We start from the raw sequence: 55,452 nt of genomic DNA on the forward strand, positions 1-55,452 counted from the left end.
AATAACAGGAGATTCTTCCACTATTGGGCTTTCTGGCTCAATAACAGGAGTTTCTTCCACTATTGGGCTTTCTGGCTCAATAACAGGAGTTTCTTCCACTATTGGGCTTTCTGGCTCAATAACGGGGGTCTCTTCCACTATAGGGGTTTCTGGCTCAATAACAGGAGTTTCTTCCACTATTGGGCTTTCTGGCTCAATAACGGGAGTTTCTTCCTCTAGACTGGGAATGGTTTTATAGTTGGGATCAACAATGCTACGGGCAATTGTAGGGGATAAATCGCCACGGACTAATTGACTGAGGCCGTCTTGGTAAGAGGGATCAAAGCTAATCACGCGCACGCTGGTATTAAACTCGTTTTCGACTTTATTTCCCTTACCATCGATGAATTCTAGTTGTACCCAGTTATTGCCCTTGGCAAAACCCTTGAGATAGATTGGTTCCCAAGTATCAAGCAGAAAACTTTCACCGTTGACAGTGACACGAATGCGCCAATCTTGAAGATTATTATCCCCGTTGGCAGTATTGGACAGACGTAGAGGAGCATTACTCAGATAAAAATCGAGCAGGATCGGTTCTGCACCGTAGATTCCTTGCGGACTACTGTAGGTTAACAGGGGTAAGTTATGATCAGGGGCATTTTTGCCTGTTTTTGTCAGAATATGAAAGGTTGTTTCAGCAAATGCCCCATCATTTTTAAAACTTTCCTGCCAAGGACGCAGGGCCAAGACGCGCAGGGTATGAGTACCGGGGGCAAGATTTTCTAGGATAATCGGTTGCTTGAGGTCGTAAATGGCTGCTGCTGGTTCATTATCGACAATTAGGCTCAAGTGGGGTCCTAATTTCAGGGTATCGTCTTGGAAAATTGGTAGATCCGACACTTGTAGCTTAACTGTCACCTGAGGGTCATCGAAAACTTGTTCGGCCAGAGGACTGAGAATCGTTACTTGGGGAGCGTAACGCTCTAAACTGGGGCGCAGTTCCTGAATTAGGACCGGGGGGGCAACCTCAGAAATGCGGCCTTGGACGACGGGAAGATTAGAGGTTTCCGAAGTGGGGAGATTGGTAGCCGTCAAGCGATCGCCACAGGCGGTTAACAGGGTGGTCAGTAAACCGATCACAAGACATATATGAAGGGTTTTGACTGGGATTAATTTATGTAGTAGGGATAGCACGTTCCTCCTAGAGCCAAGGCCAAAATCTATACAAACCATTGATTTTTGCTAGAGTCATTGAATGCTCTGGTGTCAGCAAAAGCGCGAGAAGATGAGGTCATGGCCTCAATTTTACAGAATTGTTTGATTGTTTTTTGAGAATCTATCTATTGAATTTTCTATATGGTCTGGTGAGGGAGAAAAGGGGGAAATTGGCTTCCGCAGCGACAATTAATAAACTTTTGTAAAGAAAAATTACCAGTCAGACCCTGACTAAGACCGTCCATAGCAGAAAACGTCTCTCCTATCAAGGATTAAGAGAATTTTAATTATTGTTAAGCATAACGAACAGACAAGAGAACAAAGACTTATCATCTACTATTGATGCTTTCGACTGGAATCTCACCCAAGAGGAAAGTCAAGCGACATTAACAAAAGGTGGGTCAGATTTCAACTTGCCTTTTTTAGGTTAAAAAATCTATCCTCAAATAAAACGCTAAGTCTATTGTCGAGAGAGGAGAATCCTCATGGCACTCCCCCCCAAAGAGGCGGTAGCTAAAGTGATTGTAGATAAAGACCCAGTACCTACTTCCTTTGAGAAGTGGGGTCAACCGGGGCATTTTGATCGCACTTTAGCCAAAGGACCCAAAACCACTACCTGGATTTGGAACCTACACGCCAACGTCCACGATTTTGATAGTCAAACCAGCGATCTCGAAGATATTTCTCGGAAAATCTTCAGCGCCCACTTCGGACATCTCGCCGTTGTCTTCGTTTGGCTGAGTGGAATGTACTTCCACGGCGCGAAATTTTCTAACTATGAAGCTTGGTTAACCAACCCGCTCGCCATCAAACCCAGCGCCCAAGTGGTCTGGCCGATCGTCGGTCAAGGCATCCTCAACGGCGATGTGGGCGGTGGTTTCCACGGTATTCAGATCACCTCTGGTCTGTTCTACCTCTGGCGCGCCTCCGGGTTCACCAACAGCTATCAGCTATACTGCACCGCTATCGGTGGTTTAGTTATGGCGGGCCTGATGCTGTTTGCCGGTTGGTTCCATTACCACAAAAGCGCACCGAAACTGGAATGGTTCCAAAACGTGGAATCGATGATGAACCACCACTTGGCGGGTTTACTCGGCTTAGGTTCCCTAGGTTGGGCCGGTCATCAGATTCACGTTTCTTTACCGGTGAACAAACTCCTCGATGCTGGAGTCGCTCCCCAAGACATCCCCTTGCCCCACGAGTTCATCCTCGAACCGAGCAAGATGGCGGAGTTATATCCCAGTTTCGCCCAGGGTTTGACCCCCTTCTTTACCCTTAACTGGGGTGCTTACTCGGATTTCCTCACCTTCAAAGGTGGCTTGAACCCCGTCACCGGTGGTCTCTGGCTTTCCGATACCGCTCACCATCACTTGGCGATCGCTGTATTATTCATCATTGCTGGTCATATGTACCGTACCAACTGGGGTATCGGTCACAGCATGAAGGAAATCCTCGAAAACCACAAAGGTCCCTTCACCGGTCAAGGTCACAAAGGACTGTACGAAATCCTGACCACCTCTTGGCACGCCCAGTTAGCGATTAACCTTGCTCTCTTAGGTTCGCTAACCATCATCGTGGCCCACCATATGTACGCCATGCCGCCCTATCCCTATCAGGCGACTGACTACGCCACCCAACTATCCTTGTTTACTCACCACACTTGGATCGGTGGCTTCTTAATCGTCGGTGCGGGAGCGCACGGAGCGATCTTCATGGTACGGGACTACGATCCGGCCAAAAACGTGGATAACCTGCTCGATCGGATGATCCGTCATCGCGATGCAATTATCTCCCACCTGAACTGGGTATGTATTTTCCTCGGCTTCCATAGCTTCGGTTTATACATTCACAACGACACCATGCGGGCTTTTGGTCGTCCCCAAGATATGTTCTCGGATACGGGAATTCAACTACAACCCATCTTTGCCCAATGGGTACAAAGTCTCCACACCCTAGCCCCCGGCAACACCGCTCCTAACGCTCTCACTACCGCTAGTTATGCTTTCGGTGGCGACGTAGTAGCAGTGGGTGGCAAAGTGGCCATGATGCCGATCACTCTCGGTACTGCCGATTTCCTCGTGCATCACATCCACGCCTTCACCATCCATGTCACCGTGTTGATTCTCCTCAAAGGGGTTCTCTACGCTCGCGGTTCTCGTCTGATTCCCGATAAAGCGAATCTCGGTTTCCGTTTCCCCTGCGATGGTCCCGGTCGCGGCGGTACCTGCCAAGTTTCGGGTTGGGATCACGTCTTCCTCGGCCTGTTCTGGATGTACAACTCCATCTCGGTCGTAATCTTCCACTTTAGCTGGAAAATGCAGTCCGATGTCTGGGGAACCGTCGCCCCCGATGGCACTGTCACCCACGTTACCCTCGGTAACTTCGCTCAAAGTGCCATCACCATCAACGGTTGGTTACGCGATTTCCTCTGGGCGCAAGCAGCTCAAGTGATTAACTCCTATGGCTCTGCCCTGTCTGCCTACGGAATCATGTTCCTAGCCGGTCACTTCGTCTTCGCGTTTAGCTTGATGTTCCTGTTCAGTGGTCGCGGCTACTGGCAAGAATTAATCGAGTCGATCGTCTGGGCGCACAACAAGTTAAGAGTTGCCCCCGCTATCCAACCTCGCGCCCTGAGCATCATTCAAGGTCGTGCCGTTGGTGTGGCTCACTACCTCTTAGGCGGTATTGTCACCACTTGGGCATTCTTCTTGGCCAGAAGTCTCTCGATTGGCTAAACTTGCCTATAAGGGCTTGCCAGTCCCCCGTAGATTGGCAAGCCTAGGCTGAACCAGCGTCGATTGACCGATACCACTGTAAGCGTTTCCTATTACAGTGGGTGAATTTAAAAAAGGAAATAACCAGCACTCGTGTAAGAGCCTCAGTTATTTAGAGAGGAGAATTTCCTAAACAGCTATGGCAACTAAATTCCCTAAATTTAGCCAAGATCTAGCCCAAGATCCGACTACCCGTCGGATTTGGTACGGGATCGCCACAGCCCACGATTTTGAAAGTCATGATGGCATGACGGAAGAGAATCTCTACCAAAAGATTTTCGCGTCCCACTTCGGCCACATTGCAATCATTTTCCTGTGGACTTCCGGTACGATATTCCACGTCGCTTGGCAAGGTAACTTCGAGCAGTGGATCAAAGATCCCTTAAACATCCGTCCCATCGCCCACGCGATTTGGGATCCCCAGTTCGGTAAAGGCGCGGTAGATGCCTTCACCCAAGCTGGCGCTTCTAACCCTGTTAACATCGCCTATTCCGGGGTTTACCACTGGTTCTACACCATCGGTATGACCTCCAACCAAGACCTATACCAAGGTGCGGTGTTCCTGCTGATTCTCTCGGCGATTTTCCTCTTTGCTGGCTGGTTACACTTACAACCTAAGTTCCGTCCTAGCCTCGCTTGGTTCAAAAACGCTGAATCTCGCCTGAACCACCACCTCGCCGCTCTGTTCGGTGTTAGCTCTCTGGCTTGGACCGGACACCTCGTTCACGTTGCTATCCCCGAATCCCGCGGTCAGCACGTTGGTTGGGACAACTTCCTCTCTACTCCTCCCCACCCGGCGGGTTTACTACCCTTCTTCACCGGTGACTGGGGTGTGTATGCAGAAAACCCCGACACTGCTAACCACATTTTCGGTACTGCCCAAGGCACAGGAACTGCGATTCTCACCTTCTTAGGTGGTTTCCATCCCCAAACCGAGTCCCTCTGGTTAACCGATATAGCTCACCACCACTTGGCGATCGCTGTGATCTTCATTGTGGCTGGTCATATGTACCGCACCAACTGGGGCATCGGTCACAGCATTAAGGACATCCTCAATGCCCACAAACCCCCCAGTGGTAAGTTAGGAGCCGGTCACAAAAATCTTTATGACACGGTTAACAACTCTCTCCACTTCCAACTCGGTTTGGCCCTGGCTTCTTTAGGCGTGATCACCTCTCTGGTGGCGCAGCATATGTACGCGCTACCCTCTTATGCCTTTATCGCTAAGGACTACACCACCCAAGCGGCTCTTTATACCCACCACCAATACATCGCTGGTTTCCTAGCGGTGGGTGCTTTCGCCCACGGTGCTATCTTCTTCGTGCGTGACTATGATCCCGAAGCGAACAAAGATAACGTGCTGGCGCGGATGCTGGAGCATAAAGAAGCGATCATCTCTCACCTAAGCTGGGTTTCCCTTTTCTTAGGTTTCCACACCCTCGGCCTCTACGTTCATAACGATGTCGTCGTCGCTTTCGGTACTCCCGAAAAACAAATCCTGATCGAACCTGTGTTCGCTCAATTCGTGCAAGCAGCTTCGGGTAAAACCCTGTACGGCATGAACGTACTGTTGTCTAACCCCGATAGCATCGCTTACACCGCCTATCCCAACTACGGTGATGTTTGGTTACCCGGTTGGCTAGACGCGATCAATAGCGGCACTAACTCCTTATTCTTAACCATCGGTCCTGGCGACTTCCTCGTTCACCATGCGATCGCTCTTGGTTTACACACCACCGTTCTAATCCTGGTTAAAGGTGCTTTAGACGCTCGTGGTTCCAAATTAATGCCCGATAAAAAAGACTTCGGGTATTCCTTCCCTTGCGACGGTCCCGGCCGTGGCGGTACTTGCGACATCTCTGCTTGGGATTCCTTCTATCTAGCCATGTTCTGGATGTTGAACACCCTGGGTTGGTTAACCTTCTACTGGCACTGGAAACACCTCGGTGTCTGGTCGGGTAACGTGGCTCAGTTTAACGAAAACTCCACCTACCTGATGGGCTGGTTCCGCGATTACCTCTGGGCTAACTCGGCTCAGTTAATCAACGGTTACAACCCCTACGGTGTTAATAACCTTTCTGTCTGGGCCTGGATGTTCCTCTTTGGACACCTCGTTTGGGCAACCGGTTTCATGTTCCTGATCTCTTGGCGTGGTTACTGGCAAGAGTTGATCGAAACTATCGTTTGGGCCCACGAACGTACTCCTCTGGCGAACCTCGTTCGTTGGAAAGACAAACCCGTGGCTCTCTCGATCGTTCAGGCTCGTTTGGTTGGTTTAGCTCACTTCACCGTTGGCTATATCTTCACCTACGCCGCCTTCTTGATCGCCTCCACTGCTGGCAAGTTCGGCTAAACCTTGAATTAGGTGACTAAAAAACCCCCCGCCCATTGGTGGGGGGTTTTGTTGATGATTGATCATAAAAACACGGCTCAATCCCAAAAATCTATGCAGGTGGAAGAATTAAAACAACTTTATGATCAGGACTTTGTTTTGTGGATTGAGCGAACCACCGAACAAATTCGACGCGGGGAGATGAAAAATTTAGATTGGGAACATCTTTTAACGGAGATAGAAGATTTGGGGAGAGAACAAAGAAACCAAGTGGAAAGCTATCTAATTCAAACCGTTAAACATTTATTGATGTATCAGTATTGGCTGACTGAAAAAGGCAATTGTGGCTGGGGATGGGCCGATAAAATCGATAATTTTCGTCTAGAACTAGAAATTTTATTCCAGTCAAAAACCCTCTACAATTATGGGGCTTCTAGGTTAGATATAATTTATGATAAAGCCAAGCGATCGGTGATCAAAAAAACTGGTTTATCTGTTGATACGTTTCCGCAAGTTTGTCCTTATACCTTTGCGGAAATTATAGATTTTGATTTTTTGCCAGTTTAGAACACGAGAATTAAAGGCAAGAAAAAAAATTATCGTTATAATGAAGTTGTGGCTTATTCTTGAATCAGCTTATTCTGTCAGCGATAGAGTATTATGGGTCAAAAATCTTACGAAGTTTTCCAAGCAGTGGAAAATAAAGCTAACCTTCTAGCGGGTTATTGGGGTGACTTCAAAACGGAGATTATTCAGCATTTGCCTGAATCCTATCATGGTGAAATCCACGAACTTTCTAGTAACCTAGAGAAAGCTTTAGAAGTGTTAATCAATGAATTGCGCCATCCTACCCTGATTTTAGCGACGACTGGCACGACGAGCAGTGGTAAGAGTACCTTAGTGAATTTCCTCTGTGGTGCTGATATTGTGCCGATGGCACAGCGAGAAATGAGTGCAGGAACAGTTACCGTTGAGTATAGCGAAGAAAAGACTTTAATTATTGAAAAAACACCGGGGGCGTTGTGGGAATGCGGGAAATGGGAAAAGATTAGCGACGAAGATATTTATAGTCGCTTAAAACAGTTAATGAAGGCTTATATTAAAGCCAGAAAAAAACAACCTGATTTAGCTTATCCTCGCTCTATTATTTATTATCCTTTTAGACTGGTTAAAGATGAAAGTTTCTTAGAATTGCCTAAAGGGGTTAGAGTTAAATTATTAGATTTACCCGGGTTATCTTATGTAGGAGATGAGGGAAATCTTGGGATTATCAAACAATGTCGTGAAGCTTTATGTTTAGTAACATATAACAGCGCAGAAACAGATGCTTATAAAGTTGATAAACTGTTATCAGAAGTTGTTGATCAAGTTAAAGATTTAGGCGGCTCTCCTGCAAGAATGCTATTTATTTTAAATCGAATTGATATATTCAGATCAGATGATGATTGGCAAGAAAGTGAAAGTGAGTTTGTTGAAGAAACGACTGAAAACATTAAGGAAAAACTGATCGAGAATTTAAGAGAATATACAAAAGATATTGAAAATTTGAGAATTGTAAAACTGAGTACATGGCCAGCCTTATTAGCTTTACAAATTCAGGATAATAAGAAATTGCTTCAGGATCTGTTAGAGGAATTACCTACAAGAGAGGAAAATTGGTCAGAGCATGATCAAACCAGACTTGAGAAAGTATTAAAACCCTATGAGCAAGCCAGAGATAACTTTCAAGTTTTAATTAAGGAAATCATGAAGCGAGGAAACTTAAGTCTTGATCCTAAACAATGGACTATCTCTCAACAAGAACAAATTGCCAAAGAGTTATTCAAACAATCCTATGCAGAAGAATTTGAAAAGAAACTAAGCAAGCATATAGCAGAACATTTTCCTAAATTAGTTATTCCCCAAGCTATAGAAAAAATTAATGTAGCGGCAGGAAATAGTATTGCACAATGGGCAGTACAAACTACCACGGCAATTCTAAATAGTTCGGAAGAAAATTATCAACAGGAAATAGAAAAAATCTCATGGATTAAATCTTCCTTAGATCAATTTCTGCAAGTGAGTGATGCTAATTTACGAAAGCCTTTTGAAAAAATTAATCAAACCTGTAAGGAGTATATAAACCAACAAACAGAAGATGATCCCCTTTCTATATTAACAGAAGCTATTACCGATCTTCAATTTACTGAACCTTATAATGAAATTGAAGAAAAATTAGTCCCTCTCTATGATTGGAGAAATGCTCTGGGGAGAGGAGTTGACCAGATTTTAGAAGCAGTAGCAGAATCTTTAGAAAATGGCAGAGTTACCCTAGATCATCCTAATTTTAAAAAAGCTAATATTGTCAATGTTAACTTGCTAGAGGGTAATCTGAGAAGATTAATCCAACTGGGCTATAGTCATTATTTCGCCAAAAATGGACAAAATGTGGTGGCAAAAACTCAGGAAGAAAAAGAGAAGCTTAAGCAAACAAATGATGCACTTAACGAACTGTCTATTCATCTTAGTCTGATTATAGCGCAAGTGTTGGATAAAATTTCTACCCAAGAGATTCAGCGAATGTATGAAGCGGTAAATGAATTATTCATCTGTCATCTTGCTTATTTAGAAAAAGGTTCTAATGAACGCGCTCCTGATATTGTGATTAGATTTCCAGAATCAGAGTTAAACAAAGTTACAGATAATCTAAAATTTGATTTTGTTAAGTTTGACTCGGACTTTGAAATTAAAAAAGAAAAATATATTGAAGAATATAGAACTTGGAAACATTGGTTATGGATAATTCCCAAAAAGGAAAAACGCTTTAGCGATAATGCAAAAATTCCAAGTATAGGAGAAATTTTAGCCGACTGGAAAAAACAGTTACAAGAAGTTGAACCTGAGATGTTAAAGCAAGTAATAGAATGGCTATTAGCACAAATTGACGATTTAAAAAAAAGTGTAGATAAAACTCAAAATGATATTTTTGATCAGTATCGGGATAGACTAGAAAAGGCTAGACAGGAGATTACTTTTGATTATGAAAAACAGCAAAATGTGTGGCAACCTATGCAACAAAGAGCGAAAAGATTAGAGGAAGAATTTTCTCGACTAGGTAATTTTGAAAAGGAGGCTGATTCCAGTGGTAGTTGAATACTTTGAAACCAGATATAAGCAAATTTTTGAACAAGTTTTTCCTCACATTAAAAGACAGGAAGTAGGTACTTTAAGTTCTGTCATTTATTTGATTTTAGATACAAGCCAAGCCCAGGAACTTTGTCAAGAATATGGTGTTAAAAAAAATGCTTCTTTAGATGATGATTTAGATTTATCTGATGATATTATATATACAATTTCTATCAATAAACAAAAACCTGTTAAAGAATCCCCTATCCTTAAAACGGGGGGAGAAATTTTTAAAAATGTCTCCAGACCATTTCGCAAATCCCTAGATGATAATGAGGACAAAATGGAATTAATTGTACTCGCTGCTGTTATCTTAATCGGAATATATTCTACTCAAAAATTGTTAAGGAAGTCCCACGAACAAAACACACGTCCTCCTGTACCTCCTAGCCAACCTATTCCTACAGCGATTTGTCTAGCTGTTCCTGCATCAGCAGTTTATGACTTAATTGTAGGAATGCGGATAAATAGAGAGAAAATCATTCAACTAATTGAATCTGCTCCAGAATTTTTATGTATTAGAAAAGAGGAAGCTGATGAAAAAATTATAGAGACAATTGTTCAAGAAATTTCACCAGACAGTCAACTTAAATTTTATATTAGGATTGACATACCCAATGGACAAGATATCATTGGTGCAGAAACTAAATATGTTATTAAAAGGGATATACCTAAGAATACAGAGGGTGAAATTATCGATCTAGGTCGCTTGAAAGATGCGTCTGTTCTCAGAAAATTCAACCGTATTTAAGGAGTTAACTGAATGGATTGGAAATCTGCCTCATCCTACTATGAAACCCGTCTCAGTGATGTCTTAAATATCCAACATTTTGCCGTTGACTTAGCTAAACTTCCCCAAGCTGAAGTTCCTTCTCAATTAACAGAAATCCTCATGCAAGAGGCAATATCTGCTAACCGTCAACTCGAAAGACTGAGAAAAAGAGAATTTCGTATTGCTGTGGTTGGCTTAGAAAAGGCTGGAAAAAGTACCTTTATTAACGCATGGTTAGAATGTGATTTACTTCCTGCCAAAGGAGGAAGATGTACCTTTACCACCACTCAAATTTATTCCGTTAAAAGCGAATCTGAACAAAGATTAGAAGTGCAAACCCGCAGCGAAGAACAATTTATTCATCTCCTCAAAGAATTAGAAACCGTTGGCGCAAAAGAAGACTTAAACACCATTAGAGAAAACGAAATCACCCTACAACAAGTCAGACGAGAAGGTAATTTAGTTATTCCTTTTACTCGACTAGAAGACATCCGAGAAAAACTAAAAAAATACGTTGCCGATGAAAAATACGCCCATGCAGTCCTAGAAGCCCGACTTTATACCAATAAACTCGCTCAAGCAGAAGGAATCGTCTTTTATGATGTCCCTGGTTCAGATTCTGGGTTAGCCAAGCACGTTGATGAAGCCCAACAAATGTTATCCGACTGTGATGCAGTCATCGTGATTCAGCGTTTTCGCAGTATTAGAGAAGCCGAATTAGAAATTATTAAATTTACAGAACAAGGTGATAAGAATGTCACCATTGCTGATAAATTATTTGTCTTTTTAAGTCATATTGACTCTCTTGGTAGTCCAGAAGCCCTGAAAACTCATATTACAGAAGCCTCTCAGGATTGGTTAAAACGCGCTAATTTACCGGTTAATCGCATTGTTTCTGGTTCAGCAGGAGCTTATTTAATCTTAAATAATCTGGCGGAAGAACATACTCAATTAGAAATCGGAAAAGCCAGCAATATTCAAGATAAATTAAAAACTTTAACTGAAATTATAGATGATGAAATGTTAAAAACTCAAGCTACAGGAATCCCTGAAATTAAACAAAAAATCTTTAATTATATTAATACTGAGCGAGTGGCAATTCTCAAGAAACGCTGTGAAGCTTCCATAGATAAAATTCTCAGCACCTCAGAGGATATTCATCATCTTGTCAGTCAAAGATTTCCCGAAAATCCTGAAGAAGCACAACGCTTTGAAGAAGAGAGAAGAAGAATTGATTTTTCAGAATGGTGGCATAGAAAATGGGAACAGATAAAAGCTGATTTACAAAACTTTTATGAAACATCTGCCATTAACAAACCCTTAGAAAAAGTTAATAACGAATCTTCTAGTAGTATCGAAAAGTTTAAAGAACGCTACGGGCAACTTTTAGCCAGTGAAATGGCAAAATTAAGACAGGAAACTTTAAGAAAAAAAGAAATTATTTTTGACGCAAATTCTTTTCCAGACTTCGACAAAGTAAGAGCTAATTATGCTTGGCGGGATGACTTGTATGGGGATGTTAGAACATTTTTGGCTGCCCTTGCTCGACAATTAGCGGCAGAATTAAAAGATGAAGCCTTAAAATTAGTCGATTATATGTCCTCTTTATTATGGGGAAGTTCTCAAGTAAAAGAACGACTTATTGGTTATTCAGAACAGGAGTTTTTAACTCGCTTAGAAAATAGCTTATCAGTGTTATTTTTAAGATTTGCTCGTCCCGTTGCTGAAGCATTAATTCGCGGTCCTGTTAACAGTGATACCCGCAGCCAAATTGTCAAATCCTTAGGGGCTGATGTGGAACTGATTGATAACTATTATCAAGGAGATGAACCTGCTTTTAGAGTCTTAAAAAAATACGTTAAATATGGTTCTGATTTACTCTTTAATCCTAGTCTTCGTCAACAGGTGTTAGGTGTAACAGAAATTGCCAAAAACGTTATCGGAATGACAGTAGATACAGTTGGGGTTAATTGGATCGATTTGGCTGACCAATTAACCCCACCCAGAGAGGTTGTTACCTTTGAAGTAACTAATGATATTAACGCTTTTGAAGAATATCTACGCCATGGTATTTTTGAAGCTGCAGGATTTGAGTCCTACTGTATTCAAGAATTAAGAGGATTAGTGGATATTTTTCGAGAAAAAGAAGGAACATGGGCAGGTGTCGCTCAAAACGAATGGTATAAAGAGAATCCTCAGCTTGTAGCAGAATTACCCGCTAATTTGCAATCTCAAGAATTTAATTTAGAAGTTAGTGAACGACTGAGACAATTAGCAATTGCCTTGAAAAGAAATAGTTCCTCTCAGTAGCGTTAGCTATAGCAAAGCACCGCTATTATTGCGACGATGGCGGTGAATTACGGTGATTTGGGGATGTGGATTAAGCTTCGCTAGTCTCTAATTAGGGTTTGCGGCAAAAAGTTTGTTGGTGGGGTTAGGAGTCGGTCGTCAGTAGCCGGTCGTCGGGAGGGGAAGTCAGAATAACAGAATGACCTCGCGTGCCTGGAAATGGAACCCTTCCTAATCGAAGAGCGAAAGTGCAAGGGTTTTGAGTCCCCATTGCCATTTCTCAACGTTTGTTTTTTGCAATTTTTTGGCGAAAAAAAGCGCAAAACCCTTTTTAGGTTGATTCATGTCAACCTACAAAGCACGACGTTTTGAAAAATTTTCAGATATTTATTCCGAGAAATCGACTAAAAACGTTGCCAGATAAGGATTTGAGAGAATGAAACGAACCTAGTGTTCATTCCATTCCATGAGATTGTCGGCCATGCTTAAGAATTAAGACGATCACCTTCTTGTCGATGAGAAGCATGGCATAACTTAGCCGTTAGCTGGACTAAAAAGCTATCGCGCTCGAGTTCTGCGTATTTCCTGTTCCGAAGTTCTTAATGAGAGTAGATGAACTCGGAAACTTGAAGGTATAACTGCTTACATAGTATTCTTAGGTAGAAGAATAATGCCAAATAATTTTTCGACGCAAAAAAATTAAATTCAGGAAAGATGACTGCTCAATCTCTGTGGAAACCCCAAAAAGTTCACGTAAACCTACTAAGCCGCGTATCTGTGCTTCCCACATCATTAACTTGGTTTCAGACAAACTTTACTGGAATTTGGTTTGGCTGTTTCGAGTCTGACCATGAAATCCAGGATCATCCAGTAACAATGCTGACTCGATTCTATCCGGGTGGTTTTTTTCCGCTGCACGGACATCCCGGTGGTGAAGAGATTTTGGTGCTTGAAGGCAATTTTGCAGATGAAACAGGGGTGCATCCACCGGGTACTTATATGCTTAACCCCGAAGGCTTTATCCATCGCCCCTATAGTGAGGAAGGATGCCTGACTTTTGTTAAATTGCGGCAACATGGTGGTAAAACTCGCCAACAAGTGAGAACCAACATTTTTAATGGCTCCTGGCAAGCAGGTATAGTGCCTGAAATTAAGGTTCAACACCTCTATGAGCAAGCAGATTTCTCAGAAAAAGTCTGGATTGAGCGTTGGCTGCCCAACACTCAGTTGGTGAATGTTGTCGAAACTGAGATTAAAGAAATCTTTGTCATTGAAGGTACCTGGAGTGATGAATTAGGTAGCTATCCAGTAGGCAGTTGGCTAAGATATCCCCCCAATTGCCCCTACAGTCCTTCCTCAACAACAGGTTGTCTCATTTACGTTAAAACCTATCCTGTTACTGATACAACCGCAAGATTTGTGGTCGGTGATGATTTCCAACATCCTCAAACAATCTGAAGCAACCATCTATGGGATTGAGGGTAGGACGTAGAGTTAAAAAAGACAGGCATTGAGCCTGTCTAGAAAACCAAACAAATCACCTATCAGTTGGCCATAAATAGGGAGTTTTTTGCGTCAAATTTCCAAGCAATACCATCGGGATCTCTGATGCGACTCCAATCGGCAAATTCTGCTTCCGATTTATTTTTCTTGTTTCTACCCAAAACGGCTGGGGTAACTCCTAAACGTTTAGCCAAATCCGCCAAACTCATTGATGAGATGGTTTCAGAAACAGAGGTCAGTGATTCTTCCCTAACCTCTGTTTCTGACTGGAACAAAGAACTGGCAGAACTGTTCAAACTAGGATTAATTATCTCCTCCGGTTCTTGAATTACCGTTTCTTGAACAGAGATTGCTGCGGTATTTTCTTCCTCTTTTTCCTCAAATAATTTACCTAAATTAGTCAGGGGTTGGGAGGAGGAAATAACAGCAACCTCCGGGACAGAATTTTCGCTTTTCTCGGCGACAATCAGGGGGGATTTAGCCTCCTGCGATTGCTCTAAATTGGTCAGGGGAGATCTCGAAGCAGTAATCGCAGGAACTTGTTTTTCCTCTATTTCTTCTAAAGAGAGGTCACTCTCATCAAAAATACTACCCAGGGTACTGGCGGTGATAAAGTAATAGGCCATACCCTTATCGCCTACAGCTTTTTTTTGCGCCCCAAATTCCTCAGCTTTTTTGTCTAAAAATTGTCTGGCTAATTTGGCCGTGAGATTGGCTTTTGCCGATAGGTCAATCGGGGTGAGACAACCTTGATTGTCCTGTAAAAGTTGATTGAAATAGGGGTTAATCACCGTCGATAATTTTGACCAGCGATAGTCTTGCCACACCTTGACTGCCAGAGTTAAGAGGAAGACAAGTAGGATCAATGGCCAAGCGGTAAAAACAAGGATGATTAGCACCGCTAGGGGAATGATGAGGACGAGAAACCCCGCCGTTTGACGATCGATAATTTTTCCAGTCATAATTTCATAAGCTGCCAGAATTAAAATTCTTAATGGCTAGTTTGACTATCTCCTGCCATAAGTGTATATGACCAGTTTAGGCTTTATTGGTCACGCCGGTTAGTTCTAGTCGTTCAAACATGGCAAATCTTGCTTTCAGGGCCAGAGAATCATCAAGTTTTGTTAAAAAAACGGGCTTTTGATACTTTTGTTCTAAAGCTTTTTGGATTAACCAATCGGCTAAAAAGGGATTTTTGGGTAGTAGGGGACCGTGGGCATAGGTAGCGATCGCATTGTGGTAAAATGCTCCTTCATAACCGTCCTCTCCGTTATTTCCGTAGCCAGTAATCACCTTTCCCAAGGGGGAAACGGTTTGTAAATAGGTACGACCCCCGTGATTTTCAAAGCCAATTACTAGCGGTTTTTCCCCAGTCATAGCTTTTATTTCCTCCGCTAAGGGAGAGGCCGTAATTTCAAAAACCACGTTACCGATACAGCGTTTCCCATTGGGGCCGGGATGTTTACTTACTAGGTCTAATAATCCCAATCCTTCGATTCTTTGACCGAAAGCTGGTTCGTAATAATGTCCTAATAATTGTGGGGAACCACAAGTAAAAACCCCCGGTATTCCTGCCGATAATTGTTCTTTCATCGCCGCCGCTTTTTTACCCTGTAAATCCCGCATAACGATCTCCTGTTGCCGATCCTGCGCCCCACCCCCAACAATTATATCTACTTGATAAAATGTCTCGGCTTCTGTTTGAGCATCTAGGGGAATAATTGTCACAGCAATATCACGCCATTGACATCTTCTTTGAATAGTAATAACATTACCTCGATCACCGTAGGTACTCATTAAGGTAGGATACAACCAGCCAATTTTTAGTTCTAGTTCTTGCATAATTTTTTAGGGGATTAGGGAATGGGGAAATGGGGGATAAGAGACAGGCTGCATCTCAAGTTTGTAGAAATATCAAAAATTATTACAAATATATGAACAACTGCGTGTAAGCATCTCACAAAAAAAGCTAATGTAACCTTGCGCTTATGTACCCCTTTTCTAATTTCTACAAAATCTTTCGACCCGTGAGAATCTCTCGTACTTCTAACATAGCAGAATAGGTGGGTAAAATATGTAAAGTTTCCTGATTTTTGGTGTTATTAAGGGCAATTTGGATCGCTTTTTTCAGATCGGATTCAACAATTAAATTAACGGGATAAGCGAGACTATCCTGACTATATTGTAAGCGCAAAGCCATGTCATAAAGTCGATCACCTGTTACTACTAAAGTTGTTCCCAAACGGGTTAATTTTTCCGTATCCACATCCCAAATCCAAGAAACATCCGTCCCGTCGGGGATGCGATCATTGAGAACTAAGAGAGTAGTCGAAGACTTTTCTTTCTGTAAAATATCAGCCACTGCGCGAATTGTTTCATTCATACCCACGGGATTTTTAGACAGTAAAATTCTAACTTTTTTACCCTCAATTTCTAATTCTTCTGCTCGACCAAAAGCCGCTTTAAAACCCTGAACTGTCTCAAAAATTTCTCGATCTTTAATCCCCAATTCCTGGGCTACTAAACCCGCTGCCAAAGTATTATATTTATTATAAACACCGATTAAAATCTGCGGCCAATCGTGACTATGAAAAGCAGGATTACTCTTTTTAAAGCCACAACTAGGACAACTAAAATCCCCTAAATGGGAGAGATAAACCCCGCGATAATCCAAAGAAGCACCACATTGAGGACAGTAAATAGAATCCACAGCGTGGGGAATTTCTTCCAGATATAATTCTGGTTCACTTAAGCCAAAATATACAACTCTTTGGGGCAGTTGTTGACCCAAATGGGAAAGAGTCGGATCATCAGCATTGAGAATCACTAAAGTATTGGTGGGTAGGGGAGATATGGCCCCTTGCCAACGGCGACTAATTGTATCCACTTCCCCATAGCGATCAAGTTGATCGCGAAACAAATTGAGAGCTAAAATAGCGCGAGGACGACAATCTTTTAAAACCAAAGGAAGAATATTTTCATCCACTTCTAAAATGGCATAATCAGCCTTTAAAGTGCCGAATAAATTGGCATCGGCCAATAAAGCAGTGATTAAACCATTAATTAAATTCGCCCCGGTGGTATTATGGGTGACTTTTGCCCCCTGACGCTCTAGAATAGTTCTTAGCAGTAGGGAAGTGGTAGTTTTTCCATTCGTGCCAACCACCAGGATTACCCCCCGTCGGATTTGCCCACAGAGTAGCGGTAACAAACGGGGATGGAGACGACGGGCAATTTCCCCCGGCAAGACGCTGGCTGCCCCTAAACGGAGTCCTTTAACCACAGCAGTAACGGTTTTAGCCACCGCTACGGCTACCCCTAAACGGATGCGATCAAACAATTGCATGAACTGAGATTCTCATAGCTGTTTCGTGATTTTACCGCTAAAAGAAGACCGGTAAACGGGGTAAGTTCCCATTGATTCTTTCCTACCGACAAAAAAGACAGCCTATAATTGTAGGTAAGTTTGGCGCCGATTCTACCGCACACGACATTTTAGGGCTAGAGCTTATGGGTTTATTGACAAGATTGGGGATTTCACTGGGATTAATCGCCCTAGGTGGTACTGTGGGTGTGCTAGGAAATCAGTATTTAAGCAGAAAAGCGCCCCTAGAGGTAAATACACCGCCGGCAATTGTCCCCGCTTTCCTCTCTCTCCCTGTTATTCCCCAAAACGACGGTAATGTTAATTTTATCGCCCAGGCCGTGCAGAAAGTTGGACCGGCGGTGGTGCGGATTGACTCGGCCCGGGAAGTGGCCGACCAAATTCCCGAAGAATTTAAACAGCCCTTTTTTCGGCGCTTTTTTGGTAATGAAGTGCCGATTCCCAAGGAGCATTTGGAACGGGGAACCGGTTCTGGGTTTATAATCAGTACAGATGGACTACTTTTAACTAATGCCCATGTGGTGGAAGGGACAACCCAAGTAAAAGTGACTTTGAAAAACGGTCAAACCCATCAGGGTAAAGTCCTGGGGGTTGACAATATGACCGATGTGGCCCTGGTGAAAATCGAGGCGAAAAATTTACCGACGGTGACTTTTGGCAAGGCCGAAACTTTAATCCCCGGGGAGTGGGCGATCGCAATTGGCAATCCCCTAGGCCTGGATAATACGGTGACAGTGGGTATTATTAGCGCCTTGGGCCGGACTAGCAGCGAAGTGGGGGTTCCCGATAAACGGGTTCGTTTTATTCAAACCGATGCCGCTATTAACCCCGGCAATTCCGGCGGCCCGTTGCTAAACGCCAAGGGGGAAGTTATCGGCATTAATACGGCAATTCGGGCCGATGCCCAGGGTTTAGGGTTTGCTATTCCCATCGAAACCGCCCAAAAAGTGGCGGGACAGCTATCTAGCAAGGGTAAAGCGGAACATCCCTACATCGGTATCCACATGGTGACGCTAAACCCAGAATTACGGCAGCAATTGAACGAAACTAAAGAATTAAACTTTAATATTGACCAAAATGAAGGGGTAATCGTCCTGCGAGTGGTGGAAAATTCCCCCGCCCAAAAAGCCGGAATGCAAGCGGGTGATATCATCGAAACTGTGGCAGGAAACCCCGTTAAAACCGCTGCGGATGTGCAGCAAGGTGTAGAAACCAGTGCGATCGGTGGTAATCTGGAAATCGAGATTAACCGCAGGGGTAAACAACAAACTCTCACCGTACAACCGGGGGTTTTTCCCAGCAAGACTAGCGATTAAACTACTTTCAACCGGTCAAGGGGCGACCCCTTACCCTAAACTGGGAGGAGAGAAAATAGCACGGAGCGATCGAAATTGAGGCAGCGGTTACAATTAAAATTATCAATTGGGCGCGGGGCTGCCCTTCTAATCGGTTTGCTGGGATTAACAGCCTGTCAACCGCCTGATCCGCCGACAATTTCGCCGACAGAATCGCCTAAAATCGAGGAAACTGGCCGATTAATTCTCAATAATGCCACGTTAGAACAGGCTAACCCCTCGGGACAACCCCTTTGGAAAATTCAAGTCAAAAAAGCTACCTACACCCAAGACCAAAAAATTGCCCGTCTGGAAAATATCAAGGGTAATATCTATCAAGATGGGAAAGTGGTTTTACAGGTTAGTGCTGACCGCGGTGAAGTTTACAAGGAAGGCCAGGAAATTCTCCTCAAAGATAATATTGTGGCTGTAGATCCCCGCAATAAAGCCATTATTAACGCGCCTGAATTGCGTTGGCTACCCAAGGAAGGTATTTTAATCTCCTCCAAAGGGATCAAAGGTAGTCATCTACAACTAGAAGCCAAGGCCCGCCAAGGACGCTACGACACGCGCCAAGAAAAACTAGAATTACAAGGTCAAGTGGTGGCCACCGCCAAGGAATCTCGTGTCGTCCTGCAAACCGAGCGCCTGTACTGGGAAATTCCGCAACAGGTCATTAGTACCGATCAAAAAGTCGCTTTTGATCGCTATATTGATAAAACTATTATCGATCGCCTGACTGCTATCGGCGGTCGTTGGGAAAGAAAAAATAATCAGGTTATCCTCCAAGAAAACCTCGAATATCGCTCTTTAGAACCACCTTTACAGATTTCTGGTTCTCAGGCAATTTGGAACTATCAAAATCGTACCCTAACTTCCGATCGCCCCACGGAAATTTTTCAATATCAAGATCAAATCACTATTACCGGTAATCGTGTGGTGGTGGAATTAGGCAATCGCATCGCTTATCTCAAGGACGGGGTTAAGGGAATTAATCAGAAAACTGGGGCGCAATTGTATAGTCAGATCTTAACTTGGAAAATGTCGGAAAAAATTGTCGAGGCCGAGGGGAATATTATCTATGAACAACAGGAACCAAAATTTAATCTCACTGGCGATAAAGCGATCGGCACTTTAGAAGATAATAACATTGTTGTTACCAGTAGCTCCCCCGATCGAGTTGTCACCGAGATTTATCCCCGTTAACAGGGAAAAATTAACCAAAAAAAACTCTCCCCAGAAAAGGGAGAGAGGGGGGGTAAATATTTAAAAGCTTACCATTTGAGCAGGTTAAACTGTTCCATATCGATGGTGTCGCGGTTACGATAGATGGTAAGGATAATCGCTAAACCCACGGCTGCCTCGGCTGCCGCTACGGTAATCACGAAAATAGTAAAAATTTGGCCTCGGATATTAGCGGGGTCAAGATAGTTGGAAAAACCCATTAAGTTAATGTTAACAGAATTGAGCATCAATTCGATCGACATTAAAACCCGGACAGCATTGCGACTGGTGACTAAACCGTAAATTCCGATACAAAACAAAGCCGCCGCTAATAACAAATAATACTCTAACTGAATCTGCATGATACCTCTTTTTTTGGTCTTATTTAGGGGCGGTTAATTCTCTAGGTCGTTCGGGCAATGTTAAGGCTGTGGCCGTAGGTTCTTCAGCTTTCAGGGTGGGGATAAGGTCACGACGAGCTAAAATAATTGCTCCGACCATGGCCATTAATAATAGCACGGAAGCTAATTCAAAGGGTAGCAAGAAATCACTAAAGAAATGCTTACCGATTTCTACTAAAGTATTAGTTACTACGGCGGGAGAAGTGCTAGAAATTGACCAAGGTGTGATTAAAACCATGGTCGATAACAGCACAAATAAACCAACACAAACTAAAGCAGTAGATGCCTGACGAATCCAACGTTTAGGAATATCAGAAAAGTCCTCTTGCTTGTTAACAAGCATAATAGCAAAGAGAATTAAAACGTTAATCGCACCCACATAAATTAGAATTTGTGCCGCCGCTACAAAATCAGCATTTAGTAAGAGATATAAACCGGAAATGCTGATAAAAACACCGCCCAATAAAAAGGCGGAATAAACGATATTAGATAATAGTACCACGCCTAAAGCTGTCCCGATTACCAGGGCTGCTAAAATGCCAAAAGATACTATTTGAACGCCCTCGGCTAAATTCACAGTAGTTTCATCTCCTTTTATGTTTGAGAGTTATTAATTATTAGTTATCAGCTTCTGACGGCTGACGGCTGATAGCTAACTGCTAATTAATCAGTAATTTCTTCCGGACGTTTACCGGCGCGTTGACTACCGGCGGGTAAATCGTGGGGTTCGATAACACCTTTAGGCAGATAACCTAATTCCCTCAGAGGTGTCACCATCGGATCTTGGGTGACTTTGTAGGGTAAACGGCCTAGGGCGACGTTATCATAGTTTAATTCATGACGATCATAGGTCGCTAGTTCGTATTCTTCGGTCATGGACAAACAATTAGTCGGACAGTACTCCACACAATTACCGCAGAAAATACAGACCCCAAAATCGATACTGTAGTGTTTGAGTTCTTTCTTTTTAATTTCCTTGTTAAAAGTCCAATCCACTACCGGTAAATTAATCGGACAAACTCGCACACAAACTTCACAGGCGATACATTTATCGAACTCAAAGTGAATTCTACCCCGATAACGTTCCGAGGGAATTAACTTTTCGTAGGGATACTGGACGGTAATCGGACGACGACGCATATGGTCGAAGGTAACGGATAAACCTTCGCCAATGTATTTCGCCGCTTGAATGCTACCTTTGGCGTAATCGCTGACTTGTTTGAGAATGTTAAACATGATGGTCAGAGGGGTAGTAGGTTAACAGGGCAAAAACGGGAATTAACCGCCAAAAGCAAAGGGAAAAGCTAGTTTTAGGGCGGCGGTAAGTAGTAGGTTAACTAAAGATACCGGTAAGAGGAATTTCCAGCCTAAATCGAGTAATTGGTCAATGCGAACCCGGGGTACGGTCCAACGCAAGAGAATAGCGATGAAGATGAGGAAATAGGCTTTTAATACCGTCATCGTAATCCCGAGGGAAGCGGTGATAATTTGTAGCCAAGGATTGGTTTCACTAACTCCCAACCAGCCGGCTAAAGCATTGACGGGGATAGGAAATTCCCAACCGCCAAGATAGAGGACGGCGAAAACTAGGGCCGACAGCACGAGGTTGACGTAGGAACCCACATAAAAGAGAGCGAATTTCATCCCCGCGTATTCGGTTTGATAACCAGCGACTAATTCCTCCTCCGCTTCCGGTAAATCGAAAGGCAGACGTTCACACTCGGCTAAAGCGGCAATCCAGAAAATCAGAAAACCCACCGGTTGGCGCCAGATATTCCAGCCTAAAATGCCATAACCGGATTGTTGTTCGACAATATCAATGGTACTGAGACTATTAGACATCATCACAATCGCTAATACCGATAAAGCCAAGGGAATTTCATAACTAATCGATTGCGCCGCCGCCCGCAGGCCTCCCAGCAAGGAATACTTATTATTCGAGGCATAACCCGCCATTAATAAACCAATGGGGGCAATACTGGACAAGGAAATCCATAAAAAGATCCCCACGTTTAGGTCGGTAATCAGCAGATTTTGACCGAAGGGGACGATGAGATAGGAGACAAACACCGGCATCACCACCAAAATTGGCCCAAAGAGGAATAACCAAGGGTCAGCCTTAGCGGGGACGACATCTTCTTTAAAGACTAATTTCAGACCGTCGGCGACCGGTTGTAAAACGCCCAAGGGTCCCGCGTATTCCGGCCCGATACGCTGTTGGACGGCGGCGGAAATTTTTCTTTCTAACCAGACGCAGACTAAAACCCCCACTGTGGCGGCAATAATCATCAGGAACATGGGTAAAGGCATCCAAATCGCTTTAGCCAGTCCTCCACTTAATCCCAAGTCTGTTAGGGATTTAATGAAACTTTCTTGTAAATCTATGCCTTGATTCATATTTGGCGATCGCTGTACTGTCGATAGTTCGGCATGGTTTGAAGATTTTTAAGCAAATCTTATAGCCTAGTATACAGTTAGTCGGTCTGAGGGTTATCAGTAAAGTGACAAAGGCTTCAACTCATTAGCAGCCAAGAGAGTCAAGGAATCTTGATTCCCCGTCCGAGAATAGGTATTAGTCAATAGTTAGACTCTGAATCTATCAATGTTCTTATCTGTTTCTTAGCGCCGACAACCTCAGCTAGTTATCAATTATTCACAGGAAAAAAATCTATAGCGGTTCTCGCATATGTGCGGCACACTTAAACCTTTGCTGATTAAGCTGTTCAGGATCGGGAATGTACCTCTTGTGAATCAGAAACGCTATAGTTAAGTAGCTGGTTATAATTAAATTAAAAATGGATTTTAGGTTCGATCCCCCCTGCCCCCCTTGATAAGGGGGGTTTCTGATAATTTTTAACGCCTACCTACTTAACTTATCGTTTAGGCAATGAAGGCAGCCCGCTTGAATCTGTCTTCCTCTTTGTGTTCTTTGTGCCTTTGTGGTTGATCCCCAGAGCCAATCCGACTGTTAAAATCCAGTTATCGAGCGTTTTTCGCCACTCCCCGCTATTTAGTCTGATAAGCCGCCTGTAGGTCTCGAATCGAAAACAAAGCTTGAAACTTTATTCCCTGAGATTGGTAAAATTCCGCCCCTCCTTGCTCTCTATCCACCAAAGCAATGATTAAATCTACTTGATAACCGGCATCGCGTAATCTTTCTACCGCTACCATGGCACTTTTCCCCGTTGTCACCACATCTTCGAGGACAACCACCGCAGCCCCGGGGTTTAAAGTCGGCCCCTCGATATAAGCCATGGTTCCGTGACCTTTTGCCTCTTTGCGGACGATTAAAGCTGGAATCGGGCGATTTTCGTAGGCAGATACCACACTAACGGCACTGACAATCGGATCCGCCCCTAGGGTTAATCCTGCCACCGCTTGGGTATCTGGAGGCAGTAGAGACAGCAATAAACGCCCCACGGCTAAAGCTCCCTCCGCAGTGAGGGTAACTTGTTTGCCGTTGATATAGTAGCTGCTTTTTTGTCCTGAAGACAGGGTGAAATCTCCCTCTCGATAGGCAAGACGGACAAGAGCATTGAGGAGAAATTGACGCAGGGAAGCAGTATCGAGAGTCGCTACCGAGGAATTAGCCATATTTTCAGGATTGGGAGCCTAACCGACTCCAAAATTTCGGTTACAATTAAGCCAAAAGTCATTATATATTGACTCGATCTCTAGTATTGATTTCTTTCTCATCCCATTGAAGAAATTTTTTAATTAACCCTACCCCCGCGAGGAGATTTTTGCCCATGCGCGCTAAGTTTTTACTTCCTTCCCTGTTTTGTTTAACCGGTTTAGTCTGGTTGAGTCCGCCTAGTGCGATCGCCCAACGTTCACCCGCCACCAATCCCCCACCGGTAAAAACCCAACAATTGCGACTTATTCCCTCTCCCCATACGGCGGTGGGATTTAATAATATCCCCGGTTTGTTTAACCGCGCTGTTAATAACAATACCGGTCGTTTCTACTACTACACCAACATTTTAGGACAGTTAAACTCTCTTTTGGGTTGGCGTACTTTTCCCCAAGGTTCCTATTTCGATAATATGATTACCCGGGATGCTAAATTGACCGAAGCTTTATACTATGATGTCATGCAACAGCAACAGTCTGGTCCTTTAATTCGCACCCGAGATTTACCCAATCCCTTCGATACTTCCCTACAGGAAAATCCCAGTTATTTAAGTCCAGGCGGATTTTAATCTCTTCTTAACCGAAATATCCTGTAATTTTCCTTGAGAAATCAGATAGTTTAAGGTTTGTTCGCTACTGGTTGCTTTTCTCCCCAAAGTGCCAACGGTTAAACCTTTGACCCCAGGCTGGAGATAAGACAATTCCATTGAAAACTTTAACATGGTTTTAAGGCTCCTGAAATTTTAAGGGCGGATAAATTAGGATTTCCGGTACAAAATAAAACAATTTCAAGTTCAGCAATTAAAAATTTTACCAACTCATCAACGGCGGCTTCTGATTCAATCGCTGCTACCAGAAACGGTCGAGCCAACCCTGCTAAATCGGCTCCTAAAGCCATGGATTTGGCAAGATCTAAGCCATTTTTTAAGCCTCCAGAAGCAATTAAAGGAATGGTTGAATTCACGGACCGAATGGCGGTAATACATTCAGCCGTAGGCAACCCCCAATCGGCAAAAACTTGTCCGAGATGCCGTTGTCTGTTGTCTTTGGCTCTTTGACTTTCGACTTTGGCCCAGGACGTGCCTCCGGCTCCCGCCACATCAATCGCGGCGACGCCGGCTTCAATTAATTTTTTGGCCATCGGCGCAGAGATGCCATTTCCGACTTCCTTGGCGATGACGGGAACGGGTAATTGAGCGCAAATTTGCTGAATTTTAGCGAGTAAACCTTTAAAATTAGAATCGCCTCCCGATTGCACCCATTCTTGTAAAGGATTGAGATGCAGAATTAAGGCATCAGCTTCTAATAATTCCACCAGTTTTAAACAGTCTTCTAAACCGCATCCGTAATTTAACTGTACAGCCCCTAAATTCGCTAACAGGAGAATATCTGGCGCCAGAGAACGGACTGCAAAGGTCGGCGCTAATTCCGGTTGTTCGAGTGCAATGCGTTGAGAACCCACCCCCATCGCTAAACCATAGCGTTGAGCGACCGTTGCCAATCGAGTATTGACTAAATGGGCTAATTCTGTTCCTCCGGTCATGGAAGAGATGAGAATTGGAGCTTTTAAAGATTTGCCCAAAAAGGTTGTCCCTAGTTCAATATCGCTACGGTCAAGTTCAGGAAGACAACAATGGGTAAAACGATATTTTTCTAAACCGCTTGTAAGTTGTTGAAATTCTACATCTTCTTCGATACAAACTCGCAGATGTTCGCTTTTACGATTTTCAATTTCACTGGGAAGATTAGGCGATGACATAGTTGTTATCAAGCATGAGGGTTAAACATTAAATTGAGTTTAAAAATCGAGTTCTGAAAGCAGTTCATCTAGTTCTGCTTGATTAATATCCGCATCGGGAAAATCCGATGGCGTATAACCTCCTTCTGCCGATAAACAATGGTTAATCAGCCTTTCTAAAGAATCTCGATAAGCAGCGGCTAAATTTTTGATCGTTGGGCTAATTCAAGTCTGAATTGCATCACTATCTGATCTACCTTTATAGAATACCTCATTGGGGGTCTGATAGTCAAGACATTTTCGAGGACGATTGTTAATCAAGTTTACGGCTCTTTCTACCTGCTCTGGCTTAACAATTTTAAAATTCGTTCCCTTGGGAAAAAATTGTCTTAACAGTCCATTAGTATGCTCGTTTAATCCCCTCTCCCAAGAAATTTTGTAGATGGTTTCTTGACATCCTGACGGCCGTAAAACGGACGGCGATTCCCAAAACTCACAATTTGGGTTTCTGCTTCATAGATGACATCCGAGCCAGACGGCTATTTGCCGTTAAGATAAATTTCCCTTTTGACCAAGTTGGTAGAGCAAGTTTCTTTGTTCTATGTTAGAATGTTAAGGGCTTCGTTTTTGGGTCTGATTTGTTGTTGTTAAAGATCAGAATATACCTGATGAGCCTTTCTCTGTCAACTCTTAAGGCTGATGTGTTTCCTTTTTGAATTGGCGTTTTTGTTGGTAACGAAGCTGATAAGCTGTAGGGTAAATAAAAAATGACAGAACAAGCTTGGTGGGTACAAAAATGGCTAGAACTACTCGATTCCTATCGCTTTAAAAAACGCTTGGAACGAGCTAGACTTTACGCCAGAGAAGGCAATGTTTTAAGTATTGACTTTGAAGACTCGCAAGTTATTGCTAGAGTACAAGGCAGTGAACCAGAGCCTTATATAGTGGATTTATCCCTAGCGGCTTTTAGTGATGAAGAATGGGATTATATTATTAAGCTTCTCTCCAAAAAGGCCATTTATTCCGCTCAATTGCTCACAGGACAAATGCCCGATCATATCGAGCGTGTTTTTATCGATAGTGGGGTGAATTTATTTCCCTTTTCCCTAGCTGATATTCGCTCTCGTTGTACCTGTCCCGATCAAGCCAACCCCTGCAAACATATAGGAGCAGTATACTATCAATTGGGCGATCGTTTTAGCGTCGATCCCTTCCTGCTTTTGCAACTGCGCGGCCGAAGCAAAAGCCAAATTCTGGAAGCTTTACGAGAAAAACGCTCCTATTCCTCTGATAATCAACCTTTAGCAGTCAGTGAACCCCCCACAGTAGTTGAAAAAACTGCCCCCGACAGCACTATCGATCACTTTTGGCAGTACGATGAGGAGCTAGATCCCTCCCTAGTTGTGATTACGCCGGGGAATGAAAATCAAACCATTCTCGACATTTTAGGCAATTTTCCCCTGGCTGCCCCCGAATCGGATGCGATAGAACAATTTTTAAAACCAATTTACCGGCAAATTCCCCAAGAAGCGATGGCGATTGCTTTACAGTAGGGAATTTGGTATATGGGATCAGGCCGGTCAAAGTGGTGCCAAGGACAAAAAAGCCAACTGGATTTGTCCCCGCATCAGGGTGAGGAATTGACCAGGGAGAAAATTGCCTCACCACTAACCGCTAAACCGTCTTACTTTTGCCGGTTTTACTACCTGGGGAAGTAGTTTTTTTGGTGGTGCTAGAAGTAGTTTTTTTGGTGGTGGTTTTCTTGGCAGTGGTTGTCTTGGCTGCTAGGGCCGATAAAGCCTGTTCTAGGGTGAGGGTTTCGGCGGTTTCTCCTTCGGGAATTTTGGCGTTGGTCTTACCGTGTTTGATATAAATTCCGTAGGGACCTTCGTATAATGCCACGGATTCCCCGTCGTCGGGATGTTGACCCAATTCTTTGAGGGGTGGTTTGGTGGAACTACGGGCGCTGCGAGTTTTTTTCGGTTCGGCTAATAAGGCTAAAGCTCGATCGAGGGTTATGGTTAGGATATCATCGCCGGCTTTTAAGGAACGATATTCTTTTTCCTTGCCCTGTTCCTGAACTACATAGGGGCCAAAACGACCTAAGCTGGCTTTAATTTTGCCTCCGGTGAGGGGATGGGTTCCCAGTAGTCGTGGCAGTGCCAATAAACCGACTGCTTGTTCGAGGGTGACATCCTCTGGTTTGACTCCTTTGGGTAGGGAGGCGCGTTTCGGTTTGGGGTTGTCATCGCTGACATCTCCTAACTGGACGTAGGGGCCGTAACTACCCACGAGCAGATAAATTGGCTCTCCGGTGTCGGGATGAAGACCTAATTTATCGGGACCCTCGGTTTTTTGTCGCAGCAGGGTTTCTACCTGTTCGGGGTTGAGGTCGGCGGGGGTTAAATCGGCGGGGATGGAGGCGGTGAGGATTTCATCGCCTCGGGGGACTTCCAGATAGGGACCGTATTTGCCGATCTTGATAGTTGCCTGTAAATCCTCTAAAATCACCGATTTGGCGGTGCTAGAGTTAATTTGACTCTCGCGCTCTTTTACTTGGCTTTCTAGCCCTTTTTCGCCGCGATAGAAGCGATCGAGATAGGGCAACCATTGGGCGGAACCGGTGGCGATATCGTCGAGGGTTTCCTCCATTTTCGAGGTAAATTTGGGATCTACCAGGTCGGGGAAATGATTTTCTAATAGACCGACGACGGCAAAAGCGGTGAAGGTGGGAATGAGGGTTTTATTCCGCATTTGGGCATAACCGCGATCGATAATGGTGCCGAGAATGGTGGCGTAGGTGCTGGGTCGCCCGATTCCTTCACTTTCGAGGGTTTTTACGAGGGAGGCTTCGCTATAACGGGCGGGGGGTTGGGTATCGTGGCTAATGGCTTCTAGTTGGCGACAATTGGGGGTATCACCGACGCTGAGGGCGGGTAAGATTATTTCTTGGTCGTCGATGGCGGCTTCGGGATCGTCGGAACCTTCCACATAGGCGCGGAAAAAGCCGGGGAAGTCGATTCTTTTGCCAGAGGAGCGAAATCCGGCATTTTCTACCTGAATATTGACGGCGATCTGGGTAATGCGGGCATCGGCCATCTGTGAGGCGACGGTACGTTTCCAGATTAGGTCGTAGAGGGCGAATTCTAGTCCGCTCAGGCCGGTTTCCCGGGGCAGGCGAAAGCTACTACCGGCGGGCCGGATGGCTTCGTGGGCTTCCTGTGCGCCTTTGCTTTTGGTGGTGTACTGCCGGGGTTGGGGACTGAGGTAATTTTTTCCGTACATTTGTTCTACACAATTGCGGGCGGCGGTGATGGCCTGATCGGAAAGATGGACGGAATCGGTCCGCATATAGGTGATGTAGCCCTGTTCGTAGAGATTTTGGGCGATTCGCATGGTGTCGCGGGCGGATATGCCCAGTTTCCGGTTAGCCTCTTGCTGTAGGGTGGAGGTGGTGAAGGGGGGGGAAGGTTTGCGAGTGGTGGGTTTTTCTTCGGTGTGGCTAACGCGCCAGATTTTGTCTTCGATGCGTTCTTTTAAGGCGGCGGCGGTGGCTTGATCCAAAAGTGTCACCTGGCGACCGGGGAGCAGTCTGCCGGTGTCGGCATCGAAATCGCTCCCATTTGCCACTTTTTGACCGTTTAAGGTGACTAATTTCGAGTCGAATTGATTTTTGTCTTTTTCGAGGGTGGCTTTCAGGTCCCAATAATTGGCGGTTTTAAAGGCTCGTCTTTCTCGTTCGCGCTGCACGAGTAGACGTACCGCCACCGATTGCACGCGGCCGGCGGATAAACCTTTAGAGATTTTTTTCCAGAGGAGGGGGGAGAGGGTATAGCCGTAGAGGCGATCGAGTATGCGGCGGGTTTCTTGGGCGTGAACTAAATTTTCGTCGATGGAGCGACAATTTTTGAGGGCGGCTTGGATTGCTTCTTTGGTGATTTCGTGAAATACCATTCTTTTGATGGGTATTTTCGGGTTGAGTACCTGCAAGAGATGCCAACTGATGCTTTCGCCTTCCCGATCTTCGTCGGTGGCGAGGATCAGTTCGCTGGCCCCTTTGAGGGCTTCTTTTAATTCTTTGACGACTTTACTTTTGGTTTTGGGGACGACGTAGAGGGGGTCGAAATCGTTCTCCACATCTACGCCCAAATTGGCCCAGGATTTGTCTTTGTGGGTGGGGGGAATTTCTTCGGCGGAGGCGGGCAGATCGCGGATGTGGCCCATGGAGGCTTGGACTCGATAGCCGCTAGGCAGATAATTGCTGATCGTCCGAGCTTTGGTGGGGGATTCGACAATAACCAGGGTTGACATAGGAATTGATCACGAGGGCATCGCCACAGCGACTGTTTTAGTTAGACTGACAATCGTTGTTTGATGATGGGCAAAAGTTACTATTTATCTTGACCAGCTTGATTCAGGTCAAAAGCCACTTACTACGATAATAGAGATTAAAGCTGGTCTTTTGTCACTAACTTCTTAACAAAACTTAATATTTTTCTGGAGCGGCGATCGGACTCAAGGCACTGCCGGCGGCCGCAGGGTAATATAATCCGTTTGAGGAGTGGGAATTATGAATTATGAATTGGGGGGTGGGGAGTGCCTATCGCTTACAGGTGTAGGTTTATTACAAAGAGGTGAATCGGGCCAAAGCCTTGTCTGTTCTAATTTAGGTTCAAATACACGGCATCCGTCGTCGACATGACAGAAAAGAGCTTCTAGACTGAACATAGATGGGTTGAGGGTGCTGAGTTTATATATTTTTCAGCTTACTAGCCTCCGCCTTTTCTTTCCACCCTTATCCCGAACTGACGTTAAAATTATGCAATCAATTAAATTTTTTAGTAGTATGCGTCCCCAAAATCGTCAATTTGCCGTCATCGGATTAGGCAGATTTGGGCGCGCTGTCTGTGAAACCTTACGCAAACAAGGTTATCAAGTGGTAGCGACAGATATTGACGAAGGATTAGTAGCACAAGCGTTATCTGATCGAATAGTAGATAATGCGATCGAGCTTGATTCTACCAAACCTAACGCCCTGCGAGAAGCGGGAATTTTTGAAACCGATACGGTGATTGTCGCTATTGGTAAATACGTTGAAGAAAGTATCATTACTACTCTCAATTGTAAGGAAGCCGGAGTTAATTTTGTTGCCGCTAAAGCCTCCACAGAAATCCATGGAAAATTACTAAAAAAAGTTGGTGCAGATTTAGTAGTTTTTCCCGAATACGATGCCGGTTGTGAGTTAGCGCACCGTTTAACTAGACCATCAATTTTAGAACGATTTGATCTCGATCCCGAACATAGTATTGTCGAGTTAAAAGTCCCGGAAGCTTTTCACGGTAAAACCCTAGCAGAGTTAGAAATTCGTAATCGTTATGGGTTAAATATTGTCGCTGTTGGTAATGCAGAAAAATTCAAGATTAACCCCAATCCCCAAGAAAGATTATACAAGGATTTAGCCATGGTGGTAATTGGTTCTAACCGAGATATTCAGCGTTTACCAATGTAGAATTTAGTCAAATATTTGCTCTACTTAGTTTCTAACCCTCTTTTTAGGTAGGAGAATTGTCAGAGCCTTTCTCTTGCCTATTGCCTCTTGCCTCTTGCCTCTTGCCTTCAGAAACTGATAACTGATGACTGATAACTGATTAATTTCCTCGCCAAAAGACAATCGAATTATTGAGAGGTTGGATGATGGTGCCGGGATAATAGAAAGCGAGAATTTGTTCAGGAGACCAACCCAAACGGGCTAAATTATAGGAACCAAATTGACTTAATCCTACCCCGTGGCCGAAACCGCCACCAATAAAGTTATAACCCTGGATCTGTCGATTGGTATCGTAGATAGGATCGATGTAGAATAGGGTACTGCGAGGCGGTCCCAAAGCACTACGCACCTCATTTTTATGCAGTTCCAAAATCCCCTTATCGGTTTGAATGGTCATAGTCAGAATCCGACCAGAAGGAGAGCGCTTAGTCACTTCCATCCATTGGATTTTCTGGAAGTCGGCAAGGGGATGTTTTCGCCGTGTTAGATAGGTTTCTAGGTCTTGACTCAAATCAGCTAAAGAAGCTTGTTTTTGCCAGCGAAAAACCCGTCGTCCCGTCTCATTAAAACCATCTTTAAGATTAATAAACTGGCGAAAAGTTGTCTCATTAGCGAGAGATTGTTTCGACAGGTCCCAGACTCGATTGGGGGAGTCCACCACTGCCCGGAGATAAGGTCTTTCTTCCCCATCCCAAACATCACTAAAGAGGGCAGTTACTCCGCCGGTGGTGGAGGAATAAAGGGCATCCACTAACTCATTTTGGTAGGTTAAAACTAGGCCTCGCGTGGCTGTGATCGCTTGATCGGCCCGGGGATTAGTTCCCGTCAATCCATAATAAACTTGACAATGGGTATCGGCACAGAGTTCGTAATTATCGGCTTGAAAACGGCGGAGATTGCGGAGGGCGTAGGTACGGGCGATAATAGTTTGCGCTTGGGTGGCACTTTCTGGGGCATCATGACCGATTTCGTGGGGTACAACCCCACGCAGATAGGTTTCGAGGGGAACGTTATTAACTAGGGTAAAAGTGCCGTAGGCGTTGGGCTGTAGGCGCATGGTTCCCCCGTACAAACGTACCTGATCGGGGCTATGGGTGACTTGAATCAGGTTTTTTTGGCTCTCGATTTCTAATTCTTTGGGAAAATAGCGCACCCCGTTGATCTGGAAAGAAACTTGCGGCTTTTCTTTGAGTAAAACACTATTAATATAGGGTTGATTGTGGCCTTTGGTTTGCAAACTGGTCAGCAACCAACGTCGCACTAGGGGATTTTCATAAACTTCTCGCTTTGCCCAAACCTGCCAGCGTCCGGGTTGGGTAATTTCTACTTTAATGCCCATTTTTGCCCAATTTTTGGCGCTATTTTCGGCGGTTTCAAAAGTGGCGTGGTCGCTCAAAATGACTTTTTCTTGGAGGATGGGAGAAGCGAGGGGACGGGGAATAACTTCTAATTGTAGGCGATTGGTTTGCAGAGTTTGGGATTGGCCATCTTCTCCCACCATGCGGAGGGCGAGATTATCACCACTGGTACTGCTCAGGGTTAATTTTTCCTTGGCTTCATCGCCAAAACGTTGGACAATGCCCACTCTCAGAAGGACATCCTTGGCTATAGCGGCAGGAATTAGGGTTAAACTGAGCAAGATCGCCGCAGTTATGGAACCGATGCTAATTATTGGTTTTTTTTCCTTTATCTTTAGCATAAAGTCAAGTATCTGTTAATAAGTTTTCATAAAAGTTGAGGATATTCAGAGATTATAGCAGCAAGCTATCAGCTTTTTAGCCATCAGACTTCGGCGTGAGCTTTTGTCGAACGCTTTTTGCTCCTCACTTCCCACTGATAACTGATTACTGCTCACTGAAAAGTCTCCCCACTTGCCAATTCATAATTCATAATTCATAATTCCCATCTAACTTCCCCCATCGCTGATAATGCGTAAACGTACCATTTTCTGGCCACCTTCATCCAGTTCCACTTCGATCACTTCACTGGTTAAACTTTCCAAACAGGTTAACATCGATCGCAGATGGGGATTACTTGCTCCCGTATCCACATAGAGGCGATCGGACAAACTACCTAAACGTTTCCAAGTAGTATAAAGTTTAGCCACGGCTTGCTCTAATTGTGTGGCTTGTTTAACCAGATCCGCCGCCGTATTGAGGCAATCGACGCGCAAAGCTTCTTCTAGAGCCATTTCGATATCTAAATTACCCCGTCGGAGAGTTTGTACTTGGGCCGCCGCATCGAGATATTTGGCTAAACTGCGTGCTTCCGAGGTGATTAATTTTACCGTGTCCACATCGGGATTAGCGGCGATTTCTTGACGGAGAGTGTCGATATGAGTATCGGGTAACTTTTCTAATTCTTTCACTAGGGGAGCGAGATGACGCGCCGGTAAACTGCCATCGCTGGCTTTTTCTTTCACTTCATCGGGTAGTAAATCTGAACTCATCGCTGTCCATTCATCGGCCAATTGCTTCACCTCCCGACGGGTAATTCTCTCCCCTTGTCGGGCCGCATCACTGACTAATTTTTGAATTTCGGGGGCAGATTTGGCCGTTTCTACGAAGGCGCGTTTACTAAAATTATTGATACTATCGGGATCCAGTTGTCCTTCCGCCAGGAGAGTATCAGCACTATTAGCCAATTGAATCAGAGCATAAGCTTGACTTTTAGTGATTTCTCGCTGTTTTAACCAGTTCAAAAAGCCTGTACCGCGACTATCACCGCCTTGCTTCTCCCGATCGCGAATAGCTCGCAAAATTCGCCCCCGCCAGATTTCCGTTTGCAAATCAAAGCGGTCGCAAACTTTCCAAAAAGAATCCAGTTGCTGCTGAAAGTCATGATCTTGGATGGTTTCATCTTCGGGATCCGGCAGTTGAAAGTTAAACTCTAGAGGCGTTTCAAAGGCATCAATGATCGCGGAGGTGTCGGAGGAGAACGTGGCAGCATCAACCATAGGATAGACTCGGCAGTTAATCGGGCATTTTATCTTAACTCGCTCTGGCAACCCCCGACAAGCCGATTAATCATCAGCCACAGTTAATAGTAAATCCTGTTTAAAAGGTGTAGGAGAGTGGGAATTATGAATTATGAATTAGGAAGTGGGGAAGTGGGGGAAGTGGCTCTTCTGGTTTCTGTGTGGAAACGAGGTCTATACTGATAGAATATCCGCAAAATAGTCCTAAAAGTCTTGCCCAATAAGCACTTCAGGATTCCATAAGCAAAAATTATCACACAAAGTCGAGAAGAGCCGGGAAGTGGGAAGTGGGAATTATGAATTATGAATTAGGGATTGGGGGGACTCGGACTGGTGACAGGTGCGGGAGAAATCGATGGATTGGAAGCGGGATGACGACCCAAGAATTGCCAAGCGATCGCAGCCAGCAAACCGAGAACACCGACAGCGATCGCTACCACGACTAGGGGTGAAACCCTAGTGAGCGCGGGGGGAGAGGTAGGACTAGGAACAGAAGAAGATGGGGGGGTGGGAGTGGGTATTGCTGTCACCACTTCTTCTCCGGAGTAGGTGTCTCCGCTGTGATCAAAATCTTGGTCATTAAGATCGGGAATAATCCGTTCTTTGGCCTCAGCATAAATTAAAGGCCTGACAGGTTCAGCCGCAGGAACTACCCGACAATAAACTAGGGCGATGGTGGAGTTATCGTGACCGTTTTTCTGGTTAGCTAGTTGTAATAAACTTTCCCCCACGGCGGTTACATTTTTCTCTCCTCGCAAAAGAGGCACAATTTCACTGTCCCAGTATTGTTCTACCCGATCGTAATCACTTAAACCATCGGAACAGAGGAGAAAAACACAGTCTTGATCAACAATCAGCCTCTGAACGGTGGGATAGAGATTAGTGGCGCTACTCATGCCCAAAGCTTGCACCAAGGCCCCGGCGTTGGGATACTGTATGGCATCACGATAGAGGAGATAGCCTAATTTCACTTCCCTAGAAGCGAGATCATCATCCACCGTCACTTGATGACAACTGTGGGCAGTAATCCAATAGATGCGGGAATCCCCCACATGGGCCGCGTACATTTCCTGGGCCTGGGCAAAGGCCATAACTAGAGTCGTACCCATGCGCCGGCGATCTTGTCTTGACTCCTGATCGTTGCGTTGACTGATCAGATCATTGGTGACACGAATCGCCTGTTCGAGGACAAGACTGTAACTATCGGGATAGATTTCAATATCACTGGTGGGACTGGGATTAATTTCCCTAGGCAGGGTTTCGATCGCCAATTGAGCAGCGATTTCGCCCCCTTCCTGACCGCCGATACCATCACAGACAATCGCCAGGGGATTTTGACCATTAGTCAGGGTGATGGCCTGATTAGCCGGGGGATAACAGGCATCCTCGTTGTGTTCCCGCAGCGGACCGGTATCGGTGCAGGTGAAAATCTCATAGCTGCGTTCTTGACCTGCACCGTAGTGCTGTAGTGCATAATCGAGGATAGCGATCAGGGATTCCGGGCGATCGAGATCACCGGATTCTAGCTCTTGGGTCAGGGATGCGAGAAAATCTTGAATATTAGCGGCTGCCGTCGGCATCAGACCGGCCCACAGGGCCCCTAAATCTCGTAAATTGGGAGCGGCAGCCTCGTCTTTGCTTAATTCTAGCAATTGCAGCAGCTGATTATTCACTCTCGTCAGAAAAGGGTTAAGCAGACTGGAAACCACAGCTTTTTTCTGGAGGGGATGCCAGAGTTTGGCCATTTGCCATAACCAGTGAATTTGTCTTAAATCGGAAGCTTGCGACCAAACCTCGGCCAAAGTGGGCAATAGTTCTGGATAAATTAATTCTCCCGTTTCGTCGAGGGGAATAGTGCCGTATTCCAACAGCCAGATGTCCATATTTAGGCGTTCATCGGGACTGGGAATATAGCCATAGACTTGGGGAATATGGAGATGGAAGGGTAACAATTTTAGGTAGAGGGAAATCCAGCTAGGAGGTTCGTCCGGCGCTTGGGGTGCTTGAGCGGGTTTAGTATCAAGAACAATTTGTGGTTGTTTGACCAAATAACGATTATCAATTAGCTCGCCAACATGATAATAGGTTCTCACCCAATCACCCATCATCCATAAATAGCGCTTAACTAAAGGAGTACCGCATTTTTCACAGAATCTATTAGTGAGAGCGTTCGGGGATAGACAGGTTAAGTTTTGACATTGGAGGGTTGTCAGGGAGTCCATGAAAACTGCTTACTCCTAAAGCGCGGTTAGTATAGGTTAATAAAATAGCGTGTTTTTATCCACGATGACTGCCAGTATATTGCAGTGTTTCCCAAATTTTACCCTTTGTCGCTCGATCAGGAATAATTAATGCTGACAGTGCCATCTCTAGGGGTATGTCTGGGGTTGGGGAAGTGGGAATTATAAATTATGAATTATGAATTGGGGAGGTGGGGAAGTGGGGGAGTGGGAATTATGAATTATCAATTATCAATTATGAATTATGAATTGGGGAAGTGGGGTGTGGGGGAGTGGGAATTATGAATTATCAATTATGAATTGGGGAGGTGGGGAGACCACTTCATGCGCTTTGCGGGGGGAAGTGGGGAAATTGAACTAAAACCCCAAAACCCCAAAACCCGAAAACCCTATCACCCCAAAACCCGAAAACCCTATCTCCTGTCTCCTGACAGTTTCTAAATATTTTTCAACATCAGCAAAGAGCGAGTTTGAAAGCCGAGATTTTGGTAGAGAGTGAGAGCATTGTCGTTATTGATGAAGACTTGTAAACCGATGCGGGTTTGTCCGCGACTTTTTGCCCAATCCTTAGCTCGATCGATTAGTGCGCTGGCGATACCTTGGCGACGATGCTGGGGATCGACGTAAATTAGAAAAATATGACCATAGCGATCGCCTGTCACCTGATCGACGGCGCTCCCCATCCAGAGACAAGCGATCGCCGTTTGTTGTCCTTCAACGATCCACAGGGGAGTATCGAGGCAAAAAAACTGTCTGACTGTATCAGCTAGATGGGAGAGGTTTTTTTGTTCGGGAAAAAATTCTTCATAGGTGCGGGTGAGAAAATTAATTAGTAGATAGCGATCGCCAGTTTTTCCCAGTCGCAGCCGATAATCTTCGGGAAGGTTAGCCATGCCAAGGATAAGAGAAAATTATGCCCAGGGATGGCTCGATCGGAGCGGGTGCCGCTAAATCTGCCGGTAAAAAAATCCGGATGCCAGTGGCAACCAGAGCCACTAAAAACACGAAGATAGTCAGGAGGGGAGCGATATATTGCCGAAAAAAAGCCATAATTATTTGATCTCTAAACTGCTGTTCTTTCTATTTTAGGGATTGCCAGTTAAGATATCAGCAATTAAAAAAAAATTCGCCCAAAAAAAAGTGACCGGCATACCGATCACTAGAAACCGACAACTAGACTATGACTAAACACCGATTAAATCTAACGAAGGTGCAAATAGGCCGCCTCTGCTTCTAATTGACGCACTAAAGCTTCATTTCCCTGCGCTCTAGCTACTTCCAGTCGGTGTTGCAAATTTCTGCGAAGTGTTTCTCTATGAGCGACGGTGGCCTGTGTTAGGACTTGCTGACGATTTTTGTTCATGATGGACAGACTTTTGAGCGACTTAACTTACCTTATATCTAAATCATAACATTCTCCTTGGTAAACTGTATCTTTAGTTACTGAATTTGGCGTTAAGATTTATTAAAGCCATTGGCCACCCTAGGGACAAGTCGATGACGGAACAGGCACTAATAACCCTTACTAGCGATTTTGGACTACAGGACGGTTATGTGGGCATGATCAAGGGAGTAATCGCGGGAATTGCCCCCCATGCTCGCACGATCGATCTTAATCATCAAATTTCGCCCCAAGACCTTTACGCTGGTCGTTTTATCCTCCTGAATGCCTATCAATATTTTCCCCAAGGCACTATTCATCTGGCAGTCATAGATCCGGGGGTAGGAAGCAAAAGACGCGGGGTAGGGATTCGTTTTGCCAGTGGTTATTTAGTTGGTCCAGATAATGGTTTATTTAGTGGCATTTTAAGCCAATCTCCCGCTATATCCGCCGTTAATCTCAATAATTCTTCCTATTGGCGCACCCCTAACCCTAGCACTACTTTTCACGGTCGTGATATTTTTGCTCCTGTGGCCGCTTATTTGTCCCGGGGAGTACCCCTAGAAATGTTAGGTGAGATTATTGATCCCGATAGCTTGCAACAATTAGCGATCGCTGTTCCCCAGATCGAGGAAGATAAAATTAGGGGTCAAATTCAATATATTGACATTTTCGGCAATTTAATCAGCAATATCCCCAATTATCTCCTAGAAGGAAAAAATTGGTCAGTGCAGTTGGGACCAAAAATTATCCCCGCAAAAAACACCTACAGTGATGTTCCTTCGGGGGAAATAGTCGCTTTTATCGGTAGTCACGGGGGGTTAGAAATTGCTGTCAATAGTGGTAGCGCCCAAAGGCAATTACACCTAAATATTGGCGATGCGATCGAGGTTACAATAGACAGGGGTTAGGAGACAGGAGACGGGAGATTATTTTGGCTCTTCCAGAGGAGTTATACCAATTTTCAATAGTCGTGACTAACATCTGAAAGTGCAATTCCTTTCTCCGAGAGGGATTGCGCTTTGAAATGATCAACTAAGTCTGTCATTACTTTTGAAAAATGATCTTATGATATTTTAGCAGAAAATAATCCACGCAAGCCTTGCCAAGTAAAGTTCACCAGAATTCAAAAAAGCAATTTTAATAAAAAAAGCTTTTTGCTTGGTTGGATTCCAGCCTATTTAAGGGGTTAGGCTCATTTAAACTACTAATTTGCTATAACCAGTCTAGGAGAGCCATTATTTTTATTTATTCTCCCCAATTCATCATTCATCATTCATCATTCCCACCCCCCACTGATAACTGATAACTGATAACTGATATAGCGTTTTAATCAATTCTCATACTAATATCTAACCAAGTAGAACGGGTAATTGGGGCGCTAGTGGAAATATAATCTACTCCTGTTTCGGCAACGTTGCGAATGCGATCGAGGGTAATATTTCCCGATGCTTCTATTTTGGTTTTACTATTAAAATTGCGGATCATCTCCACAGCAGTTTGCATCATCTCTAAATCCATATTATCTAACATAATGATCTCTACTTGCTGCTGCAGGGCCTGATTCACTTCTTCTAATTGGCTGGTTTCTACCTCAATTGTGAGAGGATAGGGCATATTTTGCCGTACACGACGCACTGCTTCCTCGATGCTGCCGGCAGCTTGAATATGATTATCTTTAATCATAATTGCATCATCTAACCCCAAACGATGGTTAATAGCGCCACCGATCCCGGAGGCATATTTTTCTAAAATTCGTAATCCGGGGGTAGTTTTGCGAGTATCGACCAACCTTGTCGATAAATCGGCAATTTTCTCCACATACTGACGAGTGGCAGTAGCAATCCCACTCAAACGCATGGCAAGATTTAAAGCGACTCTTTCCCCGATTAACAGCGCATCGAAGGAACCTTCTATCTCGGCAATAACTTTAGACTTGGGGCAGAATTCTCCTTCGGCAACGGTGGGGGTAAAGTGAATAGTGGGGTTAAGCAGTTGAAAAACTCGTTCAGCTACGGGTAAACCAGCAATAACTCCCGCTTCCTTGGCAATCCAAGTAGCTTGACCGATTTTAGCATGACCGAAGAAAATTGCTTGGGTGGTGCGATCGCCTCTACCGAGATCTTCTCGTAACCAGTTTTCTAACAAGGGATCAAGAACTAATAGGGGCGGTAACATAGAATTTATCGAAAAAATCGGGACGTATTTATTTTAAGTCTAGGAATGTTTGACCTTTTTGTAAACTTTCTTTAATTGAAACTTATCCCTTCATAGATTAACTCGATCGCACAGTGAAAATCGAGACTAGATAGAATAATTTCTTCCCCCTGACTATAAGCGCAGTAAAACCAAATTTTATCTTCACCGCGACGATAAACCTCAACACTGATCGATTCGGGATCGACTAAAACGTATTCTTGTAAACTGGGAATCTGACGATAATATTGTAACTTTTTAGTGCGATCATAGTTTCCTGTGCTAGGGGAAAGCACTTCAATAATCACTTGTGGATGTTGAATAAAATTACGAGATTCTCTATCCCTAAAATCGCAACTAATCACCAAATCGGGATAAAAATAACGACTATTATTAGCTTGTACTTTTGCATCAGATACATTCACCCGACAGCCTCGCGGACGGAGATGAGAATATAAAGTTCTGTAAAAATTCAAGGTAATATCATTATGGGGCAGACTACCCCCAGTCATGGCGATAATTTCCCCATCAATGTATTCATGGCGCAATTCCTGGGTAGCTTCCCATTCTAGATACTCTTCCGGGGTCATTCTTTCTGGGTATTGAGGTTGAGCGATCATTTTTATTTTTCCTTGTCAACTAACTAAATTAATATCCCATTTCCTTTTTATGTTATAGCATTTTCTCGCCCGAAGATTGAAGAATAGTCATAATTAAGCGGTGACTGATTACCCTAATGATAAGATGGAGAGAGAAAGCATTATTATCGCAGGTCGCTAAGATGACAAAAACAATTGCCGATATCATGACTCCCAATCCCATCACCGTCACCGCTAACACTTCTCTGTCGGAAGCAGTGAAGATTTTGGCCGAAAAGCGGTTTAGTGGTTTACCCGTGGTGGATGACAAGATGCGACTGATTGGGGTTATCTCCGAAACTGACCTTATGTGGCAGGAAACGGGAGTAGAAGCTCCTCCTTACATTATGCTCCTCGATAGCGTCATCTATCTACAAAATCCTAGCCGTCACGAGAAATTACTCCATAAAGCTCTCGGTCAAACCGTGGGGGAGGTAATGACCGATAAACCTATTAGTATCACGGCTGATCGCCCTTTGAAAGAAGCGGCCTCGTTAATGTACGATCGTCATGTGCGTCGTTTACCGGTAATTGAGGAAGAAACCCACAAAGTAATCGGTATTATCACTCGCGGCGATATCATTCGCGATATGGCAAAATCGGAAGCATAATTGTTTTTCTAAGGCAACAATTAACTAAAAGATCTTGAACAAATGAATCAATCTCAGGAAACGGTTACTTATTCCCTAGAAACTATCTTGATGCGGATTGAGGGAAAAATCGATTCGTTACAAAAAGATGTGACGGATTTAAAGGTAGGACAAGCGGTGTTAACGGGGAAAGTTGAGGGAATGGAAAATCGACTAAACTCATTAGAAGGAAACCAAAAATATCAGGTTTGGGCATTAATTGTCCTCTTAGCTGGGGCAATTGTGAAAACTTTTTTTCTGAGCAGTAATCCCTAAATTCTTATTTCCCTTGCAATTTCTCTAAAAACTATCAGGATGAAGCGCCGTCAATTTCTCACTAATTCCGCCCTAACTGCTGTTAGTTTTTCCCTAATTCCTAGAAAAGTTATTAGTAATAATTTTCCTCTAATTAAACCGCCACATCTACAACCAGGGGACGGAGTGGGTATTATTAGTCCGGCGGGGGCAACTTTTAAAGAAGATGATTTAAATATAGTTATCGAAGCAGTTAAAGCCCTAAAATTAGTCCCAAAAGTTGGTCAATACGCTTTAGATCGTTATGGTTATCTAGCCGGTAAAGATGGCGAGCGAGCGTCGGATATAAATCAATTTTTTGCCGATGATACTATTGCCTTAATTTTACCAATTCGTGGCGGTTGGGGAAGCGCTCGTTTATTACCTTATCTCGACTACGATTTAATTCATCGTCATCCGAAAATTATCTGTGGTTTTAGTGATATAACTTCTTTATTATTAGCTATTTATGCCAAAACTGGTTTAGTTACTTTCCATGCTCCCAATGGCTTTTCTAGTTGGCGCACTGCTCAAACTGAAAGCTTTCGACAAGTTTTATTTTCTGGGGAAAAGTTGACTTTTAGAAATCTTCCCGATCCCGATGATGCTAATCGTTTAATGCAGGTAAAAAACCGCATCCAAACTATTACTAAAGGTCAAGCAAAAGGTAAATTAATCGGTGGTAATTTGACCACTTTAGCCTCGATCGCAGGTTCTCCCTATCTACCAGATTTTAACGGAGCTATCTTATTTTTAGAAGATATTGGTGAAGATGTTTATGAAATTGATCGACTGTTAAATCAATTAAAATTAGCGGGAATTTTCGATAATTTAGCTGGATTTATCTTCGGTCAATGTAGCAATTGTAGTGCTGATAGTGACTATGGTTCCCTGACTTTAGAAGAAGTGATCCGAGAATATATTCAACCCTTAAAAATTCCCGCTTGTCTAGGATTAACTATCGGACATTTGGAGATTATCGAGACTATGGCTATTGGTATTGAGGTAGAATTTGATGCTAATCGGGGAACAATTACCATGTTAGAATCGGCGGTTAGTAAACCCTAAAATAGCTGACTGTTGCTATTCCCTTTTTTAACTGATAAAGGAATATTTAGACTGGCGAAGTTACACTAAATCCGTTGAGTATAGGCTAGTTATGAGGAGAGGCACTCATGCAAGAGGCAAAAGCTTCAGAAACTGATTACTGATTACTGATAAGTACCTAAGCAAAATTAATTACACATATCTAACCACCTCTTGCCTCTTGTCTCTTGCCTCTTGCCTATCTTCACTAGGAAATTAATTTTGCACGACTACTTAACTGATAACTGAAAAAGCTGATTACTGTCGCGGTTGTACGGGGAACCCTTGACGCTGCAACACTTCCGCCGCATCTTGGCCCGGTTGATAGTTGATACCGAGGGTAGAAGTGGCTGTATCTTCGATGATTTTGGGGGTGAGGAGAATAATCACCTCACTGCGACTATTACTATTGGTACGACTGCGGAATAAAGCCCCTAAAATGGGAATATCGCCTAAAATCGGCACTTTCGTCTCAGAACTTTGTTGTGTTTCTTGGATAATCCCAGAAAGAATTAAACTCTGTCCATCCCGGAGGCGAACTAAACCAGAAGTTAATTCCCGACGAATCAGAGGGGTAAGGGTGTTACCAGAGTTGATACCACCACTGTTAAATTCAATTGGCGGACCGGGAGAAGCCACGGTAGGGCTAACGGAGAGGGAAATAAAGCCGTTATCATCCACCTGATCGACGTTTACCGCTAAAGTTAAGCCCGCATCAGCCAACACAGGAGTGATAGTCCGCACCCCACTGAGCGGATCCACTTCCGTCTGCACACTTTCTAAAACTTTCTGAGTTAGCTTAACGGTGGCCTGTTGACCTTCCTGCACCACCAGGGAGGGATCGGTGAGAATCTTGGCATTTCCTGTCTGAATTGACGCTTGCAGGGTCATCAGGAATTTTTGGGGATATTGAAATAGGGTCGGGGGTTCGTAGGTGAAGACATCTGGTTTAGCAGGTGTAGTGACTCCGGTGATGGGATTGAACGTGGCTGGCTCGCCTGGTGTAAATTCACTCAATCCGGGCTGAAAAGGGTTATTAAAGCGGCCAAAGCTGGGGCGGGTGTAAGGACTTATACTTTGGCTAAATTGATTAAAACCTTGGACAATATTGCTAAAGGGTGCATTCTGAATGTCAAGAAAAGGTTGAATTTCTGCTGTCCCCGTACCCGATATGATATCGAAAATCGGCACAACAGGCTGTGCGAAAGCCCCCGGTTTGGATACAGTTGAGCTACTAGGTGGGTTCATGTTACCAAAGTTCAGCACTGCCGCCCCGTTATCCTGAACGAAGAAACCATCGTTAAAACCGAAGGAAAAACTACTGCTAAAACTGTCGGTATTGATCAGGTTAACATCGATAACTTTGACATTAACCACCACCTGACGGCGACGGGCATCTAGTTGGGTTAATAAAGAGGTGGCGATCTGGACTTGCCGGGGTTCGCCGATTAAATTGATAGAATTAAGGCGATCATCGGCGGCAATTCTTAAACCAGTTAAAAGTAGGGCCGCTTTTGAGCCTTCTGTGTTTTGGGGTTCCAGTGCCTCTAGGGTGGGAGGAATATCCCGGCGACCGATGACTCGTCCAGTGAGGGGATCGACGATATCCTCGGTTTTGGTAACTAAACGCTGGTATTCTGCCCCTTGGGTGGCGAGGAAAGTGGCGGCACCAACGGCTTTAACTTGATTGAGACGCAGGGTGCGGCTAATCAGATTACGAGCGCCCTGGGGTAATTGCGCTCCGACAAAGATGGTTTTACCCTGACGGTTGGCCTGGAGTCCAGAAATTAATAAGACGGCGTTAAAAATGTTTTCCACCGATTCGTTAGTAAATTCCAAGGAAACTGTCTGAGAGGTGGCGTTAGTTTCCCCCTGGGCGCTGGTGAAAACGACGTTATAACCGGCATAGTAAGCAAGGGTCATTAACACTTCTCTAGCGGAAGCTTCCCGGAGTAAAACACGAGGTAAAATCTTATTAATATCGAATTTGACCTTTTCGGCACTAGCATCGATGTTAGAGATGGCAATATCTCCCACTGGTGGGGCGACGGCCCGGGGTAGGGTGGGAGCGCCTGGGGCTTGGGGTACGCCTTGAATGATAATTTCGGGGTTGGGAACCATGGGCGCACTTTGGGCGAGCAGTTTTTCACTGGCTAAAATGCTGATTTCCTTTTCTACGGCCGCGCTGGAAGGGACAAGCTGATTTGGCGACTTTTGTAAATTTTCTTTACTAAACTCTTGCCAAAATTCAATTTTTGATGTACCGGATTTTAACTCTGAACCATGGAAGGAAATGGGGGTTTCGGCCAAGACGCTCAGGGGAGCCATCAATAAAAACGAGGCAATTTGCGGGATAAACAGGACATAACGGGACAGATTCACTTTAACTTCACTCCTCAACAATTACGCGATTCAACGGACAAAAAAGGCAATACTCACACCGGATTGAAGACTATTATTGGGGCGGACTAGCAGGAGGTTGACCTTTGGCGGGGGGTTGACCTTCGGCGGGGGGTGGTGCTGCTAATTTCGCTAATTCTTCGGCACTGAGAGGAATAATCACATCGAGAAGAAAGGTGGTAGTCACGGGTTTATCGCCTTGGGTAACAATAGTGGCTTTATTTTTGCCGGTACTAAGCACTTTAACCGTCGATCCTTGCTTTTCCATCTGGGTATTGAGACTGTTCAGCAAAATGAGCGGCTGTAATCTTTCTAAATCCCGAATAACCTCTTGAGTTTTAGCATAGTTCCCTTCCATCTTGACGTTAAAAGTTTGACGTTTGAGCTTATTATTAACCTCACTACCGAGGGAACCATCGGAGACCACCACTGGTTCTAGTCCTTGGGGTTGAAAACTAACCAGCTTAACATCGCGAGACTTAAAGATATTACTAACATCTAAGAGAATAGTGCTTAAGTCCCTTTCTTTAGCAAAAAGCGAGAGAATTTTCTGTTCAATAGCTTTTTGTTGTTGTAACTGACTCTCGATTTTTTGGAATTCTGAAAATTCGAGACGGCTTTTTTGTTGATCTAGCAGTTGTTTTTTGTTGGCTGCATCGGTTTGCAGTTGCTGCCAGGTATTATAAGCGGGCATCACCCAGTTAAAAAGCAGATAGAGGGAGCCAAGTAAACCTACCACAGCGGCAGCGATGCCACTATTACGGGGGGTAAAAGTTATCCCGAAAGCGATAGGATACTCCTCAAATTCCTCTAATTTCAGCTTCTCAAATTCTTCGTTAAAGGTCATGGTTGAATAGCTCCTTGGCTTTTGAGAGTATTAATCCTAGTAACAACTCCGATCGCGCCATTCCTGGCGAGATTGGGCAGTTGTTGAGTAGCGGGAGTATCACTTAATTGGGCGGTGATCACAAATTGAACCACTTGGGGGAAAGTAATATTAATATTTTTGTACTGATTAGCCACCTCTACGGGTAAATCGGCCAGGGCAGCACTTTCGATCACCGTTTTCTTCCCCTCTAAAAAAGGAGAAGCTTGTAGGGTTAAGAGATAATCATTGACTACTTCGTAATTACTGGCAAAACCACTGATTTTTAAGCGAGTAGCCGGATTGGGTTGCCCTTGATTGGGGTTTGCGGGAACCTCCACCTGTTGCACACTATTTAACTGCACACTAGGAGGAGTTTGTTGGCGAATTTCTTGGAGAAGGGCTGACCAAGGCCTAATCTGATTGAATACACCCACCAGAGCTTTATTTTTTGCTTCTACCGCTTTTAGTTCCCCTCTGATGTCTTCTAGTTTTTTACTTTCGACTTGTACTTGACCTAATTCCCCGTCCAGTTGCTGAATTTTGGCCTGAGTTGCGCCAGTTTTCCAACCGACGGTTACACCGAGTAATACCGTCAGTGCCAATAATCCGGCCCCCACTCCCCCACCGATGAACAGGGGTACTTGTTTACTCAGGTTAATAACGGTGGAAATCTCGAAGTTAGAGGTTGTTTGGACTGTTCGGTTAAGATGGCGATCTTTGAGAAAATTAACGTCAAGACTATACATAATTTTTGTCTATACCTCCCGCAATCCTAAACCGAGAACTGTTCCTAATCCCGGTCTTTGGGTATTAGGAATCTCTTGATTGATATCTAAGTTCAGGGCTGCGATCGGATCGATGGGCATGGTAGGGATGCTGAGACGTTGAGTAAAATATTCGTCTAGTTGCGCTAAACCGCCCCCGGGACCTGCTAAAAGTAACTGGACAATTTCCATTTCCAGTTCATCAGTTTGGTTAAGATAGAAATTAATTGATCGCCGCAATTCATCGGTTAATTCCCCTAAAACCCGCATCAGTGCCGCCATCCCGGCGGTAGTAAAGGTTCTGGAAGCACTAGTATTGGTGCCAAGACTATCAAAGGCAGTAGTCGGGATTGTCATCCCCAAAAGAATCTCAGGACTGCGGGAACTGGGCAAATTCATCGCCCTGGAAATGGCATTTTGTAACTGGAAAGTGCCGATGGGGACAGTGCGGGAAAATTGGGGAACGCCGTCCACCACGATGGCAATTTCCGTGTTATCAAATTCTATATCGACAATAACGGTAGCTTCATTGGAACTAAACTGTCGCAACTGATCGCGAATCGTCCGAATTAGGGCAAAACTATTAATTTCTAGTACATCTACCTGTAATCCTGCCCGTTGCAGGGTTTCCATATAGGAATCGGTGATCTCCCGACGAGTAGCTACCAGCAAAACCTGCACCTTTTCGATGCCGTCTTCATCCTCAAAGTAGCCCAGTTTTTGGTAGTCGATATCCACTTCCTCGCGCGGATAGGGAAGGTATAAATTAGCTTCATGATTTAAGACCAGATCGCGCAATTCCTCCTCGTCCAATTCCGAGGGAATGGCGATAATCCGGATAATTGACTCGCGCATGGGGACAGCAGTAGCGACTCGTTTGCTAGTAATTTTATTTTCCTTGAGGACTTCTTGGATTAATTCCGCTAAAGCGACGGGATCGACGATTTTTCCCTCCTCAAAGATGCCTTCTGGGATATCCGACGAACAATATTTAACTAATTTATAATTTTGTTTCTGTTTGGCGATCTGAACCACATTAAGGCGCTCTGGGGTAATCTCTAACCCAATACCTTGAGTTTTTTTTGTCAATAGCTTCTTAAAAAAACTTACCATAGATTTTCTGGGGCAGCTCTAAGGGAATTAGTGATTAACAAAGCCAATAATTTTTTGACCTGATTTTATCTAGTCTCGATCAAGGCAGTAAATTAGTCTATAAACGATCCTGACTGGGTAAATTACCCAGAAAAGGTAAAAATCGAGAAGGAGAGAAGCTATTTCGGCACTGAACACTAACCCGATTATCTGTGTTCAGATCGAGGTTAATCTTGACTGGGTGAGGGGAGAGGAAGCACCTATTGATGATGATATTGTAATCAATTTTGGTGAAAGAACCAAGTCTAGACAAAAAACCTAGTTAACCGCTCCATCTCGTTTCCTACTCCGGAAAAATTCGCCTTCGTTAGTTAGATTACCCAAATATCTCAAGAAAATTTCAATTTTTCTAGGCACTATTTTTTCTTGACTCTGGGAAACCGGCGCTCAAATGCTTCTGACGGGCGTGATTTTCCCCTATAATTAGGAGTTTGCACAGTGACAAAAGAAGTTAAGGAGCGATTTCGATGGCACGAATGTACTATGATGAGGATGCCAATTTAGATTTATTAGCGGGAAAAACGATCGCTATTATTGGTTATGGTTCCCAGGGTCATGCCCACGCATTAAATCTCAAGGATAGTGGCGTTAATGTGATTGTTGGTCTATATCCCGGCAGTAAATCGGCCATCAAAGCCAAAGAAGCCGGTATTCCGGTTTATGATGTGGCCGAAGCCGCTAAAATTGCCGACTGGATCATGATCCTCTTACCGGATGAAGTGCAGAAAACGATTTATATCAACGAAATTGCCCCGAATTTAAGCGCAGGCAAGGTGTTATCTTTTGCCCACGGCTTTAATATTCATTTTGGTCAAGTGGTTCCCCCAGATAATGTCGATGTGGTGATGGTCGCCCCCAAAGGACCGGGCCATCTCGTCCGTCGCACCTACGAACAAGGTCAAGGAGTCCCCTGTTTATTCGCCGTCTATCAAGATGCTACTGGCCAAGCACGCGATCGGGCGATGGCCTACGCTAAAGGTATCGGTGGCACTCGGGCCGGGGTTTTGGAAACCACTTTCCGCGAGGAGACAGAAACCGACCTTTTTGGCGAACAAGCAGTATTATGCGGCGGTTTAAGCGCTTTAATTAAAGCTGGCTTTGAAACCCTCGTAGAAGCTGGTTATCAGCCCGAATTAGCCTATTTTGAGTGTTTACACGAGGTAAAACTGATCGTCGATCTGATCGTCGAGGGCGGTTTAGCGAAAATGCGCGATAGTATTTCCAATACAGCCGAGTACGGTGACTATACTCGCGGTCCGCGGGTGGTGACGGAAGCGACTAAGGCCGAAATGCGGAAAATCCTCCGGGAAATTCAATCGGGACAATTCGCCAGAGAGTTTGTCCTCGAAAATCAAGCAGGTAAACCGGGGTTCACCGCTATGCGTCGTCAAGAAGCAGAACATTCGATCGAAGAAGTCGGCCAAGATCTGCGGGCGATGATGAGTTGGCTAAAACGCTAGTTCTCTTTTTTTTCGGTGGGGGGTTGGACGCAACCAGGCAATTCTTGCCCTTGCGTCCGTCCCTACTCCCCACTCCCCAAAAGGAAAACTTTCATTTTAGTAGATCGCCTCCCGTGATTTGACTAGACCGATCGCCCGTAAACCGGCAATGACACCACAACCGATCACCATACCGACGAGGGAACGAATCAGATTTTCTATGGGAACGATCGGAATTAAAGCGATCCAGACTTCTTCTGGCCAGTTAAAAATCGAGTAGGTAATGGCGACGGCTCCTAAATGGGAGAGGCCGCTGGCGGTCCAGGTACCCCCAAAAATTCCCGCCGCTACTAGGGCTAAATTGCTACCTTTGATCCAATGAGGAAAAAGAGTCCGGGTTGGTAAGATAAATAATACCAAAGCCGACCAATCGACGAAAGCGCCAGCAATAAAGACTTGTGGCGAAATGCCGTTCAGTCCGATCGCCCGGTTAGCGTAGATGAATAGGGGAATCAGAAAAATTAACGTCAATCCTAACCACCAATAACGGCGTTTTTTGCCTAAAACCATCGTTCCTGCCACAAAACTGGACAAAATCGCCCCAAAGACCGAAATAGCGGGAATTCCTGCCGTGTAGGGGGCAAGGAAAGTCCCAATTAAGGCCCCAATGCCACTAGCGATCGCTCCAGCGATCGGGCCGAGTAACCAACCCAAAAGGGGAAAAACTGCTTGACTGAGGGGCATACTACCGCCAGAAGCGAGGACAATGGAGAAGGGAATAAAAGAAAGGGTAGTGACAATGGCCGCTAAGACGACAATATAGGCGATCGGCGCACCATCAATAGCGGCACTACTGACAGCTTCCACTTTGCGTTCTTCCCCTTCGGGGATAATATCTAGGGTCATAGTTGCAAGGGTAATTCTAACTTTTCTATCATCCTCTGGTTTTATGTGCTTCGGGCAGTTAATGACCAACGTTATAGCAGAGGATTTGAGCAAGCGGAAAGGAGGCAGTCGCTGCATCCCTACCGGTGTACGCTCCTGTGGGGACTTCCTCTGCCATATTTTTCTTAACCAAGAATCTTAATGATATTTTAAGATTTTTTAAAAAACCGTCCCTATCGGAGATGAACGTATATCCTAGAGGGGAGCGAGTATAAATTCTTATTCCCGTTCAATCGCCCCCCAATTCTCTGGAGATCAGCACCCATGCTTACTTTGCTCCGTTCTCTGCTATTTTCCACCCTATTAAGTTTTGTTGCCCCCGTCCTCCTGGTGGGTTCAATTTTAACTGCTTTATTCGCCACCAGTCACGTCCCCGGCTTTACTTGGGTTTGTCAGGCGGGTTTTAGCCAAATCCTGCAATTTTTAACCATTTTTGGTGGCGGTTATCCCCTACAAGGAATGTTAACCATCGCTGTTACTTTTGCTTTTGTTGGCAGTTTATTCGATTTATTTAACTTTTACGTCTATCAAACCAATCGGGGACAGTAACAGACAAAGGGTGATAGGGACTGTCTAGAATGGGAATGAGGTTTTTATGGGATCGAATCGTCTATGCGCCTTATTTTCTCCCGTTTTTGGCTATTAACAATAATTTCTCTGCTGCTCAGCCTGAGTATCGGGGTTATCAATCCCCAAACCAGTTTCGCACTCTCGTGGATGGATTTACTTTTTCGGGGTGTGCAAGTTATTCAACTCTCCACTATTTCCCCTCAGCAGGAAGTCGCCATCGGTGGGCAGATTAATCAAGGTTTATTAGAATCAGGTAAGGTGAAACTGTCCAAAGATGCCAGAATTAACCAATATGTCCAAGAAATTGGGCAGCGATTAGCAGCAACTAGCGATCGCCCTGACCTTCCCTACACTTTTCAAGTGGTGCGCGACAATAGCATTAACGCCTTCGCTACTATGGGCGGATTTGTCTATTTACACACGGGATTGATTAAAACTGCTGATAATGAGGCCGAATTAGCCAGCGTGATTGCCCATGAAATCGGCCATATCGTCGGTCGTCATTCTATCGCCCAATTACGCAATACTGCCCTCGCCCAAGGACTTCTCAGCGCGGCGGGATTAGAGACAAAAACTTGGGTACAATTGGCGGTTAATCTCGCCTACAGTTTACCAAACAGTCGCAAGGATGAATTAGAGGCCGACCGACTGGGTTTAAAAAATTTGGACAGGGCTGGTTATGAACCCACGGCGATGATCTCCTTTATGCGAAAATTAGCACAACAGGGGGGTGGGGGTTCTACCCCGACAATTCTCAGCACCCATCCAGCTACAAGCGATCGCATTGTGGCACTGCAAAAACAGCTTAATTCGGTTAATAACTGAACTTCCCCCAGACATTATTCTTCTCCCGAATGGCGATCGCTATTCCCCTGCTCTCATGACTTTTTGTTGGGTTTCCTTGGGTCAACCCAACCGGTTTGGGGGTGGGCGTTCCACAGAGGCTAAAATCGATATATTTCTCCACAAAAATTTAGTTAGAGATGCAATTAAAGTTATTTCTGATAATTCCTATGTGCAGTCTCACCTAATTTGACGGATAATGGATGCGGCTGCTACCGTCGATCCTAACTGGGTGATCGATCATGCACGTCCTGCTGCGGAAAAGATACTCGACGAAAAAAGGGCTGATCCCTACGAAGAAGCAATTAAATGGCTGATTATATATCGGGAAGACGGAAAGAATGGCAAACTTATCGAGAAAGTTTAATTAAGGAACATGGACGCAAATCGAAATTTATGGGGTTATTTAAATATCAGGATTTACAATGATTTAAGCTTGTAGCCGTCAGTTATCGGCTAGAATCAGGCTGTTTTTAGCTTGTAGAGTGGAAATTGTCCTAATCTTAGGCCTAGTCATATTTTGGGGCAAAGTAGAGTATAATGGAAGATTGGTCTAAACTTATCTCCAGACTACTTATACTGAATATTCATTGTCAAAAAATATGACTGAAACTATTCGCTTTTTGATGTGTTCTCCCGATCATTACGATGTGGATTATGTGATTAATCCGTGGATGGAGGGCAACATTCACAAATCTTCCCAAGAAAAAGCTAGGCAACAATGGCAGCAGCTTTATCATGTTCTCAAAGATCGGGCGCTTGTGGATTTAGTCCCACCAGAAAAAGGCTGGCCCGACATGGTTTTTACCGCTAATGCAGGTTTAGTTCTGGAAAAAATAGTCGTTCTCAGTCGCTTTTTACACAAAGAAAGACAGGGAGAAGAACCCTATTTTAAACAGTGGTTTGAAGATAACGGTTTTACAGTTCACGAACTGCCCAAAGATTTACCCTTTGAAGGTGCAGGAGACGCATTATTAGATCGGGAAGGACGTTGGTTATGGGCAGGATATGGCTTCAGAACCGAGTTAGATTCCCACCCTTTAATCGCTAAATGGCTCGATATCGAGGTTTTATCCCTACGTTTAATCGATGAACGTTTTTATCACCTTGATACCTGTTTTTGTCCCCTTAGTGGTGGTTATCTACTCTACTATCCCGATGCTTTTGATGCCTATTCTAATCGGTTAATTGAGTTAAAAATCCCCGAAGAAAAACGCATTATCGTTGAAGAAGCCGATGCGGTTAACTTTGCTTGTAATGCAGTAAATATCGGTCAAGTAATCGTCATGAATAAAATTAGTGACGATTTACAACATAACTTAGCTGCAAAAGGTTTTGAAGTGGTACAAACTCCCCTGACGGAGTTCTTAAAAGCAGGAGGAGCCGCTAAATGTTTAACCCTGCGTACCACCGAACCCTTAATTCCAGACCATCACGCTAATGTCACCATTGAAAGTCGCATTCTCCAGCTAGAAGGTCATCTGCTCGACGCGGGAATTATGAATAAAGCTCTCGATGTTGTGGTGGGAAATGGGGGCAGCTTCAAGGTTTTAAACTTCACCTTAGGGATTGAGCGCCAAAGTACCTCTTCAGCAGAAGTGCGCGTTTCTGCACCCTCTCACGAGGTAATGGAGGAGATCATGGTACAATTGATCGACCTCGGTGCGGCCGCTCGTCCCCAAGAAATCTGTGATGTCAATACCGCCATTGTCGCTCAAGATGGGGTCGCTCCCGATGATTTTTATGTCAGCACCATCTATCCCACGGAAGTGCGGGTTAACTGTGAATGGGTGCGGGTGGAAAATCAACGCATGGATGCAGCCATCGTCGTCACTGAAGGTCCGGAAGGCAAAACGGCGAAATGTACTCTGCTACGGGATTTAAAAGCTGGCGATCGCGTCATGGTGGGAGTTGAGGGCATCCGTACTATCCGACAGGCGGAATCCAGGGAACAACGCAACAGCACCCAGGAATTTACCTTTATGGGTGCGGGGGTTTCCAGCGAGCGCCGAGTCGAGTTAACCGTCGAGCAGATTGCCTGGGAAATGCGCCAAATTCGCGACCAGGGCGGTAAAGTGGTAGTAACGGCAGGTCCGGTGGTCATTCACACTGGAGGAGCGCAACATCTCTCCCGTTTAATCCGCGATGGTTACGTTCACGCTTTACTGGGGGGAAATGCGATCGCAGTTCACGACATGGAACAGGCGATCATGGGTACTTCTTTAGGGGTAGATATGCAGAAAGGCATCCCCGTGCGCGGTGGCCATCGTCACCACCTCAAGATTATCAACCTCATCCGTCGCCACGGCAGCATCGCCAAAGCTGTATCGGCCGGAGTATTGACAAAAGGCGTAATGTATGAATGCGTCAAGAATAATGTCCCCTTCAGTTTGGCCGGTTCAATTCGCGATGATGGTCCGCTTCCGGATACGGAGATGGATTTAATTAAAGCACAGGAAGAATATTCCCGCTTAATTCAAGGTGCAGACATGATTCTCATGCTCTCTAGTATGCTCCATTCCATCGGTGTGGGCAATATGACACCGGCGGGGGTGAAAATGGTCTGTGTTGATATTAACCCGGCCGTGGTGACAAAATTAAGCGATCGAGGTTCCGTAGAATCCGTGGGTATCGTCACCGATGTGGGTTTATTCCTGAGTCTGTTAACCCAACAGTTGGATAAGTTAACCCGTCCCTTGGTAGAAACGGTTTAAAACCGCAAGTAAATCCTCTAGAGACGTTTCTAGAAGCGTCTCTTTTTTAATTATTCCCATAATTGGCGATACTGCCGATCAGATGCTATCAATGAACCTTCTAAAAAACAAAGAAAAAATTCGTTTTATTGACCTCTTTTGTGGTTTGGGAGGGTTTCGAGTGGCAATTGCACAAGTTTGTCGCCAAAAAAACTTAGAATCTGATTGTGTTTTTTCCTGTGATATAGATAAAGATGCTCGGTCAATTTATCACGCTAATTTTGGCGACCAACCCCGGGGAGATATTACCGAAATTGCTGCCCTAGATATTCCCAATCATGATATTTTAATGGCGGGATTTCCCTGTCAACCCTTTAGTATTTGTGGTGATTTAAAGGGGTTTGAAGACACCAGAGGCACGCTATTTTTTGAGATTGCTCGTATTTTAAAAGCCAAACAACCCGCAGCATTTATTCTGGAAAATGTCAAGCAATTGCAGGGACATCAACAGGGAAAAACCTTAGAAGTTATTCTCGATACTCTGCAAGATTTAGATTACTATACCGATTATCGGGTTTTGAATGCGCTTCATTTTGGTTTACCGCAAAAACGGGAACGAATTTTTATCGTTGGTTTCCGAGAAGCGCGGCGTTTTATCTGGCCAAAACCAGCTTTATCTAGAACAAGTTTAACGGAAATATTAGAGGAAAATGTCTCAGATTTTTATTATGCTTCCGAAAAAATTCAAAAAAGTCGCCTTCTGAAAAGAGAGGGAAAAAAACCTTATAGTGAACCGACTATCTGGCACGAAAATAAAGGAGGTAATGTCAGTGCTTATCCCTATTCCTGTGCCTTGCGAGCGGGAGCATCCTATAATTATTTGTTAGTGGATGGGAAAAGACGCTTAACAGAAAGAGAAATGCTACGTTTACAAGGTTTTCCCGATGATTATCAAATTGTCGGCAGTTATCAAACTATGCGAAAATTAACGGGTAATAGTGTAGCGATTTCCTGCGTAGCTGCTGTGGTTAATTCTGTAATCGAG

At 44.4% G+C, this 55,452-nt stretch carries 48 protein-coding genes and 2 pseudogenes; 23 read left to right on the forward strand and 27 right to left on the reverse strand.

Annotation, left to right across the window (positions count from 1 at the left end):
• The coding region (locus IM475_RS10200) for a hypothetical protein (RefSeq protein ID WP_287727465.1) at nucleotides 1–1,212 on the reverse strand (1,212 nt) is incomplete at its 3' end.
• Nucleotides 1,213–1,679: 467 nt separating this feature from the next.
• Between IM475_RS10200 and psaA the strand changes: the two genes are divergently transcribed.
• From psaA to IM475_RS10235, 7 genes are all read left to right on the forward strand, one after another.
• A complete protein-coding gene (gene psaA, locus IM475_RS10205; protein WP_407069681.1) occupies nucleotides 1,680–3,929 on the forward strand; it encodes a photosystem I core protein PsaA in 2,250 nt (749 codons plus the stop codon).
• 178 nt (nucleotides 3,930–4,107) lie between these two features.
• A complete protein-coding gene (gene psaB / locus IM475_RS10210) occupies nucleotides 4,108–6,321 on the forward strand; it encodes a photosystem I core protein PsaB (protein WP_287727466.1) in 2,214 nt (737 codons plus the stop codon).
• Between the two features lie 54 nt (nucleotides 6,322–6,375).
• Entirely contained in the window at nucleotides 6,376–6,867 is a 492-nt protein-coding gene (locus IM475_RS10215) for a DUF29 domain-containing protein (protein ID WP_287657427.1), read from the forward strand.
• A gap of 93 nt (nucleotides 6,868–6,960) precedes the next feature.
• Entirely contained in the window at nucleotides 6,961–9,432 is a 2,472-nt protein-coding gene (locus IM475_RS10220) for a dynamin family protein (RefSeq protein WP_287727467.1), read from the forward strand.
• A complete protein-coding gene (locus IM475_RS10225; RefSeq protein ID WP_287657430.1) occupies nucleotides 9,422–10,216 on the forward strand; it encodes a hypothetical protein in 795 nt (264 codons plus the stop codon). The genes IM475_RS10220 and IM475_RS10225 overlap by 11 nt, the downstream gene beginning before the upstream one ends.
• Before the next feature lie 12 nt (nucleotides 10,217–10,228).
• Nucleotides 10,229–12,547, forward strand: coding sequence for a dynamin family protein (locus IM475_RS10230; protein ID WP_287727468.1), 2,319 nt, complete (start codon nucleotides 10,229–10,231; stop codon nucleotides 12,545–12,547).
• A gap of 693 nt (nucleotides 12,548–13,240) precedes the next feature.
• Complete coding sequence (locus IM475_RS10235; RefSeq protein ID WP_194018335.1) at nucleotides 13,241–13,984, forward strand: cupin domain-containing protein; 744 nt, start codon at nucleotides 13,241–13,243, stop codon at nucleotides 13,982–13,984.
• A gap of 86 nt (nucleotides 13,985–14,070) precedes the next feature.
• On the opposite strand, the gene IM475_RS10240 is transcribed toward IM475_RS10235, so the two are convergent.
• The 3 genes from IM475_RS10240 to IM475_RS10250 form a co-directional block, all read right to left on the reverse strand.
• Nucleotides 14,071–14,991, reverse strand: coding sequence for a hypothetical protein (locus tag IM475_RS10240; protein ID WP_287657433.1), 921 nt, complete (start codon nucleotides 14,989–14,991; stop codon nucleotides 14,071–14,073).
• A 76-nt stretch (nucleotides 14,992–15,067) separates the two neighbouring features.
• Complete coding sequence (locus tag IM475_RS10245; protein WP_287727469.1) at nucleotides 15,068–15,871, reverse strand: type 1 glutamine amidotransferase; 804 nt, start codon at nucleotides 15,869–15,871, stop codon at nucleotides 15,068–15,070.
• A 166-nt stretch (nucleotides 15,872–16,037) separates the two neighbouring features.
• Nucleotides 16,038–17,375 (reverse strand): Mur ligase family protein, encoded by a 1,338-nt coding sequence (locus IM475_RS10250; RefSeq protein ID WP_287727470.1) that lies wholly within the window; start codon nucleotides 17,373–17,375, stop codon nucleotides 16,038–16,040.
• Between the two features lie 164 nt (nucleotides 17,376–17,539).
• Here IM475_RS10250 and IM475_RS10255 point away from each other — a divergent pair, with 164 nt between their 5' ends.
• A complete protein-coding gene (locus IM475_RS10255) occupies nucleotides 17,540–18,730 on the forward strand; it encodes an HhoA/HhoB/HtrA family serine endopeptidase (RefSeq protein WP_287727472.1) in 1,191 nt (396 codons plus the stop codon).
• 75 nt (nucleotides 18,731–18,805) lie between these two features.
• A complete protein-coding gene (gene lptC / locus IM475_RS10260) occupies nucleotides 18,806–19,954 on the forward strand; it encodes an LPS export ABC transporter periplasmic protein LptC (protein WP_287727474.1) in 1,149 nt (382 codons plus the stop codon).
• Nucleotides 19,955–20,022: 68 nt separating this feature from the next.
• Here lptC and nuoK read toward each other — a convergent pair whose 3' ends face one another.
• The 5 genes from nuoK to pyrE form a co-directional block, all read right to left on the reverse strand.
• Complete coding sequence (nuoK, locus tag IM475_RS10265; RefSeq protein ID WP_197533180.1) at nucleotides 20,023–20,328, reverse strand: NADH-quinone oxidoreductase subunit NuoK; 306 nt, start codon at nucleotides 20,326–20,328, stop codon at nucleotides 20,023–20,025.
• Between the two features lie 25 nt (nucleotides 20,329–20,353).
• Complete coding sequence (locus IM475_RS10270) at nucleotides 20,354–20,950, reverse strand: NADH-quinone oxidoreductase subunit J (protein WP_002734810.1); 597 nt, start codon at nucleotides 20,948–20,950, stop codon at nucleotides 20,354–20,356.
• Nucleotides 20,951–21,036: 86 nt separating this feature from the next.
• Nucleotides 21,037–21,609 carry an NAD(P)H-quinone oxidoreductase subunit I gene (gene ndhI / locus IM475_RS10275; protein WP_002733194.1) on the reverse strand — a complete coding sequence of 191 codons (573 nt, stop codon included), beginning with the start codon at nucleotides 21,607–21,609 and terminating at the stop codon, nucleotides 21,037–21,039.
• A 42-nt stretch (nucleotides 21,610–21,651) separates the two neighbouring features.
• Nucleotides 21,652–22,770 (reverse strand): NADH-quinone oxidoreductase subunit NuoH, encoded by a 1,119-nt coding sequence (gene nuoH / locus IM475_RS10280; protein ID WP_002775034.1) that lies wholly within the window; start codon nucleotides 22,768–22,770, stop codon nucleotides 21,652–21,654.
• Between the two features lie 609 nt (nucleotides 22,771–23,379).
• A complete protein-coding gene (pyrE, locus tag IM475_RS10285; protein WP_287727475.1) occupies nucleotides 23,380–23,967 on the reverse strand; it encodes an orotate phosphoribosyltransferase in 588 nt (195 codons plus the stop codon).
• Between the two features lie 155 nt (nucleotides 23,968–24,122).
• Here pyrE and IM475_RS10290 point away from each other — a divergent pair, with 155 nt between their 5' ends.
• Entirely contained in the window at nucleotides 24,123–24,575 is a 453-nt protein-coding gene (locus IM475_RS10290; RefSeq protein ID WP_287657442.1) for a porin, read from the forward strand.
• On the opposite strand, the gene IM475_RS10295 is transcribed toward IM475_RS10290, so the two are convergent.
• From IM475_RS10295 to IM475_RS10305, 3 genes and pseudogenes are all read right to left on the reverse strand, one after another.
• Entirely contained in the window at nucleotides 24,555–24,728 is a 174-nt protein-coding gene (locus IM475_RS10295; protein ID WP_287727476.1) for a hypothetical protein, read from the reverse strand. The genes IM475_RS10290 and IM475_RS10295 overlap by 21 nt on opposite strands.
• Nucleotides 24,722–25,765, reverse strand: a complete 1,044-nt coding sequence (fni, locus tag IM475_RS10300; protein WP_287657443.1) for a type 2 isopentenyl-diphosphate Delta-isomerase — start codon at nucleotides 25,763–25,765, stop codon at nucleotides 24,722–24,724. The genes IM475_RS10295 and fni overlap by 7 nt, the downstream gene beginning before the upstream one ends.
• Nucleotides 25,766–25,969: 204 nt before the next feature.
• Nucleotides 25,970–26,176, reverse strand: a pseudogene (locus IM475_RS10305) (transposase); the annotation flags it as partial.
• Nucleotides 26,177–26,511: 335 nt separating this feature from the next.
• Between IM475_RS10305 and IM475_RS10310 the strand changes: the two are divergent.
• A complete protein-coding gene (locus IM475_RS10310) occupies nucleotides 26,512–27,297 on the forward strand; it encodes an SWIM zinc finger family protein (protein ID WP_287727477.1) in 786 nt (261 codons plus the stop codon).
• 121 nt (nucleotides 27,298–27,418) lie between these two features.
• Here IM475_RS10310 and topA read toward each other — a convergent pair whose 3' ends face one another.
• Both topA and IM475_RS23145 read right to left on the reverse strand, forming a co-directional pair.
• Complete coding sequence (gene topA / locus IM475_RS10315; RefSeq protein WP_287727478.1) at nucleotides 27,419–30,055, reverse strand: type I DNA topoisomerase; 2,637 nt, start codon at nucleotides 30,053–30,055, stop codon at nucleotides 27,419–27,421.
• Between the two features lie 324 nt (nucleotides 30,056–30,379).
• A pseudogene (locus IM475_RS23145) lies at nucleotides 30,380–30,472 on the reverse strand (IS982 family transposase); the annotation flags it as partial.
• 91 nt (nucleotides 30,473–30,563) lie between these two features.
• On the opposite strand from IM475_RS23145, the gene IM475_RS10320 reads away from it, so the two are divergent.
• Entirely contained in the window at nucleotides 30,564–31,253 is a 690-nt protein-coding gene (locus tag IM475_RS10320) for a potassium channel family protein (RefSeq protein WP_002798291.1), read from the forward strand.
• A gap of 139 nt (nucleotides 31,254–31,392) precedes the next feature.
• Here the strand turns inward: IM475_RS10320 and IM475_RS10325 are convergent, their stop codons facing one another.
• The 6 genes from IM475_RS10325 to pirA form a co-directional block, all read right to left on the reverse strand.
• Nucleotides 31,393–32,991, reverse strand: coding sequence for a SpoIID/LytB domain-containing protein (locus tag IM475_RS10325; protein ID WP_287727479.1), 1,599 nt, complete (start codon nucleotides 32,989–32,991; stop codon nucleotides 31,393–31,395).
• Nucleotides 32,992–33,198: 207 nt separating this feature from the next.
• Entirely contained in the window at nucleotides 33,199–34,248 is a 1,050-nt protein-coding gene (locus tag IM475_RS10330) for a hypothetical protein (RefSeq protein WP_002798288.1), read from the reverse strand.
• 329 nt (nucleotides 34,249–34,577) lie between these two features.
• A complete protein-coding gene (locus tag IM475_RS10335; RefSeq protein WP_287727480.1) occupies nucleotides 34,578–36,491 on the reverse strand; it encodes a PP2C family protein-serine/threonine phosphatase in 1,914 nt (637 codons plus the stop codon).
• Nucleotides 36,492–36,946: 455 nt separating this feature from the next.
• Nucleotides 36,947–37,402: a GNAT family N-acetyltransferase gene (locus IM475_RS10340; protein ID WP_287727481.1), complete on the reverse strand. Its 456-nt coding sequence runs from the start codon at nucleotides 37,400–37,402 to the stop codon at nucleotides 36,947–36,949.
• The gene (locus tag IM475_RS10345; RefSeq protein ID WP_002760035.1) at nucleotides 37,395–37,559 is read right to left on the reverse strand and encodes a DUF8624 family small hydrophobic protein; all 165 of its coding nucleotides are present in this window, start codon (nucleotides 37,557–37,559) and stop codon (nucleotides 37,395–37,397) included. The genes IM475_RS10340 and IM475_RS10345 overlap by 8 nt, the downstream gene beginning before the upstream one ends.
• A 151-nt stretch (nucleotides 37,560–37,710) precedes the next feature.
• On the reverse strand, nucleotides 37,711–37,872 hold the full coding sequence (gene pirA, locus IM475_RS10350) for an arginine synthesis PII-interacting regulator PirA (RefSeq protein WP_002733724.1): 162 nt from the start codon (nucleotides 37,870–37,872) through the stop codon (nucleotides 37,711–37,713).
• A 134-nt stretch (nucleotides 37,873–38,006) separates the two neighbouring features.
• Here pirA and IM475_RS10355 point away from each other — a divergent pair, with 134 nt between their 5' ends.
• Nucleotides 38,007–38,801 (forward strand): SAM hydrolase/SAM-dependent halogenase family protein, encoded by a 795-nt coding sequence (locus IM475_RS10355; RefSeq protein WP_287727483.1) that lies wholly within the window; start codon nucleotides 38,007–38,009, stop codon nucleotides 38,799–38,801.
• Between the two features lie 418 nt (nucleotides 38,802–39,219).
• Here the strand turns inward: IM475_RS10355 and nadC are convergent, their stop codons facing one another.
• Complete coding sequence (nadC, locus tag IM475_RS10360; protein ID WP_287657453.1) at nucleotides 39,220–40,068, reverse strand: carboxylating nicotinate-nucleotide diphosphorylase; 849 nt, start codon at nucleotides 40,066–40,068, stop codon at nucleotides 39,220–39,222.
• A 71-nt stretch (nucleotides 40,069–40,139) separates the two neighbouring features.
• Complete coding sequence (locus tag IM475_RS10365) at nucleotides 40,140–40,706, reverse strand: Uma2 family endonuclease (RefSeq protein WP_287727484.1); 567 nt, start codon at nucleotides 40,704–40,706, stop codon at nucleotides 40,140–40,142.
• A 161-nt stretch (nucleotides 40,707–40,867) separates the two neighbouring features.
• Here IM475_RS10365 and IM475_RS10370 point away from each other — a divergent pair, with 161 nt between their 5' ends.
• Genes IM475_RS10370 through IM475_RS10380 form a run of 3 tightly spaced genes read left to right on the forward strand, consistent with a single transcriptional unit; the run spans nucleotide 40,868 to nucleotide 42,715 of the window.
• A complete protein-coding gene (locus IM475_RS10370) occupies nucleotides 40,868–41,335 on the forward strand; it encodes a CBS domain-containing protein (RefSeq protein ID WP_043997632.1) in 468 nt (155 codons plus the stop codon).
• A gap of 42 nt (nucleotides 41,336–41,377) precedes the next feature.
• Nucleotides 41,378–41,629: a hemolysin XhlA family protein gene (locus IM475_RS10375; protein WP_287727485.1), complete on the forward strand. Its 252-nt coding sequence runs from the start codon at nucleotides 41,378–41,380 to the stop codon at nucleotides 41,627–41,629.
• A 39-nt stretch (nucleotides 41,630–41,668) separates the two neighbouring features.
• Nucleotides 41,669–42,715: a S66 peptidase family protein gene (locus tag IM475_RS10380; RefSeq protein ID WP_287727486.1), complete on the forward strand. Its 1,047-nt coding sequence runs from the start codon at nucleotides 41,669–41,671 to the stop codon at nucleotides 42,713–42,715.
• 276 nt (nucleotides 42,716–42,991) lie between these two features.
• Here the strand turns inward: IM475_RS10380 and IM475_RS10385 are convergent, their stop codons facing one another.
• From IM475_RS10385 to pilM, 4 genes are all read right to left on the reverse strand, one after another.
• Nucleotides 42,992–45,115, reverse strand: coding sequence for a secretin GspD/PilQ domain-containing protein (locus tag IM475_RS10385; RefSeq protein WP_287727487.1), 2,124 nt, complete (start codon nucleotides 45,113–45,115; stop codon nucleotides 42,992–42,994).
• Nucleotides 45,116–45,188: 73 nt separating this feature from the next.
• Nucleotides 45,189–45,980 (reverse strand): pilus assembly protein, encoded by a 792-nt coding sequence (locus tag IM475_RS10390; protein WP_287727488.1) that lies wholly within the window; start codon nucleotides 45,978–45,980, stop codon nucleotides 45,189–45,191.
• Nucleotides 45,977–46,747 carry a PilN domain-containing protein gene (locus IM475_RS10395; RefSeq protein ID WP_287727489.1) on the reverse strand — a complete coding sequence of 257 codons (771 nt, stop codon included), beginning with the start codon at nucleotides 46,745–46,747 and terminating at the stop codon, nucleotides 45,977–45,979. The genes IM475_RS10390 and IM475_RS10395 overlap by 4 nt, the downstream gene beginning before the upstream one ends.
• 9 nt (nucleotides 46,748–46,756) lie before the next feature.
• The gene (gene pilM / locus IM475_RS10400; protein ID WP_287727490.1) at nucleotides 46,757–47,878 is read right to left on the reverse strand and encodes a type IV pilus assembly protein PilM; all 1,122 of its coding nucleotides are present in this window, start codon (nucleotides 47,876–47,878) and stop codon (nucleotides 46,757–46,759) included.
• 506 nt (nucleotides 47,879–48,384) lie between these two features.
• On the opposite strand from pilM, the gene ilvC reads away from it, so the two are divergent.
• A complete protein-coding gene (gene ilvC / locus IM475_RS10405; protein WP_045361115.1) occupies nucleotides 48,385–49,377 on the forward strand; it encodes a ketol-acid reductoisomerase in 993 nt (330 codons plus the stop codon).
• A 96-nt stretch (nucleotides 49,378–49,473) separates the two neighbouring features.
• On the opposite strand, the gene IM475_RS10410 is transcribed toward ilvC, so the two are convergent.
• Nucleotides 49,474–50,262, reverse strand: coding sequence for an ECF transporter S component (locus IM475_RS10410; protein ID WP_287727491.1), 789 nt, complete (start codon nucleotides 50,260–50,262; stop codon nucleotides 49,474–49,476).
• A 303-nt stretch (nucleotides 50,263–50,565) separates the two neighbouring features.
• Between IM475_RS10410 and IM475_RS10415 the strand changes: the two genes are divergently transcribed.
• The 6 genes from IM475_RS10415 to IM475_RS10440 form a co-directional block, all read left to right on the forward strand.
• Nucleotides 50,566–50,850 carry a hypothetical protein gene (locus IM475_RS10415; RefSeq protein WP_287727492.1) on the forward strand — a complete coding sequence of 95 codons (285 nt, stop codon included), beginning with the start codon at nucleotides 50,566–50,568 and terminating at the stop codon, nucleotides 50,848–50,850.
• 63 nt (nucleotides 50,851–50,913) lie between these two features.
• Complete coding sequence (locus IM475_RS10420; protein ID WP_287727493.1) at nucleotides 50,914–51,696, forward strand: M48 family metallopeptidase; 783 nt, start codon at nucleotides 50,914–50,916, stop codon at nucleotides 51,694–51,696.
• A gap of 55 nt (nucleotides 51,697–51,751) precedes the next feature.
• Nucleotides 51,752–51,907 (forward strand): hypothetical protein, encoded by a 156-nt coding sequence (locus tag IM475_RS10425; protein WP_287657473.1) that lies wholly within the window; start codon nucleotides 51,752–51,754, stop codon nucleotides 51,905–51,907.
• A 6-nt stretch (nucleotides 51,908–51,913) separates the two neighbouring features.
• A complete protein-coding gene (locus tag IM475_RS10430) occupies nucleotides 51,914–52,081 on the forward strand; it encodes a hypothetical protein (RefSeq protein WP_287657475.1) in 168 nt (55 codons plus the stop codon).
• 235 nt (nucleotides 52,082–52,316) lie between these two features.
• Nucleotides 52,317–54,428, forward strand: coding sequence for a bifunctional arginine dihydrolase/ornithine cyclodeaminase (argZ, locus tag IM475_RS10435; RefSeq protein WP_287657477.1), 2,112 nt, complete (start codon nucleotides 52,317–52,319; stop codon nucleotides 54,426–54,428).
• 91 nt (nucleotides 54,429–54,519) lie between these two features.
• Nucleotides 54,520–55,452, forward strand: a 933-nt coding sequence (locus IM475_RS10440) for a DNA cytosine methyltransferase (RefSeq protein ID WP_287727494.1), incomplete at its 3' end; no start/stop codon positions are given.

The sequence above is a fragment of the Microcystis sp. M061S2 genome, from assembly GCF_020245605.1.
In the GTDB taxonomy this organism is placed as follows: Bacteria; Cyanobacteriota; Cyanobacteriia; order Cyanobacteriales; family Microcystaceae; genus Microcystis.

Excerpts from the sequence above, each read along its gene's own strand:
- psaA (WP_407069681.1), top strand. The coding sequence starts at position 1,680 with ATGGCACTCCCCCCCAAAGAGGCGGTAGCTAAAGTGATTGTAGATAAA.
- psaB (WP_287727466.1), top strand. The coding sequence starts at position 4,108 with ATGGCAACTAAATTCCCTAAATTTAGCCAAGATCTAGCCCAAGATCCG.
- IM475_RS10215 (WP_287657427.1), top strand. The coding sequence starts at position 6,376 with ATGATTGATCATAAAAACACGGCTCAATCCCAAAAATCTATGCAGGTG.
- IM475_RS10220 (WP_287727467.1), top strand. The coding sequence starts at position 6,961 with ATGGGTCAAAAATCTTACGAAGTTTTCCAAGCAGTGGAAAATAAAGCT.
- IM475_RS10230 (WP_287727468.1), top strand. The coding sequence starts at position 10,229 with ATGGATTGGAAATCTGCCTCATCCTACTATGAAACCCGTCTCAGTGAT.
- IM475_RS10235 (WP_194018335.1), top strand. The coding sequence starts at position 13,241 with ATGACTGCTCAATCTCTGTGGAAACCCCAAAAAGTTCACGTAAACCTA.
- IM475_RS10240 (WP_287657433.1), bottom strand. The coding sequence starts at position 14,991 with ATGACTGGAAAAATTATCGATCGTCAAACGGCGGGGTTTCTCGTCCTC.
- IM475_RS10245 (WP_287727469.1), bottom strand. The coding sequence starts at position 15,871 with ATGCAAGAACTAGAACTAAAAATTGGCTGGTTGTATCCTACCTTAATG.
- IM475_RS10250 (WP_287727470.1), bottom strand. The coding sequence starts at position 17,375 with ATGCAATTGTTTGATCGCATCCGTTTAGGGGTAGCCGTAGCGGTGGCT.
- IM475_RS10255 (WP_287727472.1), top strand. The coding sequence starts at position 17,540 with ATGGGTTTATTGACAAGATTGGGGATTTCACTGGGATTAATCGCCCTA.
- ndhI (WP_002733194.1), bottom strand. The coding sequence starts at position 21,609 with ATGTTTAACATTCTCAAACAAGTCAGCGATTACGCCAAAGGTAGCATT.
- nuoH (WP_002775034.1), bottom strand. The coding sequence starts at position 22,770 with ATGAATCAAGGCATAGATTTACAAGAAAGTTTCATTAAATCCCTAACA.
- pyrE (WP_287727475.1), bottom strand. The coding sequence starts at position 23,967 with ATGGCTAATTCCTCGGTAGCGACTCTCGATACTGCTTCCCTGCGTCAA.
- IM475_RS10290 (WP_287657442.1), top strand. The coding sequence starts at position 24,123 with ATGCGCGCTAAGTTTTTACTTCCTTCCCTGTTTTGTTTAACCGGTTTA.
- IM475_RS10295 (WP_287727476.1), bottom strand. The coding sequence starts at position 24,728 with ATGTTAAAGTTTTCAATGGAATTGTCTTATCTCCAGCCTGGGGTCAAA.
- fni (WP_287657443.1), bottom strand. The coding sequence starts at position 25,765 with ATGTCATCGCCTAATCTTCCCAGTGAAATTGAAAATCGTAAAAGCGAA.
- IM475_RS10310 (WP_287727477.1), top strand. The coding sequence starts at position 26,512 with ATGACAGAACAAGCTTGGTGGGTACAAAAATGGCTAGAACTACTCGAT.
- topA (WP_287727478.1), bottom strand. The coding sequence starts at position 30,055 with ATGTCAACCCTGGTTATTGTCGAATCCCCCACCAAAGCTCGGACGATC.
- IM475_RS10320 (WP_002798291.1), top strand. The coding sequence starts at position 30,564 with ATGCAATCAATTAAATTTTTTAGTAGTATGCGTCCCCAAAATCGTCAA.
- IM475_RS10325 (WP_287727479.1), bottom strand. The coding sequence starts at position 32,991 with ATGCTAAAGATAAAGGAAAAAAAACCAATAATTAGCATCGGTTCCATA.
- IM475_RS10330 (WP_002798288.1), bottom strand. The coding sequence starts at position 34,248 with ATGGTTGATGCTGCCACGTTCTCCTCCGACACCTCCGCGATCATTGAT.
- IM475_RS10335 (WP_287727480.1), bottom strand. The coding sequence starts at position 36,491 with ATGGACTCCCTGACAACCCTCCAATGTCAAAACTTAACCTGTCTATCC.
- IM475_RS10340 (WP_287727481.1), bottom strand. The coding sequence starts at position 37,402 with ATGGCTAACCTTCCCGAAGATTATCGGCTGCGACTGGGAAAAACTGGC.
- IM475_RS10345 (WP_002760035.1), bottom strand. The coding sequence starts at position 37,559 with ATGGCTTTTTTTCGGCAATATATCGCTCCCCTCCTGACTATCTTCGTG.
- pirA (WP_002733724.1), bottom strand. The coding sequence starts at position 37,872 with ATGAACAAAAATCGTCAGCAAGTCCTAACACAGGCCACCGTCGCTCAT.
- IM475_RS10355 (WP_287727483.1), top strand. The coding sequence starts at position 38,007 with ATGACGGAACAGGCACTAATAACCCTTACTAGCGATTTTGGACTACAG.
- nadC (WP_287657453.1), bottom strand. The coding sequence starts at position 40,068 with ATGTTACCGCCCCTATTAGTTCTTGATCCCTTGTTAGAAAACTGGTTA.
- IM475_RS10365 (WP_287727484.1), bottom strand. The coding sequence starts at position 40,706 with ATGATCGCTCAACCTCAATACCCAGAAAGAATGACCCCGGAAGAGTAT.
- IM475_RS10370 (WP_043997632.1), top strand. The coding sequence starts at position 40,868 with ATGACAAAAACAATTGCCGATATCATGACTCCCAATCCCATCACCGTC.
- IM475_RS10375 (WP_287727485.1), top strand. The coding sequence starts at position 41,378 with ATGAATCAATCTCAGGAAACGGTTACTTATTCCCTAGAAACTATCTTG.
- IM475_RS10380 (WP_287727486.1), top strand. The coding sequence starts at position 41,669 with ATGAAGCGCCGTCAATTTCTCACTAATTCCGCCCTAACTGCTGTTAGT.
- IM475_RS10390 (WP_287727488.1), bottom strand. The coding sequence starts at position 45,980 with ATGACCTTTAACGAAGAATTTGAGAAGCTGAAATTAGAGGAATTTGAG.
- IM475_RS10395 (WP_287727489.1), bottom strand. The coding sequence starts at position 46,747 with ATGTATAGTCTTGACGTTAATTTTCTCAAAGATCGCCATCTTAACCGA.
- pilM (WP_287727490.1), bottom strand. The coding sequence starts at position 47,878 with ATGGTAAGTTTTTTTAAGAAGCTATTGACAAAAAAAACTCAAGGTATT.
- ilvC (WP_045361115.1), top strand. The coding sequence starts at position 48,385 with ATGGCACGAATGTACTATGATGAGGATGCCAATTTAGATTTATTAGCG.
- IM475_RS10410 (WP_287727491.1), bottom strand. The coding sequence starts at position 50,262 with ATGACCCTAGATATTATCCCCGAAGGGGAAGAACGCAAAGTGGAAGCT.
- IM475_RS10415 (WP_287727492.1), top strand. The coding sequence starts at position 50,566 with ATGCTTACTTTGCTCCGTTCTCTGCTATTTTCCACCCTATTAAGTTTT.
- IM475_RS10420 (WP_287727493.1), top strand. The coding sequence starts at position 50,914 with ATGCGCCTTATTTTCTCCCGTTTTTGGCTATTAACAATAATTTCTCTG.
- IM475_RS10425 (WP_287657473.1), top strand. The coding sequence starts at position 51,752 with ATGACTTTTTGTTGGGTTTCCTTGGGTCAACCCAACCGGTTTGGGGGT.
- IM475_RS10430 (WP_287657475.1), top strand. The coding sequence starts at position 51,914 with ATGGATGCGGCTGCTACCGTCGATCCTAACTGGGTGATCGATCATGCA.
- argZ (WP_287657477.1), top strand. The coding sequence starts at position 52,317 with ATGACTGAAACTATTCGCTTTTTGATGTGTTCTCCCGATCATTACGAT.